This is a genomic window from Companilactobacillus sp. HBUAS59699 (assembly GCF_036913575.1).
Taxonomy (GTDB): Bacteria; Bacillota; Bacilli; order Lactobacillales; family Lactobacillaceae; genus Companilactobacillus.
On sequence record NZ_JAYKTV010000005.1, the window covers coordinates 115,343 to 173,013 of the forward strand.

The 57,671-nt window shown below is 37.9% G+C and carries 50 protein-coding genes and 1 tRNA gene (2 of these 51 running past the window's edge); 42 read left to right on the forward strand and 9 right to left on the reverse strand.

Going from position 1 to position 57,671, the window contains the following annotated elements; translation table 11 throughout:
• The 8 genes from U8519_RS10365 to whiA all read left to right on the forward strand — a co-directional run.
• Nucleotides 1–2,221, forward strand: partial view of an MSCRAMM family protein gene (locus U8519_RS10365; protein ID WP_334330236.1) — the 3' portion only. The gene continues 218 nt to the left of window position 1, outside the view; 2,221 of the gene's 2,439 nt are visible here — the last part of the coding sequence; the start codon falls outside the window, past its left edge; the stop codon is at nt 2,219–2,221.
• Nucleotides 2,222–2,309: 88 nt separating this feature from the next.
• On the forward strand, nt 2,310–3,599 hold the full coding sequence (locus tag U8519_RS10370; RefSeq protein ID WP_334330237.1) for an alkaline phosphatase family protein: 1,290 nt from the start codon (nt 2,310–2,312) through the stop codon (nt 3,597–3,599).
• Nucleotides 3,596–4,849 carry an MFS transporter gene (locus tag U8519_RS10375; protein ID WP_334330238.1) on the forward strand — a complete coding sequence of 418 codons (1,254 nt, stop codon included), beginning with the start codon at nt 3,596–3,598 and terminating at the stop codon, nt 4,847–4,849. Before U8519_RS10370 ends, U8519_RS10375 begins: the two co-directional genes overlap by 4 nt.
• Before the next feature lie 118 nt (nt 4,850–4,967).
• Nucleotides 4,968–6,977, forward strand: a complete 2,010-nt coding sequence (gene uvrB, locus U8519_RS10380; protein WP_334330239.1) for an excinuclease ABC subunit UvrB — start codon at nt 4,968–4,970, stop codon at nt 6,975–6,977.
• A gap of 2 nt (nt 6,978–6,979) precedes the next feature.
• Nucleotides 6,980–9,865 carry an excinuclease ABC subunit UvrA gene (gene uvrA, locus U8519_RS10385; protein ID WP_334330240.1) on the forward strand — a complete coding sequence of 962 codons (2,886 nt, stop codon included), beginning with the start codon at nt 6,980–6,982 and terminating at the stop codon, nt 9,863–9,865.
• A 97-nt stretch (nt 9,866–9,962) separates the two neighbouring features.
• Nucleotides 9,963–10,877: an RNase adapter RapZ gene (gene rapZ, locus U8519_RS10390; RefSeq protein ID WP_334330241.1), complete on the forward strand. Its 915-nt coding sequence runs from the start codon at nt 9,963–9,965 to the stop codon at nt 10,875–10,877.
• On the forward strand, nt 10,864–11,898 hold the full coding sequence (locus U8519_RS10395; RefSeq protein WP_334330242.1) for a gluconeogenesis factor YvcK family protein: 1,035 nt from the start codon (nt 10,864–10,866) through the stop codon (nt 11,896–11,898). Before rapZ ends, U8519_RS10395 begins: the two co-directional genes overlap by 14 nt.
• Nucleotides 11,898–12,830, forward strand: coding sequence for a DNA-binding protein WhiA (gene whiA, locus U8519_RS10400; RefSeq protein WP_334330243.1), 933 nt, complete (start codon nt 11,898–11,900; stop codon nt 12,828–12,830). The genes U8519_RS10395 and whiA overlap by 1 nt, the downstream gene beginning before the upstream one ends.
• A 64-nt stretch (nt 12,831–12,894) precedes the next feature.
• Here the strand turns inward: whiA and U8519_RS10405 are convergent, their stop codons facing one another.
• Nucleotides 12,895–14,610: a hypothetical protein gene (locus tag U8519_RS10405; RefSeq protein ID WP_334330244.1), complete on the reverse strand. Its 1,716-nt coding sequence runs from the start codon at nt 14,608–14,610 to the stop codon at nt 12,895–12,897.
• A 90-nt stretch (nt 14,611–14,700) separates the two neighbouring features.
• Nucleotides 14,701–16,083 (reverse strand): DHA2 family efflux MFS transporter permease subunit, encoded by a 1,383-nt coding sequence (locus U8519_RS10410; RefSeq protein ID WP_334330245.1) that lies wholly within the window; start codon nt 16,081–16,083, stop codon nt 14,701–14,703.
• Between the two features lie 415 nt (nt 16,084–16,498).
• Here U8519_RS10410 and U8519_RS10415 point away from each other — a divergent pair, with 415 nt between their 5' ends.
• The 4 genes from U8519_RS10415 (at nt 16,499) to U8519_RS10430 (ending at nt 21,151) form a co-directional block, all read left to right on the forward strand.
• On the forward strand, nt 16,499–17,605 hold the full coding sequence (locus U8519_RS10415; RefSeq protein ID WP_334330246.1) for a hypothetical protein: 1,107 nt from the start codon (nt 16,499–16,501) through the stop codon (nt 17,603–17,605).
• A gap of 12 nt (nt 17,606–17,617) precedes the next feature.
• Nucleotides 17,618–18,706, forward strand: coding sequence for an Ig-like domain-containing protein (locus U8519_RS10420; RefSeq protein ID WP_334330247.1), 1,089 nt, complete (start codon nt 17,618–17,620; stop codon nt 18,704–18,706).
• Between the two features lie 72 nt (nt 18,707–18,778).
• Nucleotides 18,779–20,935: a hypothetical protein gene (locus U8519_RS10425; protein ID WP_334330248.1), complete on the forward strand. Its 2,157-nt coding sequence runs from the start codon at nt 18,779–18,781 to the stop codon at nt 20,933–20,935.
• A gap of 27 nt (nt 20,936–20,962) precedes the next feature.
• Entirely contained in the window at nt 20,963–21,151 is a 189-nt protein-coding gene (locus U8519_RS10430) for a hypothetical protein (RefSeq protein ID WP_334330249.1), read from the forward strand.
• Nucleotides 21,152–21,200: 49 nt separating this feature from the next.
• On the opposite strand, the gene U8519_RS10435 is transcribed toward U8519_RS10430, so the two are convergent.
• The 3 genes from U8519_RS10435 to U8519_RS10445 form a co-directional block, all read right to left on the reverse strand.
• On the reverse strand, nt 21,201–21,788 hold the full coding sequence (locus tag U8519_RS10435) for an ATP-dependent Clp protease proteolytic subunit (RefSeq protein ID WP_334330250.1): 588 nt from the start codon (nt 21,786–21,788) through the stop codon (nt 21,201–21,203).
• Between the two features lie 166 nt (nt 21,789–21,954).
• Nucleotides 21,955–23,079 carry an acyltransferase gene (locus U8519_RS10440; protein ID WP_334330251.1) on the reverse strand — a complete coding sequence of 375 codons (1,125 nt, stop codon included), beginning with the start codon at nt 23,077–23,079 and terminating at the stop codon, nt 21,955–21,957.
• Between the two features lie 86 nt (nt 23,080–23,165).
• Nucleotides 23,166–24,041 (reverse strand): LysR family transcriptional regulator, encoded by an 876-nt coding sequence (locus U8519_RS10445; RefSeq protein WP_334330252.1) that lies wholly within the window; start codon nt 24,039–24,041, stop codon nt 23,166–23,168.
• A gap of 124 nt (nt 24,042–24,165) precedes the next feature.
• On the opposite strand from U8519_RS10445, the gene U8519_RS10450 reads away from it, so the two are divergent.
• From U8519_RS10450 to U8519_RS10480, 7 genes are read left to right on the forward strand one after another with little or no spacing between them, the layout of a single operon-like run.
• Complete coding sequence (locus tag U8519_RS10450; protein WP_334330253.1) at nt 24,166–25,074, forward strand: ACP S-malonyltransferase; 909 nt, start codon at nt 24,166–24,168, stop codon at nt 25,072–25,074.
• Nucleotides 25,067–26,707, forward strand: coding sequence for a malonate decarboxylase subunit alpha (mdcA, locus tag U8519_RS10455; protein WP_334330254.1), 1,641 nt, complete (start codon nt 25,067–25,069; stop codon nt 26,705–26,707). Before U8519_RS10450 ends, mdcA begins: the two co-directional genes overlap by 8 nt.
• Nucleotide 26,708: 1 nt before the next feature.
• On the forward strand, nt 26,709–27,491 hold the full coding sequence (locus U8519_RS10460; protein WP_334330255.1) for a triphosphoribosyl-dephospho-CoA synthase: 783 nt from the start codon (nt 26,709–26,711) through the stop codon (nt 27,489–27,491).
• 11 nt (nt 27,492–27,502) lie between these two features.
• Nucleotides 27,503–27,802 carry a malonate decarboxylase subunit delta gene (locus U8519_RS10465; RefSeq protein ID WP_334330256.1) on the forward strand — a complete coding sequence of 100 codons (300 nt, stop codon included), beginning with the start codon at nt 27,503–27,505 and terminating at the stop codon, nt 27,800–27,802.
• Nucleotides 27,792–29,453 (forward strand): biotin-independent malonate decarboxylase subunit beta, encoded by a 1,662-nt coding sequence (gene mdcD, locus U8519_RS10470; RefSeq protein ID WP_334330257.1) that lies wholly within the window; start codon nt 27,792–27,794, stop codon nt 29,451–29,453. Before U8519_RS10465 ends, mdcD begins: the two co-directional genes overlap by 11 nt.
• Nucleotides 29,444–30,085, forward strand: coding sequence for a malonate decarboxylase holo-ACP synthase (locus U8519_RS10475; RefSeq protein WP_334330258.1), 642 nt, complete (start codon nt 29,444–29,446; stop codon nt 30,083–30,085). Before mdcD ends, U8519_RS10475 begins: the two co-directional genes overlap by 10 nt.
• A gap of 36 nt (nt 30,086–30,121) precedes the next feature.
• Nucleotides 30,122–30,916 carry an alpha/beta fold hydrolase gene (locus U8519_RS10480; protein ID WP_334330259.1) on the forward strand — a complete coding sequence of 265 codons (795 nt, stop codon included), beginning with the start codon at nt 30,122–30,124 and terminating at the stop codon, nt 30,914–30,916.
• On the opposite strand, the gene U8519_RS10485 is transcribed toward U8519_RS10480, so the two are convergent.
• Entirely contained in the window at nt 30,917–31,903 is a 987-nt protein-coding gene (locus tag U8519_RS10485) for a 3-hydroxyacyl-CoA dehydrogenase (protein WP_334330260.1), read from the reverse strand.
• A 141-nt stretch (nt 31,904–32,044) separates the two neighbouring features.
• On the opposite strand from U8519_RS10485, the gene U8519_RS10490 reads away from it, so the two are divergent.
• The 6 genes from U8519_RS10490 (at nt 32,045) to trpA (ending at nt 37,525) form a co-directional block, all read left to right on the forward strand.
• Entirely contained in the window at nt 32,045–32,524 is a 480-nt protein-coding gene (locus U8519_RS10490) for a YbaK/EbsC family protein (RefSeq protein WP_334330319.1), read from the forward strand.
• A 682-nt stretch (nt 32,525–33,206) separates the two neighbouring features.
• Complete coding sequence (trpD, locus tag U8519_RS10495) at nt 33,207–34,241, forward strand: anthranilate phosphoribosyltransferase (RefSeq protein WP_334330261.1); 1,035 nt, start codon at nt 33,207–33,209, stop codon at nt 34,239–34,241.
• On the forward strand, nt 34,238–34,972 hold the full coding sequence (gene trpC, locus U8519_RS10500; RefSeq protein WP_334330262.1) for an indole-3-glycerol phosphate synthase TrpC: 735 nt from the start codon (nt 34,238–34,240) through the stop codon (nt 34,970–34,972). The genes trpD and trpC overlap by 4 nt, the downstream gene beginning before the upstream one ends.
• Nucleotides 34,973–34,976: 4 nt before the next feature.
• The gene (locus U8519_RS10505) at nt 34,977–35,552 is read left to right on the forward strand and encodes a phosphoribosylanthranilate isomerase (RefSeq protein WP_334330263.1); all 576 of its coding nucleotides are present in this window, start codon (nt 34,977–34,979) and stop codon (nt 35,550–35,552) included.
• 28 nt (nt 35,553–35,580) lie between these two features.
• Nucleotides 35,581–36,780: a tryptophan synthase subunit beta gene (trpB, locus tag U8519_RS10510; RefSeq protein WP_334330320.1), complete on the forward strand. Its 1,200-nt coding sequence runs from the start codon at nt 35,581–35,583 to the stop codon at nt 36,778–36,780.
• Nucleotides 36,773–37,525 (forward strand): tryptophan synthase subunit alpha, encoded by a 753-nt coding sequence (gene trpA, locus U8519_RS10515; RefSeq protein WP_334330264.1) that lies wholly within the window; start codon nt 36,773–36,775, stop codon nt 37,523–37,525. Before trpB ends, trpA begins: the two co-directional genes overlap by 8 nt.
• 61 nt (nt 37,526–37,586) lie before the next feature.
• Here the strand turns inward: trpA and U8519_RS10520 are convergent.
• Nucleotides 37,587–37,658: transfer RNA gene (locus U8519_RS10520), tRNA-Arg, on the reverse strand.
• A 224-nt stretch (nt 37,659–37,882) separates the two neighbouring features.
• Between U8519_RS10520 and U8519_RS10525 the strand changes: the two genes are divergently transcribed.
• The 13 genes from U8519_RS10525 (at nt 37,883) to U8519_RS10585 (ending at nt 53,275) form a co-directional block, all read left to right on the forward strand.
• Complete coding sequence (locus tag U8519_RS10525) at nt 37,883–38,923, forward strand: sugar-binding transcriptional regulator (RefSeq protein ID WP_334330265.1); 1,041 nt, start codon at nt 37,883–37,885, stop codon at nt 38,921–38,923.
• A gap of 38 nt (nt 38,924–38,961) precedes the next feature.
• The gene (gene gap / locus U8519_RS10530; RefSeq protein ID WP_334330266.1) at nt 38,962–39,990 is read left to right on the forward strand and encodes a type I glyceraldehyde-3-phosphate dehydrogenase; all 1,029 of its coding nucleotides are present in this window, start codon (nt 38,962–38,964) and stop codon (nt 39,988–39,990) included.
• Between the two features lie 119 nt (nt 39,991–40,109).
• Entirely contained in the window at nt 40,110–41,324 is a 1,215-nt protein-coding gene (locus U8519_RS10535) for a phosphoglycerate kinase (protein ID WP_334330267.1), read from the forward strand.
• 26 nt (nt 41,325–41,350) lie between these two features.
• Nucleotides 41,351–42,103, forward strand: a complete 753-nt coding sequence (gene tpiA, locus U8519_RS10540) for a triose-phosphate isomerase (RefSeq protein ID WP_334330268.1) — start codon at nt 41,351–41,353, stop codon at nt 42,101–42,103.
• Nucleotides 42,104–42,188: 85 nt separating this feature from the next.
• Nucleotides 42,189–43,490: a phosphopyruvate hydratase gene (gene eno, locus U8519_RS10545; protein ID WP_334330269.1), complete on the forward strand. Its 1,302-nt coding sequence runs from the start codon at nt 42,189–42,191 to the stop codon at nt 43,488–43,490.
• Nucleotides 43,491–43,681: 191 nt separating this feature from the next.
• Nucleotides 43,682–45,904, forward strand: coding sequence for a lectin-like domain-containing protein (locus U8519_RS10550; protein WP_334330270.1), 2,223 nt, complete (start codon nt 43,682–43,684; stop codon nt 45,902–45,904).
• A gap of 78 nt (nt 45,905–45,982) precedes the next feature.
• Nucleotides 45,983–47,038, forward strand: coding sequence for an oxidoreductase (locus U8519_RS10555; RefSeq protein WP_334330271.1), 1,056 nt, complete (start codon nt 45,983–45,985; stop codon nt 47,036–47,038).
• Between the two features lie 63 nt (nt 47,039–47,101).
• On the forward strand, nt 47,102–48,640 hold the full coding sequence (locus U8519_RS10560) for a ClC family H(+)/Cl(-) exchange transporter (RefSeq protein ID WP_334330272.1): 1,539 nt from the start codon (nt 47,102–47,104) through the stop codon (nt 48,638–48,640).
• Between the two features lie 74 nt (nt 48,641–48,714).
• A complete protein-coding gene (gene secG, locus U8519_RS10565; RefSeq protein ID WP_125569111.1) occupies nt 48,715–48,951 on the forward strand; it encodes a preprotein translocase subunit SecG in 237 nt (78 codons plus the stop codon).
• A gap of 70 nt (nt 48,952–49,021) precedes the next feature.
• The gene (locus U8519_RS10570; protein WP_334330273.1) at nt 49,022–49,771 is read left to right on the forward strand and encodes an alpha/beta hydrolase; all 750 of its coding nucleotides are present in this window, start codon (nt 49,022–49,024) and stop codon (nt 49,769–49,771) included.
• Complete coding sequence (gene rnr / locus U8519_RS10575; protein WP_334330274.1) at nt 49,764–52,148, forward strand: ribonuclease R; 2,385 nt, start codon at nt 49,764–49,766, stop codon at nt 52,146–52,148. Before U8519_RS10570 ends, rnr begins: the two co-directional genes overlap by 8 nt.
• Before the next feature lie 6 nt (nt 52,149–52,154).
• Nucleotides 52,155–52,628 (forward strand): SsrA-binding protein SmpB, encoded by a 474-nt coding sequence (smpB, locus tag U8519_RS10580; protein WP_334330275.1) that lies wholly within the window; start codon nt 52,155–52,157, stop codon nt 52,626–52,628.
• A gap of 80 nt (nt 52,629–52,708) precedes the next feature.
• Nucleotides 52,709–53,275, forward strand: coding sequence for a GNAT family N-acetyltransferase (locus U8519_RS10585; protein ID WP_334330276.1), 567 nt, complete (start codon nt 52,709–52,711; stop codon nt 53,273–53,275).
• Between the two features lie 278 nt (nt 53,276–53,553).
• Here U8519_RS10585 and U8519_RS10590 read toward each other — a convergent pair whose 3' ends face one another.
• Nucleotides 53,554–54,093 (reverse strand): hypothetical protein, encoded by a 540-nt coding sequence (locus tag U8519_RS10590; RefSeq protein ID WP_334330277.1) that lies wholly within the window; start codon nt 54,091–54,093, stop codon nt 53,554–53,556.
• On the reverse strand, nt 54,090–54,983 hold the full coding sequence (locus U8519_RS10595; protein ID WP_334330278.1) for a Cof-type HAD-IIB family hydrolase: 894 nt from the start codon (nt 54,981–54,983) through the stop codon (nt 54,090–54,092). Before U8519_RS10595 ends, U8519_RS10590 begins: the two co-directional genes overlap by 4 nt.
• Before the next feature lie 33 nt (nt 54,984–55,016).
• On the opposite strand from U8519_RS10595, the gene U8519_RS10600 reads away from it, so the two are divergent.
• The 4 genes in view from U8519_RS10600 to U8519_RS10615 are tightly spaced (at most 19 nt apart) and all read left to right on the forward strand, a layout consistent with a single transcriptional unit that may run on beyond the window.
• The gene (locus U8519_RS10600; protein WP_442892145.1) at nt 55,017–55,760 is read left to right on the forward strand and encodes a uracil-DNA glycosylase; all 744 of its coding nucleotides are present in this window, start codon (nt 55,017–55,019) and stop codon (nt 55,758–55,760) included.
• A complete protein-coding gene (pta, locus tag U8519_RS10605) occupies nt 55,760–56,728 on the forward strand; it encodes a phosphate acetyltransferase (RefSeq protein WP_334330280.1) in 969 nt (322 codons plus the stop codon). The genes U8519_RS10600 and pta overlap by 1 nt, the downstream gene beginning before the upstream one ends.
• Before the next feature lie 19 nt (nt 56,729–56,747).
• Nucleotides 56,748–57,227 (forward strand): tRNA (adenosine(37)-N6)-threonylcarbamoyltransferase complex ATPase subunit type 1 TsaE, encoded by a 480-nt coding sequence (tsaE, locus tag U8519_RS10610; RefSeq protein WP_334330281.1) that lies wholly within the window; start codon nt 56,748–56,750, stop codon nt 57,225–57,227.
• Nucleotides 57,224–57,671 carry the 5' portion of a GNAT family N-acetyltransferase gene (locus tag U8519_RS10615; RefSeq protein ID WP_334330282.1) on the forward strand. The gene runs 17 nt beyond the window's last position, so 448 of the gene's 465 nt are visible here — the first part of the coding sequence; it begins with the start codon at nt 57,224–57,226; its stop codon lies off the right edge, out of view. The genes tsaE and U8519_RS10615 overlap by 4 nt, the downstream gene beginning before the upstream one ends.

The window sequence follows — 57,671 nt, forward strand, 5'->3', positions numbered from 1 at the left end:
TAAGGATTTGAATGTTAATTATTCTTGGAGTATTAAAGATGGTGTTCAGATTAAGTCTGGGGATACAGTAACATTTACAATACCAGATAATGTTAATGTTAATTTTCCTGGTGACGGTAAAGATTTAGTCTTTTCCATAACTAATCAGGATAATGAAGAAATAGGAACGGCAGTGGTAAAAAGTAGTTCTCCAAGAACTGGTGTAATTACTTTTAATGATAAATTGGAAAATACAAATACAAATAGAGTGGGCCACATATCTATTAGTGGTTCAGGAGTTGTTACCGGCAGTGGTGGTGGAGGATCTTCCGATTTTCTTACCAAAGTAGGTTGGAGTAATCAAGATAACGTGGCCGTACCAAATAGTCTGGTATGGAATATAGTAGCAAATCCTAGGGGTGCCAAGAAGGTTGATAACCTTGTTATCAAGGATACTCTAGGCGCAGGACAAGTTATGAATAAAGATGTCTCTGTTCAAGAAAAAACCTATGGTGATCCTAACAGCGACACGGCTACTCAAGTAGATGATATAGCTAATCCTGACATAACATATACTGATACGGGATTTACTTTGAACATCGGATCTACTGACAAAGAAATTGTTTTAGTATATACAACTAAAGTAACTACTACAATTAATCAAAAAGATAAGTTTATGTGGTCAAATAATGCCACTAGTAGCTATACACCTGCCCCAACTGATGGTAGCAGTACTGATCCAGGATCTGGTTCCGGCAGTGGTGATAATGAACCAATAGTTAATTCAGTTACTCCTACGAAGACATTTGGCGCCAGTGGTAACTTCTCTGGTATAAATGGAACAGTTGTTTTAACCAAAATGGATTCTGCTGATGGTAGTAAATTAGATGGAGCTCATTTTAAATTAGTGATAGATGATGGGACTACAGACGGTAAGGCTATTACTGATAGTAATGGTAACAAACTATATCAAGATGTAATCACTGGAGCACCTACTACTCTAGCTGGTGGTGATTCTATGCCAAATGATAAGGGGAAAATATCCATACCAAACTTATCTCCTGGTAACTATAAATTTATCGAAACTGAAGCTCCAGACGGATATAAGTTGGATACAAGTAAAGGTGATAGTGGAATCTTTACAATAGCTCAGAATCAGACTTTACCTGTTGAGGTTCAGTTCTATGATGCTAAACTGGGAACTGATGTTACACCGACTAAGGGTAGTGTAACCTTAATAAAAACTGCCTCTGACACTAAGAAGCCACTAGCTGGCGCAGTCTTTAGCTTGGAAAACTCTGATGGATCAGTAATTACAGCCGGGCTAACGACGGATGATAAAGGTCAGATCAAAGTGGATAATCTTGATTATGGAGATTACCAATTCGTAGAAACAAAAGCTCCAGATGGCTATGAGTTGGATGCAAAGCCGGTCAAGTTCTCAATTAATAAAGAAAATGTTGATGTTTCGATGGTTGATCAAAAAGAAACTTCTGAGGGCGGTGGTGGAACAACTACACCAACTGATCCAACCGGTAGTGTAACTTTGACTAAGAAGGATGCCTCTACAAATGACGTATTACAAGGAGCAAAGTTCAAGTTATTAGATGGCAACGGTAATGAAGTCGGTAGTGATTATGTAACTGACGCAAAAGGTGAAATCCATGTAGCCGATCTAACAGCTGGAGATTATAAATTTGTTGAAGTTGCTGCTCCAGACGGTTATGAATTAAATGATGTACCAGCTGAATTCACCGTTACAGCTGGTAAAGATGCTACAGTGTCGATGACGGATAAGGCTAGTTCTAAGACAACTAATCCAGATAAGCCCACAACGCCAGATAAACCAACGACACCTGACAAGCCAACAACACCGACGACACCAAGCAATCCAGACAAACCAACGACGCCTACTACTCCAACAACACCAGAAACACCAAGTAATCCGGGTAATTCTAATACACCGGTTATACCTGCGGAACCATGGACACCTGCTGAGCCGGATAATCCGACAACTCCAGATAATCCATTGATTCCAAGCGTTCCTGGTACAGGTGTTGGAACAAGCACAGATACTGATACCTCAGTTCCTAGTGATAACCAATCTGATCAAAGTGATAATGGCAGTGAATTGCCACAGACAGGAATTGCAGGAAGCAATATTGAATTGTACTTAGGTATTTTTGTGTTAGTTATTGCCATGTCAGGTTTGGCATATGAATATGTAGAAATTAAAAAATAGACGAAGAGATTCGTCTATTTTTATTTATAATGGTAAGCAATCACTTACTTGCGTTATAATACCAAATATGAGAGCGAGGGGATTTATTTTGACAACAAACCAACATATGGTCGTAATTTCCTTAGATTCATTGGGATTTAGAGACATTCGCGAACATCAAGAAGAGTTACCAACGTTAAATAAATTAGTCAACGGTGGTACGTGGGTCAAATCAGTGACGGGGATTTATCCAACTTTAACTTATCCATCACATACAACAATAATTACTGGACAATATCCTAGTGTCCATGGAATCGTAAATAATACGAAGATTCAACCTGAGCGTCGCTCGCCGGATTGGTATTGGTATCAAAAAGATGTTAAATCGACGACACTGTATGATTTAGCACGTGAAAAGGGAATGAAGACGGCAGCTTTTTTGTGGCCTGTTACAGCGGGAAGTAAGATCAATTACAATTTAGCGGAAATTTTCCCTAATCGTATTTGGACTAATCAAGTTTTAGTTTCTCTAAAGGCAAGTTCGCCATTGTTCCTATTAGAAATGGATCACAAATACGGCAAATTGAGAAACGGAATCAAACAACCACAATTGGATGATTTCATTACTGCTTGTGCTGTCGATACAATTGAGAATAAAAAGCCCAATCTGACACTATTACATTTGGTCGATATGGATAGCATGCGCCATCGTTACGGTGTCCGCTCTGATGAAGCTATGGCTGCACTGCATCGCTTAGATGCTCATGTTGAACAAGTTATTGAGGCTACAAAAAAGGCTGGAACTTTTTATGATACTAATTTTGTTATCTTGGGCGATCACTATCAAATCAATGTCGATACCATGATTCATCTAAATACATTATTTGCTCAAAAAGGTTGGCTGACACCAAAGTTGGATCAAACTTATGAGAAAGATTGGCGCGTCATGGCAAAGACTTGCGATGGCTCGACTTATATTTATACACAGAATTTTGAGGATAAAGAAGCTTTAGCAGAACTTATCAACAGCGTTGAAGGAGTCGAGACAGTTTATCCACGTTATCGTGCAATTGAACGTGGAGCTGATCCAGCATGTACCTTCATGGTTGAAGCTAAGGAAGGCTATTACTTTACTGATGAGAGCAGCCGTCCAGCTGTAGTGGAAAAAGTTGATCCTGAAACACTCGGACAACCAGATCGTTATCACGGGGTTCACGGTTATGATCCAGATAAGCCGGATTATCAAACAACGATCGTTTTCAATGGTCCGGCAGTCAATAAGGGTCAGACGGTAGAGCACGCCAACTTAGTTGATGAAGCACCAACATTTGCACGTTTATTAGGTCTTGAGTTCAAAGATACTCTTGCTGGTAAATGTATCGAAGGAGTTATCAAATGAGATTTAATAAACAACAGTGGAGTTGGATCTTTTATGACTGGGCGAACTCAGGTTACGGGATCATCGTCACGACGGCAGTTTTACCAGTTTACTTCAAGGCTGTAGCTCAAGGAAATGGAGTTAGTGCCGCTAACTCGACAGCTTATTGGGGCTATGCCAATAGTTTTGGAACACTACTGGTGTCCATTTTGGCGCCAGTTTTAGGTGCTTTAGCGGATTATCCCGGCTATAAAAAAAGAATGTTAAATATCTTTGCCTTAGTCGGTGTTTTAATGACATTTGGTTTGAGTGTTGTACCGACAAGTCAATGGTCCTGGTTATTAGGGGTGTATATCTTGTCAATCATCGGTTATTCTGGTGGAAACCTTTTTTATGATAGTTTTTTGACCGATGTGGCCGATAATCGAGAAATGGATAAAGTATCTTCATACGGATATGGATTCGGTTATTTGGGTGGAGTACTAGCATTTGTCTTATTCTTAGTTCTTCAACTCACCAGTGGTTTTGGAATGTTATCTAGTTTTGGAGTGGCCAGATGGAGTTTTGTTCTGGCGGCCGTTTGGTGGATAATTTTTTATATTCCATTGATCAGAAATGTTAAACAAGTTTATTCCGTCAAGGCGGATTCACACCCAATCACTTCCAGCTTTAAACGTGTTTTTGAAACTTTAAAGCATATTAGAAAGTACAAAGAAGTAGCTTGGTTTTTGGTGGCATACTTCTTCTATATTGATGGAGTAGATACTATTTTTACGATGGCAACTTCGATAGGTATGGATATGGGAATCACCACAACTACTCTAATGATCGTACTATTAGTAGTTCAATTAGTGGCTTTTCCATTTTCTATTTTGTATGGCTGGTTAGCCAATAGAACTTCTACACGTACAGGAATCTTAGTCGGCATAGTTTTGTATTTAGGAATTTGTCTGTATGCCTTGAAGTTAAACACGGCGACTGATTTTTGGATCTTGGCGGTCTTAGTTGGTACTAGTCAGGGTGGTATTCAAGCGTTGAGCAGATCATATTTTGGTAGATTGATCCCTAAGGAATCCGGTAGTGAATTCTTTGGATTCTACAATATTTTAGGTAAGTTTTCAGCTGTGCTAGGACCAGTTTTGGTTGGTATCGTTACGCAGATCACTGGAAAATCCACTATTGGTGCTGCTTCATTGAGTATTTTATTCTTGATCGGCTTGGTTATTTTTAGTTACTTACCAAAGCTTGCAAGAAGCAAAGCTAGTGAGTAAATTTATAGCGAAAGTATGTTCGATATGTTAATATAAAGGCAACATATTTGTGCCTAACGCAAATTACATCTAATTCACAGAGTTAGGTGTATTTTTTAGCTTTATGGAGGATGAATTTTTGATAGATAGAGTAGATGATAATAAGTTTGATTTGGTTTCGAAGTATGCACCAGCGGGGGACCAGCAACAAGCTATCGATAAGATTACTGATGACTTCAAGGCTGGCGATAAAGAGGTCATACTTGAGGGAGCAACTGGTACTGGTAAGACATTTACCATGGCGAATGTCATTAAGAATCTCAATAAGCCGACTTTGATTATTTCTCACAATAAGACATTGGCGGGTCAATTGTATGGAGAGTTCAAGGAATTCTTCCCTAACAATGCGGTTGAATATTTTGTCAGTTACTATGATTATTACCAACCAGAAGCTTATGTCCCATCAAGTGATACTTATATTGAGAAAGATTCGAGTATCAACGATGAGATCGATAAGTTGCGTCACTCAGCAACTAGTTCACTACTGGAGCGTAACGATGTTATTGTTGTTGCCTCAGTATCTTGTATCTTTGGTTTAGGTGATCCTCGAGAATACGCCGACAGTATTATTTCACTACGTGTTGGTCAACAGATCAGTCGCAATGATTTACTAGAGAAGTTAGTCGATAATCAATTTGAACGTAATGACATTGATTTTCAACGTGGTCGCTTTCGTGTGCGTGGGGATGTTGTGGATATTTTCCCTGCATCACGTGACGATAATGCTATTCGTGTGGAATTTTTTGGTGATGAAATCGATCGAATCATTGAAATGGATGCTTTAACAGGTGAAATCAAGGGTCAGATGGATCATATCGGTATCTTCCCAGCCACTCACTTTATGATCAGTGATTCTAAGATGGAAGAAGCCTTGGATCGTATCCAAAAAGAAATGGATGTGCAAGTTGCTAAGTTTACTAAAGAAGGTAAGCTGCTGGAAGCACAACGTATCAAGCAGCGTACAGAATACGATATTGAAATGATGCGTGAAATGGGCTACACATCTGGTATTGAGAATTACTCACGACACATGGAAGGTCGTGCTGAAGGTGAACCACCATTTACCTTGTTAGATTTCTTCCCGAAGGATTTCAACATTATGATTGATGAGTCTCACGTTACTATGCCGCAGATTCGTGGTATGTATAATGGTGATCGTGCTCGGAAGCAAATGCTAGTTAATTATGGCTTCCGTTTGCCAAGTGCTTTGGATAACCGTCCACTAAAATTAGAAGAATTCGAAGAACATGTTAATCGCATTTTGTATGTTTCTGCTACACCGGGACCTTACGAATTAGATAGAACTGATCATTTGGCAACTCAGATCATTCGTCCTACTGGTTTGCTTGATCCTAAGATCGAAGTACGTCCAATTATGGGACAGATCGATGACTTAGTTGGTGAGATCAATGAACGTGTTGAAAAACATGAGCGTGTCTTCGTAACGACTTTGACTAAGAAGATGGCTGAAGATTTGACCGATTACTTTAAGGATTTGGGTATCAAGGTTAGATATTTACACAGTGACATCAAGACTTTGGAACGTACGAAGATCATTCGTGACTTGCGTTTAGGTAAGTTCGATGTATTGATCGGTATCAACTTGTTACGTGAAGGAATCGATGTTCCGGAAGTATCATTGATAGCTATTTTGGATGCCGATAAAGAAGGATTCTTGCGTGCGGAACGTTCATTAGTTCAGATCATCGGACGTGCATCTCGTAATGAGAATGGTAAAGTTATTATGTACGCTGATTCTGTGACTGATTCGATGGAAGCAGCGATTTCTAAGACGAAGCATCGTCGTGAGTTACAAGAGAAGTTTAACGAAGAACACGGGATTACACCGAAGACGATCGTTAAACCAATTCGTGATGCTATCTCAATGTTCCAAAAAGTGGATAACACAGCATCTGAATCAGAAAAAATCGATGATGATATTAAGTTTGAAGATATGTCCAAGAAAGAACAAAAAGAATTGCTTGATAATCTACAAGAGCAAATGGAAGCTGCCGCTAAGAAACTAGACTTCGAAGCTGCTGCCAATTTGCGTGATACTATTCTAGATTTAAAGGCGGAAATGAAGTAACTATGTTAAATGACAAAATCGTAATTCACGGGGCAAGAGCACATAACTTAAAGAATGTGGATGTCACCATCCCTCGTGATAAGTTAGTAGTAATGACAGGATTGTCAGGATCTGGTAAGAGTTCACTGGCTTTTGATACCTTGTACGCTGAAGGTCAAAGACGTTACGTTGAGAGTTTATCTTCGTATGCACGTCAGTTCTTAGGTCAGATGGATAAACCAGATGTCGATTCTATCGATGGTCTAAGTCCAGCTATTTCAATCGATCAGAAGACAACTTCGAAGAATCCTCGTTCAACTGTGGGTACAGTTACCGAGATCAACGATTATCTTCGCTTGTTGTGGGCACGTGTCGGGACACCGATCTGTCCTAATGATGGCACTGTCATCACGAGTCAGTCAGCCCAACAAATGGTTGATGCTGTTCTTAAATTAGATGAAGGTACTAAATTACAAGTTCTTTCACCAGTAATTCGTTCCAAAAAAGGTCAACACAAGAAGGCATTAGCTCAGATTCAAAAGCAAGGCTACGTCAGAATTCGTGTTGATGGTGAAGTGCATGATATCAGTGAAGATATTGAACTAGACAAGAATAAAAAACACGACATCGATGTTGTTGTTGATAGAATCGTGATCAATGATCATATCAAATCACGCTTATTTGATTCAGTTGAAGCTGCATTGCGTCTATCAGATGGCTATATGAACGTTGATGTTATCGGCAAGGACATGATGGTCTTCTCCGAAAAGAATGCTTGTCCATTGTGTGGATTCACGGTAGGAGAACTTGAACCACGTCTATTCTCATTCAATGCTCCATTTGGTGCTTGTGATAACTGTGATGGTTTGGGTATCAAACTGGAAGCCGATATCGATTTGGTTGTTCCAGACCAAACGAAGACTTTGGCTGAAGGAGCAATTCTTCCTTGGAATCCTATTAGCTCACAATATTATCCACAGATGTTGGAACAAGCTTGTAAAGAATTTAATATCGATATGAACACTCCATTTGAAAAAATGTCTGACCATGATAAGAATATCGTTCTCTATGGTTCTGGCGGTAAGAATTTCCACTTCCATTACGAGAATGATTTCGGTAATGTTCGTGACGTTGACGTACCATTCGAAGGAGTTATTCCTAATATCGATCGTCGTTATCATGAAACAAGCAGTGACTTTACACGTGAAGTCATGCGTAAGTATATGACGGAACTGACCTGTCCTGTTTGTCACGGTAAGAGATTGAATCGTAAGGCCTTGGCTGTTAAGGTTTCAGGACAAGATATTGCCGACGTTTCTAATATGTCGATCAAGAATGAACTACCATTCTTCCAAGATATTACTTTGGGAGAACAGAATACGGTTATTGCTAAACCAATTTTGAAGGAAGTTAAAGACCGTTTGACTTTCTTGATCAATGTTGGTTTGGATTATTTGACATTGTCACGTTCAGCCGGAACTTTATCTGGTGGTGAAGCCCAACGTATTCGTTTGGCAACACAAATCGGTTCTAACTTGTCAGGTGTTATGTACATTCTCGATGAACCGTCGATTGGGTTGCATCAACGTGATAATAATCGCTTGATCAGTTCATTGAAGAAGATGCGTGACCTTGGAAATACTTTGATCGTTGTAGAACACGATGAAGATACGATGTTGGCAGCCGACTATTTGATCGATGTTGGACCAGGTGCTGGTGAGAAGGGTGGTCAAATCGTGGCCGCTGGTACACCTAAGCAAGTTATGCGTAACTCTAAGTCGTTGACTGGACAATATTTATCGGGTAAAAAATTCATTCCTGTACCTTTGGAACGTAAAGCCGGCAGTGGTGATTACGTCGAAGTATTCGGTGCTGAAGAGAATAATCTTAAGAAGATCAATGTTAAATTCCCATTAGGTAAGTTCATCTCAGTTACTGGTGTGTCAGGATCTGGTAAGTCGACGTTGGTTAATACCATTTTGAAGCGAGCATTGGCACAAAAGATGAATCGTAATTCACATAAGCCTGGTAAGTACAAGAAGATAACTGGTTATGACAAACTAGAAAAGATGATCGCCATCGACCAGAGTCCTATCGGTAGAACGCCAAGAAGTAATCCGGCTACTTATACGGGAGTCTTTGATGATATTCGTGATTTGTTTGCTCAAACCAATGAAGCCAAACTTCGTGGATACAAAAAAGGCAGATTCTCATTTAACGTCAAAGGTGGACGTTGTGAGAACTGCCATGGTGATGGAATTATCAAGATCGAAATGAATTTCTTGCCAGATGTTTATGTACCATGTGAAGTTTGCCATGGAACTCGTTACAATTCTGAAACACTGGAAGTCACCTACAAGGGTAAGAACATTGCTGAAGTTTTGGATATGAAAGTTGAGGATGCTTTGGAATTCTTCAACAACATCCCTAAGATCAGAAGAAAACTTCAAACCATCGTTGATGTTGGCCTTGGTTATGTTTCAATGGGACAATCAGCCACTCAATTATCTGGTGGTGAAGCCCAGCGTATGAAACTGGCCTCTGAACTATATAAGAAGTCGTCCGGAAATAACTTCTATATCCTCGATGAGCCTACAACTGGTTTACATACAGATGATATCAAACGCTTGTTAGCCGTATTGCAACGCCTAGTTGACGAGGGTAATACCGTGTTAGTTATTGAACATAATCTGGACGTTATCAAGTCATCTGACTGGGTGATCGACCTAGGTCCTGAAGGTGGCGAAGGCGGTGGACAAGTCGTCGCTACCGGAACACCTGAGGATATTTGTAAGGTAAAAGAAAGCTACACAGGTCAATACTTGAAGCCGATCTTGGAACGTGATACCGAGCGGACAATTGAGGCAAAAGAAAAAACTGAAAAGAAAACTGTAAAAAGTAAGAAGTAGTTATTCAACTCGATCGTAAGTGATCGAGTTTTTTAATATCTAAAAATGACACACCAGGCTTGTTGTGGTATGCTTATATCTGAATGCGAGGTGCACTATGTCAAAAGACATGCTAAGTTTAGTGATCGTAACCGGTATGAGTGGTGCCGGTAAGACTGTAGCAATGCAGTCTTTCGAAGATTTGGGATATTTCTGTATTGATAATATGCCGCCGAATCTTCTCCCTAAGTTCTGGGAATTAGTACATGAATCTGGAAAAATAAAAAAAGTTGCACTGGTCGTTGATATTCGTTCACGTTCTTTCTATGATGAAATCTTTTCGATGATTTCACAAATGGATGAAGATGAACAAGAGAAGCAACAAAAGGTCAACACGAAGATCTTATTCTTGAATGCTTCTGATGAAGAATTGGTTTCACGTTACAAGGAGACTCGTCGCAGTCATCCTCTAGCAATGGAGGGCCGTTTGCTTGACGGTATTCAGAAGGAACGTGAGCTTTTATCAGAGATCAAAAGTCGTGCGCAAGTCGAAATAGACACGACTGATCTAACTCCTCGTGAATTGCGCGAAGAAATTTTTAATAATTTTCAAGAGAACAAGGATACTCCTAAATTCCACATTGAGGTAATGTCATTTGGATTCAAATATGGCTTACCCATCGATGCGGATATTGTGATGGATGTTAGATTTTTAAAGAACCCATTTTATGTTGATAGTTTAAAGACTAAGACGGGGATGGACAAACCAGTCTATGATTACGTTATGGACGATCCAGTCACGAAGAATTTTTATAATAAATTAGCTGATTTATTAAAGAGTATAATTCCTGGATATGAGAAGGAGGGCAAGACTAGTTTGACGATTGCCATCGGTTGTACTGGTGGCCAACATCGCTCCGTTGCCATTGCCCAACGTCTAGGAACCGACCTCAGCGATAATTACTACGTTGATATCACACATCGTGATATGGAAAAATCTCAAAAGAAGGTAATTGAACATGCCAACAAATAGGATAGTTCGTGTTGTAAAGGGACGTCGTCCAAAAGTTGTTGTTATAGGTGGGGGAACCGGATTACCGGTTGTATTAAATAGTTTGAGGAATAAAGATGCAGATATCACGGCAATCGTGACAGTTGCAGATGATGGTGGTTCGTCTGGTGTATTGAGAGATTACATCAACGTCGTACCACCTGGGGACATCCGTAACGTTTTAGCATCATTATCAGATTTACCAAAGGTTGACTTAGATGTCTTCCAATATCGTTTCAATAGTGACGATGATTTCTTCTCCGGTCATGCGATTGGGAATCTAATCATAGCGGCATTATCTGAAATGTCACCTAACATTTTTGACGCAGTCCAAGAACTGTCTAAGATGATGCGTGTTGATGGTCGAGTTTATCCCGCCAGCAACACTAAGTTGACATTGAACGCTGAATTCACTGATGGAACCACGATCTCAGGTGAACACGAGATAACACATTCAGGTAAGCACGTTAAGCGTGTCTGGGTAACTGACTCAGATAATCCTGATGAGACACCTAAGTCATTGTTGCCAGTTGTGGCATCAATTATGCAGGCTGATGTTGTAGTTTTAGGTCCCGGAAGTTTGTTTACAAGTATTTTGCCAAACTTGATGATCGGTGATCTTGGGGAAGCGGTTCGTCAGACTCCAGCGGAAGTAGTTTATATTTGTAATATTATGACACAGATTGGTGAAACCGAAGGCTTCACTGATGCAGATCACGTAAATGTTTTGAATGAACATTTAGGTGGTAATTATGTTGATACAGTCTTGGTTAATACTAGAAAAGTTCCTGACGGCTATATGGATCATAAAAAATATGACGAGTATGTTAGTCAGGTGAAACCAGACTTCAAATCATTAAGAGATATGGGATGCAGAGTAATTCAAGATGATTTCTTATCACTACATGACAAAGGTGCCTTCCATGATGGCAAAAAAATTGGTCGTGAGATTTTGAATCTAGCATTCCAATCTGGAAATAGAAAAAATGAGGTGAGACACTAGTGGCTTCTTATGCAAGTGAAGTAAAGAAGGAACTCACTAGTTTAGAAGTTCATCCCGAACATGCGCGTGTAGAATTATCAGCCTTACTGAGAATGAATGGTTCGTTAAGTTTACAGAACCATCATTTTGTTTTAACAGCGCAAACGGAGAATCCTGCGATTGCTCGTAGGATTTTTTCACTCATCAAATTGCGTTACGGGATGGAATCAGAACTATTGGTCCGTAAAAAAATGAAGTTAAAGAAGAACAATCAATATCTTGTTCGTTTGAAGCATGATACCGAAAAGGTCTTGAAAGATCTAGGAATTCTAGATGAGACAGGTTTGTCGATCAATACTGATGTTCCAGAAGACATTCTAGATGAAGATCAACGAATGCGTTCATATCTGCGTGGAGCCTTCTTGGCGACCGGAAGTGTGAATAATCCTGAGACATCGAGATATCATTTAGAGATTTATTCATTATACGAATCTCATAATGCTGGAATCGCACAAATGATGAATCATTTTAATCTGAATGCTAGAGTAACACAACGTCGTAATGGCTATATCGTTTACTTGAAGGAAGCTGAGAAAATTGCTGATTTCTTACAAGTTGTTGGTGCAACCAATGCAATGTTGAAGTTTGAAGATATTCGAATTGTTCGCGATATGCGTAATTCCGTTAATCGATTAGTCAACTGCGAAAATGCTAATATCAACAAGACCGTAGCTGCGGCTGAGCGTCAAGTTGAGAATATCAAGCATCTGCAGAGTACGATCGGATTAGATTCTTTACCAGAAAAGTTACGCGAGATTGCTGTTCTCAGATTAGAGAATCCCGAAGTTTCATTGAAGGAATTAGGGGATATGGTACCAAGCGGTGCAATTTCTAAGTCAGGAATCAATCATCGTTTACGTAAATTAAATCAAATGGCTGAAGAGGCCGTGTAAATTGTCAAAAAAATGAGATCCCAGATAATGGGATCTCATTTTTTTGAGGATTTGATTAAATAGTTTAACTATTAAATTTGATGTAACCAATATAACCAATGGCACTGATGAATAAGACGAATGAAATCCAAAGTAGGTATGAGTACGCACGAGGATAACTGTTATTGACAGTTATATTAGCTGTTTGCAATTTATGAGCAATAGGAATAGTGATGAACCCTTGATCATCAGTAGTCCACTTAGTGTCCTTACCATTTACGGTAATCTGATAGTTAAGAGAAGAGTATCCAAATATTGGTAGTTGAATATTACCTGATTTAAGATGTTTGCCACGGTAGCTGACACTGTTTGTAGTAGCAGTTGTTTTTACCAGTGCTATTTTTTGCTTGCCCTGTATTGCCCAATGATTTTTTAATTTATTTTGAATATCAAATGATAGTGACTGACCGTTACTATTTGGTTCTAAGCTGACTTTATTTGGAGCGTAATCAGGGATCAAAATTCGTTGAATAGTTTCGCTGTTAATACCACTGGAGGTTAATTTAACGTCTTGATTCAGTCCAACTTCTTTAGTCGAATCAGCAGTAACAGTTGCTAAGTCTTGTCCGTGATTGTATATGTAATTAGTTGTAACTTGTGTTGCCGCTGAGATTGAAAGGACTGACAGTAGAACCAAAATAAATTGGCTAGTGTGTTCCTTGAAATTATCCAGCAATAATATTATGGGGATGACGCCTAAAAATAGTGCAAAGCGCCAACTGGACTCTTGGAAATTATTAATAATCGGTACATTATTAAAGATTGTCCAAGGCGTCATGTCGGTACTGAAGACGATCAACAAGGCTTCAATCAGGATCCAAGGAGTCAGTTGTTTGATTTTTTTAGTATTCAAGTCAGCGAAGACAACGAGCAAGATGATCAACGTCAAAGTTGAAAAGGCTACGCGAGCGTTCCATTTTGAGTTGGTGAACAGAATCGTGATGGGATCAGCAATGATATTTCCTTTGCCAAATGGTGCCAGCAGGCCGGTTTTTGAAATCGTCATAACTCGATAAATGATTGGCAAACAGAGAATTACCGTGACCAAACTAGCAATTATTAAGTTAAACCAAGGTGCTAGTGAATGATTCTTGATCGAAACCACAATTAAAAATACTCCTGCAACCATGGATAGGGCGATGGCACTCAATAGATGAGAATTAATAACGATCGTCATCAATAAGCCGAGTTTGATAGCGGAAATATAATTTATAGTTTTGCTTTCGATAATGTCCTTAAACGTGAATAAGATTGGAAAGGCAAAAGCAAGTACAATAGCAGTTCCAGGTTGGAATTCGGTCGTGATGTCACGTAAGACAGCTCCTGAATAAGTGAAGATCAGGGCAGCCATACTTGAATTAAAGCTGTTGTAACGCTTGTTGAGTGATAGGAAGGTTACGACAAAAGTTAGTGCAGCAATCAGTACTTTGATAGCAATGATTTGATGAATAGGTGACAACATATTCGTTATCAAGACGAATGGCCAGAGTGTGAAATCAGGATACATTCCGTTCACGGCTTGGCCAGCTGAGAAGAAGGTATTGAAGTTCAACCAACTGGGTAAGTTACCGTGTAAAAAAGCTTGTCGAATCTCAAAGACTCGTTGAGTGTGGAAGAAGGTATCACTACCAGAAATCATGTAGTTAAAATTAAACTGCCAGAACATCCATCCAAATAATGAAATAAAAAATAATAAAATTACGGCGATAGTTTTTTTATTGATGTGCTTTTGAATATTCATACGATCCCCCAAAAATTAAATAATCCAGGAATTAATTATACTTCTAATACAAAAAAACTGCGACCGAGTAGTCGCAGTTCTAAGTGAATATTAATCTTTGTTGTTCTTGATCATTAAGGCGAAGATAAAACCGATAATCGCCATTGCACAGAAGAAACCGAAGACGTAATGATAACCAACTAATCCTAAGTTGGCTGGCAATCCATGACTTTGGTTAGCTGATACCAAGATCAAAGTGGCGAGAGAAACACCAAGTGATCCTAACAATTGACGAACCGTAGTGATAATTGCAGTACCGTGTGGAATCAAGTCTTCAGGTAGAGAGTTACCGCCAAGTGTTGTTGCTGGCATCATAACGAAGGCATTGCCTCCTTCGATCAACATTGCAATCAAGATCATAGGCCACAAACCTAGTTTCATATTCAAGAAGAATAATAAGACCCAGCCAATTACGATCATCGACATACCAGAGATCAATGTTTTCTTGAAGCCGATCTTATCGGCTAGTTTACCAGTCAACGGGTTCAAGATACTAAGCAGGATTGCTGGTGGCACTAGTGCTAAACCAGATACTAAGACTGAAGTATGTAAGATGTTTTGATAGTACAGTGGGTAAATAATCGTAACAACGATCAATGAAATGTACGAAAATCCGGTTAAGAGGACTGACAGATCAAAGTTAAAGTTGCTCATAACCTTCAAGTCCAGCAGAGGCTCGTCCTTAGTTAATTGACGGTGAATGAATAATCCCGACAGGATCAAACTGACTGCTAGCAGAATAATTAAGTTAGTAGATAGATGGTGCTGACTACCAGCTTGGTTGACTACGTACAGCAGTCCGATTATTCCTAATAGATAGACAATAGACAAACCGTCTAGCTTTACTTTGTGGCGAGGCATCACGTCTTTAATGTAGATCGATCCAGTGATGAAGATAACGATCATTATCAATAGGAAGATAACGAATAATCCTTGCCACTGCAAGAAGTTCAAGACGATTCCTGAAATGATAGGACCGGATGCAAGGGCGGAACCCATGACTAAACCAGCGAAGCCCATGGTTGTACCACGTTTCTCTTCAGGAGTGATAGTCATAAGAACCGATTGAAATGATGGGAATAGAATTCCGACACCAATTGCTTCCAAAGCTCTTCCTAACATCGCCATCGCAAAATTTTGAGCGAGGATGATGATGAGAGTACCAACAGCAAATATTCCTACGACACCTAGAAATATTTTTTTGAAAGAAATATTATTCAAGAGCCAAGGACTGATTGGCATCATGATACTCATTATCAGCATGAAACCAGTAGTGAGCCATTGAATAGTTGGTGCAGTTACTCCGAAGAACTTCATCAAGGTTGGATAGGCAGTCGATAACGATGATTGACTGATCGACATGGTGAAGGTCCCGGATAGTAAGGTAATAATAAATAACTTACGTTTTAGTGCGTTATTAATAGTGTTGTCCATATATTTAGCCTCCTATAATTAGAATAGACTTATTTAAAGTTTTCGTCTATGGACATTGAGTAGACTTATTGTTAAAAAATATTTGAAATAGGTTTATAAAATATATCATATAGATATGATTTATCAAAAATATACTTTGTTAGCCGTAACATAACATAAGAAATGTGAGATTATTAAAATAAATAAACCTAAAAATGACAAAATAACCATGATATAAAAAATAATAGCACTAAAAAAAGATAATACATAATTTTTTATAAAATATGTATTATCTTTTTTAAATTATAAAATATAAATAACATAGCGTATAAAATATCACATATTGTAAAACTTTATTATAAAATATGGAATACTCAATAATAGGATAAATTGTATACTTAATTGTGAAAAGAATATTACGTATGGAGGTTGAGATATGGATAAGGGGAAAGCAACTAAGATAGGGTTAGTTACTTTGTTTTCTACTCTGACATTAGGAACGTTTGTTGTTCAGAATAATACGCAAGTTGATGCTGCACCTTTGGGCACGGAATTGCAATATTACTTGAATGACCCAACACCGGCACCATCTAAATTCTTGAATATTTGGAATACTAATGGTTACGATCTGCAACCGGATCCTGTATACAATGTTCAAGTTGGCGATGAGAATAAGATGATGTATACCGATGCAGCACGTTCCGTTTGGACAGTTCTAGGTGGAGTCTTTGATGCTCCTCATTATCGATGGTACAAGTCTGATGATGGTAGAACTTGGAGTGAAGTTCCTGAATGGCAGAACGGTCATCGTAAGAATATGCCAATTGATACTAGTACTGAAGGGACTACTTGGTATCAACAAGATACACAATACTGGAATTATTTAACTGGTTGGTTCGCTAAGACACATATTTATTCGAATATTTCTCAAGTTAATGTTCTAAAGAATAATATTGATGCTGACTCTGTGAATGTAACGACTGACAGTGAGTATTTATACAATATCAGTGATGAGTTAATGAACGTTACTTATGCACATGCAACAGTAAACCCAACTAATGCTACTGGTAAGATTACTTGGTCAACTAATCGTCCTGATTTAGTAACGATCGATAGTAATACTGGTAAAATCACTGCAAATTCTAAAGGAGTCAACGGAAGAGCAGCCATTATTGCCACATATACTGGATCTGATAATTCTCCAAAAGTTGTAACTGGCAAGACATATGTCAACTTAGGTGGCGGATTAGTGGATCAAAGTGCAAGAATCGGTGGAACAGCAACATTCAAGTTACAAGGTAATACCGATGATTTCTATGGATATTGGGACGATAACAATATTGCTATTGAATGGTATATAAAGAAATCTGATGCAAAAGATAGCACTGAGAAGTTAGTTGCTTCAACTTCAAATCTCTACTACACAACTAATGTTTTAACAAGTGAAAATAAGGGTAAAGTGTACAGAGCAAAAATTATTATGAGAAAAGGTACTAAGAAAATAACGCTGACTACTAACTGGGCTAAATTAACAATCTTGTAGGGGGATTTGATTATGAATAATGTAAGGGTCAAGTATCTAAGCTTATTATCATTCTTTACTATATTGATAATTGGTATTTTTTCTAGTCAGGGTACAACAATTCAAGCGGCTTCAGTAGGAACTCCATTGACCAATAGTGCTTTTACCGCAACCCCAGCACCTGACAAATTCTTGAATATTTGGAATACTAACGGTTATGACTTAGAACCTGATGCGGTTACTTATACCGTTGTTGGTAATCCTGTGACATTGCACACTGATGCAGCTCGTTCGCTGTGGACAGTTTTAGGTGGAGTCTTTGATGCTCCTCATTATCGATGGTACAAGTCTGATGATGGTATTAATTGGAGTCAAGTTCCTGAATGGCAGAATGGTCACCGCAAGAACTTCCCAATTCAAACCAGTCAAGAAGGAAGAACTTGGTATCAATTAGATACACAGTATTGGAATTATTTAACCGGTTGGATTGCTCAAACTCACATTTATTCAACAGTAGCGGAAGTTAATGCGGTCAATACACCGATTAATGCAACTAATATGAATGTTAATTCAGATAGCGACTATATTTATAACAATAGTGAAGGCCAAGTCAATACTACTTATGTACATGCCAATATTGATCCTGTAAGTTCAACCGGTAAGGTTACATGGGCCGTTGATAATACTAACCTCGCTACTGTTGATAACACTGGTAAAGTCACCGCTAATGATCGAGGATTGTCTGGCGTAGTTAAGGTTACAGGAACATTCCACAATATGGATAGTTCATTCGTTGCTGGATCGGTCTATGTTCAAGTCGGTGGCGGTTTAGATAATCAAACCGTTTCTGCGGGACAACCTGCAACCTTCGCACTTCGTGGTGATACTGATAGTATGACCGGTTTGATCAACGATGGACGAATCAAAGTTGAGTGGTACAAGAAGGCACCTGGCACAACAAAAGCAGAATACTTAGGTAAGAGCAATAGTGTTTTATATACAACCTATAACACAACGGTATCTGACAATGGAACACAATATCAAGCAAAGATAACTCTTAAAGAAGGCTATAAGAATACTATTATAAAAACTAACTGGGCAACTCTCTATGCTAGTTATTAATTATATTTAGGAGATCGGTGCTGATTGTGTGACTGATCTCTTTTTATATTAATGAGTTAAGGGGGAAGCAAGATGAAAGTTAGCAAATTACTCTTCAGCAGATGTTTGATTATCATCGTGCTAGTTATTGGAGTTATAGGCACTTTACCGATATCGATCGTAGTTGATGCTACAACAAATACTTCAATGACCACTGGTAAAGATTCATCTTCAACTACCGAAGCAGCTAATAGGGCTCTAACAGCCACTATGCAAGCAAATCAAAATTCTATTTCAAATGTAGTAACACAATTTTCCTCACCAATGGGCGACGTGAATAGTACGAGTTCTACAACGACAATGAATACCTTGATTTCTCCATTAACTATAAATAGCTCTACCATTAAAGGCCAGCCCGACTATTGGGGTCACTACTTAGAGTCAAATGTTAACTATGTTTTTAACAGTGATAGTAATCCTTTAGATGTTGGTAATACCGCAATCGTCACTTTAAAATCTAATGGAATAGGAATTGTCCCTGACGTACTTTATTGGACTTTAAAGACTAGAGAATATGAGACCAATGATGCGGTGGCAAAATTTGGTGACCCAACACAAATGGCGGGTTCTGGTGATCGAATATATGTTACAGATCCTCAAACAGCCATAGTTACTGGAAGTAAGAAAGCATTCACATCGATTCATAATATTATCGATGGAGGATACATTAGTTTAAAGGCTGATATAGAAGATTATGCGCCAGTATATCTGGATATTCCAACCGGTGGTGCCATAGTATCAGAAGATTATACACCATTAGCATTTGATGATACCTTAATGCATTTCCACATCAAAAATGATATTTTTAAGAGAATTATTGATGATTTAAATGCAGGAAATGTTGCTTCATACAAAGATTTTGTTTTGACTGGTGCTAAACTTACGTGGCAGGTTGATAGCCGTATAAATAGTTTTGATAATACTAACAATGCAATAGATGGTTCTGTTAAACAATACAATTTTACAGTTAATTCAGGCCAAACCTCGTATGATCCGTCTATTCTCGATTATAACTTTGTTTTTTATGAGAATGGTACGGTTGCAACTAATCTTAATGTTGTACACGCAACTCTGAAAGTCGATTTCAAATATACATACAAACCGATTATTGGGAATTCATATACTAGAGATGGAACTGAAACCATTAACTTCGGTGGATTTAGCGTAAATCCACTTACTAATCCGCCAGCAACAGATGAAGACTTGCCGACGTTAACAATATCTAATCAGATACAAAATTTGACTAATCCAGATAGCAATACTACAGATGGAGATAAAAAAGGATTAGAAGTTCGCAACGTTAAGAATGACGATAGAATTGAATATGCTGCTAATTTTGATGCAAAGGGTCAAAACTCGAAAGCTTTGATCTCAAATGGTGTTTATACGGTACCTATTCCTAAAGGGATGGATATTGATACTAACAGTTTTAAATATACAGGTTATTATAATTATCAGAATTCAGTAGACAATTCACAATACAATTCAATTGATCCTGATAATATAAGCGTACAAGATGATCCCAATGATAATTCAAAACAAATTCTGACAGTAAATGGATTGAGTATTAGTCCTGAGTCTGATTCTGATATAGGAAGATTGGTATTCGATGGTCAAGTAACGAATGATAATCAAGCTGATTTCACTTTCACACCTTCCTTTAAAGGTGTAGGTGGTTATGATAACTTTGATCAAACTAAACCATTATATGTTGAAGAAAGTGGACAAGATCAATTTATTAATTTTGATCCTACTAAGCCGGCAGGGGGGGTGACGTTGACACCAATGGATATAGATTTTGGTGCACTTAACTCATTTGTCACTAGTGACACGCTTAGACATAGGGTGAATAATGATTCTCCTGTATTAACTGTGCAGGATGACAGGAGTGATACAGATAAGAATAGTCAAACTATATCTGTTCAACAGGTGGGGGATTTGAGTAATGGTACTTCTAAGTTTCCTGGCGAATTGAGATTTTATGATCCAACTAGTTCCAATAATGAATTCGAGTCATTGCTTAGTGGAAATATTGTTCCAATTTATGTTTCAAAGAACGGTGAAACGTTGTCGTCTATTTCCTGGGCGAATGACAAAGGTTTGTTACTTCATATAAATGGTTCTGATACTGCTATTTCAGCTGGTAAATACACGACTACGTTGGATTGGACAATAAGTGACACTTTATAAAATGTTTTTAATCAAGGAGAGATTATTATGGTATTAACAGATGCACAAAGACGCGCAAATGAAAAATGGCACAGAAATAATCGGGAACGCGCAAATTATATTGCTATGCGTTCATCAGCTAGAAGCTTTATTCGTAACAAGTCAACTTTGTCCGATCTGGAAGAATTGGAAACTATCATTAGAAATCGAAGACTTGAATTAAATTCAGAAGTGTAAAAAAATAAGGTCTAATCGCATTTGCGATTAGACCTTATTTAGTGAATCTTTATTTGTCAGCTTGGTTTGTCATAATATCATCAATCAAACCATAATCCTTAGCTTCTTGGGCTGTCATGTAGTTGTCACGATCAGTATCCTTTTGAAGTTTTTCGAATGTTTGACCGGAATTATCAGCCAAGATGTGATTTAATCTCTTTCTTGTCTTCAAAATCTCTTGAGCAGCAATTTCAATCTCTGTTTGTTGTCCTTGGGCACCACCTAGTGGTTGGTGAATAAGAACTGTTGAGTTTGGAAGAGCAAAACGTTTGCCCTTTGTACCTGATGACAAGATAACACTTCCCATTGAAGCTGCTAGACCAGTAGCGATTGTTTGAACGTCTGATTTAACGAAGTTCATTGTATCAACAATAGCTAATCCATCGGTAACAGAGCCACCTGGTGAATTGATATACATTGAAATATCCTTGTCTGAGTCTTGAGCATCAAGGAATAGTAATTCAGCAATGACTGTATTAGCCATTTGACTGTTAACTTCACCTGATAACATAATGATTCTATCTTTTAATAATCTTGAATAAATATCATAGGCACGTTCGCCACGTGAGCTTTGTTCAATAACTGTAGGAACTAACATAAATTGCCTCCTAATTAGCACTTGTTATTTTTAGCACTCTAAATAGTACAGTGCTAATTTAGCATACAATCAGTATTGGGTCAACAAACAAACCTCGAAATATAAAAATAAATAAGATTTATGCTATAACTTTTTTATTATCGCACAAATCTTATTTTTTTAAGTGTTATTTGACTTGTTCAGTAACTTGATTACTAGTCAAGCCTGACTTGATACGTTGCCAGATAATATGGAACGTGTAAGCAGACGTGAAGGCTAGACACCAAGTTAATAGGTAACAAATTATTATGGCAACGATAGGGTGGTTGAGTGCTAAATTATGACCACCAATGCGCCAGATTATTTGAAACCAGAAGACATTAGATAAGTAAGCACGATAAGCGTAGACCGCCAAGAAGTGGAATACTGGCAATGCCTTCGAATTACTTCTTAAGTGTGCCATGGCTAATGCGGCGACTAATCCAATCACTAAGAGAGCATAGATAGTCATCGAAGGTTTGTAGTAGGGTGCATTAGTCAATTGAACCGGATGACCAAAGGCTGACAGTTCACTGTTAGTCCAGTAATATGTAGCGACTATTGCCAATAGCATGATAATCCAAGCTTTTTTGATAAATGTTTCGAATTGTTCCCGATACATCCAAGCTAAAACACCGAAGATTCCGTAGATGACAAAGCTGACAAATAATCTATCGAGTAAGTACCAGTTAGTAGCTTGTGGACCATGGAAGACATTGATGTCGTAAAAGACTATCCAAGCAGAATAGCCAATAATTGTCAGAATGATAGTCCAAATAGCACGTTTGCTATTGTTTTTTACCCAGTGAGCCAAGGCCCAGAAGAACGGCATTAGGATGATAAACTGTAACATCATAGTGTTATACCACAAGTGTGGTGCAGCGTTACCGTTGATAAAGTGCCATAGAAAACTTCCCACATCGTTGTATCGATTAACTTGTTGAATATCTGGGAATATTAGTAAGTAAGCGAGTGTCCACCAGATCGTAGGTACAAAAAGAGCAGACCATTGTTTCTTCATGTATCCACCATAATCACTCCAGCTATTAGTATTAGTAGTTCTAGTTGTGGTATATAAAATACCAAAAATAAAGGCTGGCGCAGTAAACTTAACTAGGTTATAAATAATCCCAATTATTGATTGAACATTGTTAGATGGATCGGTGCTTAAGACGACACCGAGAACGGTCTGCATCATAACGGCAGTACAAGCGAAGACCTTCATATAGTCTCCAACATCAGCAGGTCTTGTATTGTCTAATCTTGAATTCATTTAGTCATTTCCCCTTTGCTTGATTGTGAGATCAACAAAAGGATTTATTAGTAGTTAATATAATAGCTTTCAAATCAAAAAGCAAATTAAATTTTTAACTCGGAGTGCTGAAAACTCAAAAATAACTTGATCAGTTCGTTACTTATCTCACGTTGAATATCGGTCAAATTATTGCTTGGAGAACAGAGATAGATCGTCCGCTGTAAGGGATCAGGCGTTAATCTTGTCAGTTGGACTTGGTCACTGATTGTTTGCCAAGTAACTGAAGGAATGAAGCTCAATCCGATGCCGGCCTCGATCAATCCTCTAATGGTAGCCGGATCGTCAGTCTCATACATATAGTTCAAAGAGATTCCTCGTTTATTAAAATACTTATCAATTGTATTTCTCAACGGATTATTTTTAGTTAAACCAACAAATTTTTCATTCGTTAATTCTTTTGGATTAACGAATTTTTTAGTATATCCGGCTTTTAAATTCCAACCAACGAAGACTTCTTCCTTTAATACGGGAACATTAGTTAAGTCCTTTAGAGGATGGCTAGTGACGATGAAGTCGAATTGCTTGAAGTCGGCTTCTCTGACAGTATGCTGAGCAAGATTCAAACGAACGTTAGGAAACTTGTTTTTGATGTTGAAGACGATGCTGGGAATGAATGGTGAGGCTACTTCCATCAAGATTGAAATGGGATGTTCGGAGTTATCCACTCCTCCCTTAACGGCATTGATACCACGATCTAACTCTTTCAGACTGTCATTGACGTAGCTGAAGAATAGCCTGCCAGCACGATTCAATCTTAAAGTACGACCAGTACGATCGAATAATTTTACTTGTAATTCATTTTCCAGTTGCTTGATAGTCTTACTGACAGCGGGTTGAGAAATATATAAAATCTCAGCTGCCTTGGTAATACTCTCTTGATTTGCGACAACGACGAAACATTTAAGCTGTGTTAAGTTCATAAATTGGCCTCCATTCATAACTATTTGGTTATGTACTATTCATTTTATGTATTATACACGTTATGAATCAGCTTATATACTATGACTTGTGAGATCAGCAAAATGATGAATTGGAGGTGGATGCATGCGTACATTGTGGATCTTTCCGGGACAAGGTGGACAACGTCCGGGGATGTTAAACGATTTACCGCAGGATTTGAAGCACAAAGTTAAAGACTTGACGGGAATTGAATTGACTGATGATGAGGTTACTTATAAAGATTCGATTCAGATCCAATTGAGTATCTTGGCTTTGCAGTTATATAACATTAGGCAGTTGCAAGAGATTGATGAACAACCAGATGTAGTTGCCGGACATTCTTTGGGAGTGTTTGGTGCCGCGGTTGCTGCTGGAGTATTAAGCGAAGAGGATGCAATCAAGATTGTTTTTCTTCGTTCTACTAAGATGAAAGAAGCTTATCCAGTTGGCTATGGCATGGGGGCAATCGTTGGCTTAACTCGCAAAGAAGTTACGACGTTGGTCAAACAAGTTAATGTACCTGATGTTTATGTTTCAAATCAGAATTCGGAATTACAGACAGCATTGTCTGGTTCATTGGAAGGTATCAATAAAGTGTTGGATCTGGCAAGAGAGAATGGTGCTCAAAAGGCTTTGATATTGAAAGTTCCCAATCCCTCACATTCACCATTGATGCAATCAGCGGCCGATGCTTTGCAAGAAGCATTTGCACAGGTTAAATTGCAACGTCCTAATTGTACTTATTTGACTAATTATAACGGCCATGCCGTTCATACAGTTGATGAGGTCAAGAAGGATATGATCAATAATCTGATCTATCCCGTTTATTGGGACACTATGATGAGCGTTGCTAGTGAACTAGGTATTGATACCGCTATTGAAGTAATGCCGGGACATGCATTCACCAAGTTGATTCATACGAAATTTCCTGATCTGAGAAACATTACCATGAGTGAAATGGGAATTGATGATACTGAATTTCTATTAAAAAAATGGAGGAAAATAAATGACTAAAAGAAGTTGGACTACAAATCGTGATGCAAAAAATTCTAAGTTAGAAAAAGTTGCACCAATGATGGACGGAAAGTTTGTTAAAACTGAAAATGCTAAGGAGCTGTTGGAAGATCTAATTGCTTCTGGCGACAGAGTTGTCCTAGAAGGTGACAATCAGAAACAAGCTAGTTTCTTATCTAAGGTATTAGCATCAGTAGATCCTGAAAAGGTTCATGATTTGCATATGATCATGTCTTCAGTTTCAAGACCAGAACATTTGGATATTTTTGAAACAGGAATTGCCAGCAAATTGGACTTTTCATTTGCTGGACCACAGAGTACACGTATTTCACAAATGATTGCTGATGGAACTATAAATGTCGGTGATATTCATACATATCTTGAATTGTATGCACGTCTATACGTTGACTTGATTCCAAATGTTGTTTTAGTTGCTGCTGACAAGGTAGACCGTGATGGTAACTTGTATACCGGAGCAAATACTGAAGAGACACCAGTTATTGTTGAATCAGCTGCTTTCAAGGACGGTATCGTTATCGTTCAAGCTAATGAAATTGTTGATAAAGTTCCACGTGTTGATATTCCTGGTGACTGGGTCGATGTTGTCGTTCAAGCTGATCAACCATATCAACTAGAACCATTGTTCACACGTGATCCGCAAAACATTACTGAGTTACAAATTCTTATGGGTATGATGGCAATTCGTGGTATCTATGAGAAACACAACGTACAAACAGTTAATCATGGTGTTGGTTTCAATACCGCTGCAATCGAATTGTTACTACCTACATATGGTGAACAACTTGGCTTGAAGGGTAAGATCGTTCCTAACTGGGAAGTTAACCCAACACCAACATTGATCCCTGCTATCGAAAGTGGCTGGGTCAAGACGATCCACAGTTTCGGTGGCGAAGTTGGTATGGAAAACTATATCGCTCATCGTCCTGACATATTCTTCGTTGGTAAAGATGGCACAATGAGATCTAACCGTGCCTTCGGCCAAATGGCTGGTCAATATGCACTTGATATGTTCGTTGGTTCAACTCTCCAAATCGATAAATATGGTAATTCTTCAACCGTTACAAACGGTCGTCTATCTGGATTCGGTGGTGCTCCTAACATGGGAAGTAACCCAAGTGGACGTCGTCACTCAACACCAGCTTGGCAAAGCCTTCGTCCTGACAATGATCCACTAGGCAAAGGACAAAAACTCGTAGTTCAAATGGTTGAAACATTTGGCTCAAATAAGAAGCCCGTCTTCGTTGATCATTTGGATGCCGAAGAAGTTAGAAAAGAAGCTAAGTTAGCTAATGTTCCTATTATGATTTATTCAGAAGATACAACTCATATCGTTACAGAAGAGGGTATCGCATACTTGTATAAGACAGACAGTATGGCTGAGAGACAAGCAGCTATTGAAGCTATTGCCGGAGTTACACCTATTGGCTTAAGAAGTAATCCTAAACAACTAGCAGACCTTCGTGCACGCGGCATCGTCGCTTTACCAGAAGATCTTGGCGTACATCGTACAGAGGCCAAACGTTCACTTCTTGCTGCACAAACAATGGATGACTTAGTAAGCTGGTCAGACGGACTATACAATCCACCAGCTAAGTTCAGAAGTTGGTCATAGGATGCAAATAAAAACATCTATTGCACAATCAGCAGTTGATGCTCTGAAGTGGGAGGTTCAATTCACTCCCAAACCTGGATTAGTCGATGCCTTGTCGAATGGTTCGCATGATGACATGGATTTAAATCTATTCTTGAAATCAGCAGATAGCTTGTTATCGGGTTTTCAAAAGACAGCTGAAGTTAGCTTGGATCGTCAGATCGACTTATTTCTACGTGAAGATATCGGTGCGATTGGTCGTCAAACTGAGATTGATATGTTTCAAGCTACTGCTGGCGTCAATACGCACAAAGGTGCTATCTGGACGCTGAGTTTGTTGATAAGTGCTGCAAGTGCTCTACAAACAAACGACATTGAACAAATATTATTAGCAGCACAAAAATTGGCTAACTTACCTGATAAATACATTCCTAATACTTCATTGAAAACTCACGGTATGATAACGAAAAAGAGATATGCTCTGTCAGGTGCTCGTGGGGAAGCTCAAAGTGGTTTTCCAAATATTAGAAAAGTATTGAATTACAACCAACATGCAGATGATCTATGGGCACGACGTCTAATGGTGCTTTATAGCAATGTTGATGATACGAATATTGTTTATCGTAGCAATTTAAAAGTTCTAGAGACATTACAAAAAATTTCAAGAGAGATACTTGAGGATGATATTCCTGTAATTGAAAGTGCAAAATTTTTGGAATTAGAAAAATTTGTTAGTGAATATCATATTTCTCCAGGTGGTTGTGCAGATTTATTTGCAGCAAGTTATTTCTTAGAAAACATATAGGAGAAAATTAAATGGAAAAATTACATTATAAATTTGAAACTAAAAATCCCATTCAAAAACCAGTTCATATCGGTGTTGTTGCTTCAGGTGACCTTGAAGTGATCTTCCGCCCAACAGATTCTGATGAAACAGTCGTTAATATCGTTACTGGTAGTGATGGTTTTAAAGAAGTTTGGCAAAATGTTTTGGATCGATTCTTTGCTAGATATCCAATCCAAGCAAATATCGAGATCAATGACTTCGGATCAACACCCGGTGTTGTAAATCTACGTTTAACTCAAGCAATGGAGGCATTAAAGGATGAAAAATAGTTTTGTTGAATTACGTGCGCGTGAACGTGCTGAGGCATTACTTGACGATAATGCTCGTGAATTAGTTGGACCACTTGATAATATGATTTCACCACACTTGGAGCCACAAGGAATCGTTCCTGAAAGTGATGATGGCGTTGTTTTAATGCGTGGTACGATCGATGGTAAGAATGCTTTGGTAATTTCTATTGAAGGTAAGTTCCAAGGTGGTGGTATTGGTGAAGTTAGTGGTGCCAAGATCGTCGCTGCCTTAGAGAAGGCTTTGGAAGATAACGAAGCTGGTAAAACAATTTATCCAATTATTATTCTTGATACTGGTGGTGTTCGCCTACAAGAAGCCAACTATGGATTGTTGTCAATTTCAGAGATCCATAACGCTGTTATTGCATTGAAGAAATATGTTCCAGTTATTGGATTAGTCCCTGGTCGTGTTGGTTCATTCGGTGGTATGTCTATCACAGCTTCAATCCTTTCATACTTAATTGCTACTAAGAAAGCAAGAATTGCTTTGAACGGACCAGAAGTTATCGAACAAGAAGCTGGTGTTCGTGAATTTGATTCCAGCGATAAAGATTTGATCTGGAATACTTTAGGTACTAAGCAAAGATTAGCTACTGGCTTAGTTGATGAAGTTGTTGACGACACAGTTGATGATATTAAAAAGTCTGTTTCAGATGCCATTGATGAGAAGAAAGATGCTCACAGAACTGAACACGTTGACTTTTATTTATCATTACTAGATAAGCTTGATCTAAGCAAGAAGTTGGATATTGATGGATATCGTAAATTATATCCAGAAGTTAAAGCTGAAAAACACGTTATTGAAGATGCTGTAGCTAGTGATGAACCAGGTACAAAGAGTCGTGGTCGTTTGTGGTTCGAAAAATTAACAGGCATCAAGAATGCCAAGAGTTCAGTATCAACTGTATTGCATGCTGAAAAAGATGGTAAAGAATATGTTGCCATCGTACCTGACGCTGATAACAAGTTCCCACGTGTTCGTGATGGTGAAGTAGGTCTAGAAGAAGGATTTGCTGTTGCAAGTATTGTTAACAAAGTTGTTGCTGATGATGCTGACAAAGATGTTAAACGTCCAATTATCATGGTCGTGGATGTTCCTAGTCAAGCTTATGGTTATCAAGAAGAATTGATCGGTATTCATGTTGCTTTAGGATCAAGTGCTGCTGCTTACGCCGAGGCACGTCAAGCTGGACATCCGGTTATTGCCTTCATCCCTGGAGATGCTGTTTCAGGTGGTTTCTTAGCACATGGTCTACAATCCAATAGATTGATTGCTTTGGATGATACTTCCATCACTATTCAAGCCATGTCAAAGGCCAGTGCCGCTCGTATTACACAACGTACGATTGCTGAACTTGAAGAAGCTACTAAGCATGTTCCTGCTATGGCTTATGATATTGATAACTACGAGAAACTTGGTGCATTGTACAAACTTGTTAAGGGTATTGGTTCATACGAAGCTACTGACGAAAATGTTGCTAAGATCAATTCAATTATTGATGAAGCAATTCAAAGTACAGTCGGCAAGCCAACTGATCTCCACTTCCGTTATGAAACACCTATTGCTATCGAAAGTGGTCGTAAGGCTACAAATGCTGTTCGTAAGGCTGTTTTCGAACAATGGAACTAGATCTCTTACCTCATGATCTAGTCAAAATTGACATTGATGAATTCTTTAGTGATAAAGAACTTCCGTCATGGGTAATTGATAGTTTAGCCAAAGTTCCCTTAGTAATAATTCGTCGAGGTAAAATTATTGACGGTAAGGTTCCAGTAGGCGTCAGAGGAGTAAAACGTGAGCAACGATTTGCCGGATACATACCTTCCACTGCGGTTGGGGAAGGATATGTGATCACTCCGCATTCTCTGATTCAAAATACTTGGAAGAATCTTCCAGCAGATAGATTTGAATTACCAGCAATTAAGGCTCTCCCAAAAATTGCTCCACTATTAAAAAAATATCAATGGGGTATTAGCGGAAGCGTTGGATTCGAGTTAGCTAGTGGACAGGCTACTGCCAAAATGAGTAGTGATTTGGATTTGATTTGGTATGAAAATAAACATTTGTCTCAAGGTGAGGCAAATAATTTATTAGAACAATTGAATCAATTCGGAGTACATGCTGATTTTCAAGTTGTTTATAGTCAGAAGGGATTCTCATTAGAAGAATTTGCTAAAAGTACTAGTAATACGATATTAGTTAAGACTGCACAGGGACCGAAGTTATCAACAGATCCTTGGGCAGAAATAGAGAAGGATTAAAAAATCTTGGATTAATTTCCAAGATTTTTTTGGTAGATGATGAAATTTTTAACAGATGATAATATTCAATTGGATTATAACGTTTATGGTAAAGACAAGCCGATTATTTTAATCGCTGGATTTGGTGGATATCAGGAGATTTGGCAACTGCAAGTAGATTATTTGGTGGGGATGAATTATCAAGTGATAACATATGATCATCGCAATCATGGTGCGTCACAACGAACACAGTCAGGATTAAATATGGCCAGATTGATTCAAGATCTACATGAGTTAATCGAATATTTGAAGTTAGACAAACCATTACTGATCGGACATTCAATGGGCGCTAGTGTTTGTTATGGTTATCTGACAAAGTATGATAATGTTGCTGCCGTAATGGGTGTCGATCAGACGGTTAAGATGCTGAATGATTCTGAATGGCACTATGGATTTATGAATATTGATTCGAATAATTATAAAGAAATAGTTTCTAAACCTGCAAAGGTCCATGAGACCGTCAATGGGTTAGATACTAGGGTGATGTCTAGATTGAGTGCAGCAAAAAATAATTATCCTTTCGATCGAAAGGCAAATCTACCATTACTATTTGATCATGTGACAAAAGATTGGCGAAGAGCGGTTCAAAAAAGCAGCCACCCAATTATGCTAGTGGCTGCAAGAGATAGTCCGTATTATAATTCTGATTTTGCGTCGATGATTACATCCAAAAGTGAGCACGTCAATTCAGCAATCGTGGAAAATTGTGGTCATGATATTATGGCAGAAGTGCCAGAGATATTTAATCAGTTAATGCGTCACTTTGTCTTATCAAATTTACGTTATCAATGATTATTCTAGGAAGTCTGGGTGTGCGTATTCCGGATTAGGATACTTGTAGAATCCCTCACCAGTAGCAACTCCCATCTTTCCTTTGTCAATATAGTCATTTTTGATCATATCGGCCAATTGCTTGTATTCAGGATCAGTTTCAGCAGCACTAGCTGTAATGTCATAGGCTGTTTTAAGTCCGACAACGTCGAGAATCCCGAATGGACCTAGTGGAGCCTTAGTTGCAAGCATCCAAGTTTTATCCACAGTTTCGATATCAGCAATTCCCTTAGCTAACAACATTTGAGCAGCATCGAGTAGAGGGACGAGCAAAGTATTCAAAACATAACCTGGCTGTTCTTTCTTGAGTTTAATTGGAATCATACCGATACCCTTGGCAAAATCAACAACAGTATCGTAAACTTCTGGATCAGTCCATTTTGTACCCATGATTTCGGCAGTATTGTTTTTCCAGATTTCGTTGGCAAAGTGGAGTGCTAAGAATTTCTTTGGTCGGCCGGTTATTTCAGCAAATTGGCTTGGTAACAATGTAGAAGTGTTAGTAGCAAAGATAGTTTTTTCGTTAGCTACTTCACTCAATTGTTTATAGTAGCTTTCCTTAATATCAAGACGTTCTGGTATGGCCTCAATCACCAAATCAGCATTCTTAACTGCATCTGCTAAGTTGCTGGAATATTTAATACTTGCCGGAACCGCTTCGGCATTTTTTCTTGAAGTAGTAAGGTCACGAATCAGCGTGTCTTTTAAATTGGGAAGAATTGTACTTTCGTAAACACCATTTCTTAAGAAGACAGATAGGTGGTCTGATTGGCCTTTAACTTCATTTTTGTAAGTATCAACCAAACCGCGAATTCTATCTTTAGCTTTGGCAATTACGTCATCATTAATGTCGTAGATCGTTACGTTGTATCCGCGAAAGGCGGTTTGAAAAGCAATTTGGCTCCCAAGAACACCACTACCAGCAATTGTTACGTTTTTGATCGACATGATAAATCCTCCGATTTTTGTTATATTAATAAATATATGAAATCGAATACAGTATAATTGGTATATAGTCAATATGTCTATTTAAATGCTTGTATGATAAGAAAATATTTCGTAGCTATCATTGGAGGTATAGTCATGAAGATGATCGATCTAGCTGAAAAATTTAAACAGGAGAAGATTTATTACGAGCTGTACGAACATCGAGCAATTTACACTAATGAAGATGCTTTAGTAGTTAAGTCAGAGAAGGGATTCACTGGTACTGAAACTAAAAGTTTGTTTTTAAAAGGAAAAGACGGTCGTAATTTTGTTTTGCTGACATTCACAACAAAGCGAACGGATTTTAAACTACTCAAGCATGTGATTGGTGAGAAACTTTCAATCGTGCCTTCTGATGAGATGGAAGAACAAACTGGACAGAAACCAGGAGCAGTATCGCCGTTCGGTTATCCTCAAAACGTCCCACTAATTGTTGATGAAGAATTATATTCTAAGGAAAAATTAGTTTTTGCACCCGGAAGACCTGATCGAACGATGGTTGTGTTAGGAAAGGATCTCCCGAAGATTATAGAGATGCTAGGTAATGAGTATTTCATTTATTCTGATGATGAGGATATGTAATTCGAGGATTGATGTTATTCTCTATCTATTGACCGTATTGCAAATTTACTGTTGTTATTTGACCATGTGATCAAGGATTGGCGTAGTACGGTAAAAAAGCAGTCATCCAATTATTCTGGTTGCTGCCAAAGAAGGCCCGTATTATAATTACAATTTTGCCAAGGCAATTGCTAATTTTAGTGAAAAGATACTAATAAAATTAAAAAAAATCAAATATTTATATTGACAAAATCTTTCAACAGTCTTATTCTCTGTAACAACAAAACAAATTCGTCCATAAACCGATGAGATGGAGATCAAGACTAATCGTGCATGCACAGAGAGCTACCGTTGCTGAGAATGTAGCCAAACGCAGATAGTTAAATGGACCATCGAGGGTTCTCTCGAATATCTAATATTTAGATTAGTACAGAGAAACGTTAGGCATACGTAAGTTGCCGGGAGGGTGATAGCCCTTCGCTAAGAGTAATGGACTACTGTGTTTGATTTTTGTCATACACTAATAGTCTATTGAAATAAGGTGGCACCGCGGTAAATCCGTCCTTAAACTTAATAAGTTTATGGGCGGATTTTTTTGTGACTTGTTTTATAAAAAGGAGCAGATATTATGCCACAGAAACCTGGAAAGCGATGGTTTAACCAATTTGATTCGCACAATAAAAATTAAATTGGAGGAACCATAATGCGAGAAAATACAAAAATTGAAAGTGCCATTAAAAAAATCGTCAATGGTGACGAATTAACTTTTGAGGAAACTAATCAAGTTATTGATGAAATTATGAGCGGTCAAACGACATCAGTTCAAATTTCTAGTTTCTTAACAGCTTTGTCGATTCGCAAAGAAACCGTAGAAGAAATTGCTGGTGCAGCTGATGCAATGCGAGACCACGCCTTAGAGTTTGAGACTAATAAACCAGTTTTAGAAATTGTTGGAACTGGTGGAGATCATTCTAATTCATTTAATATTTCAACAACAACAGCATTGGTTGTTTCTTCGACGGGCATTCCAGTAGCTAAACATGGTAATCGCGCTGCTTCTTCAAAGAGTGGGGCGGCCGACGTACTTGAAGCTTTGGGCGTCCAAATCAATATTGATCCCAAACAAAGTGAAGCAATTTTGAACGAAATTGGTATTTGTTTCTTATTTGCTCAGGAGTATCACAAAGCAATGAAGTATGTTGCGCCGATTAGAAAAGAATTAGGAATTAGAACCTTATTCAATGTTTTAGGACCACTAGCTAATCCAGCACATGCAACATCACAAATGTTAGGAGTTTATGACGAAAGTATGGTTGTTCCCATGGCCAAGGTTCTCAAACAATTAGGCGTAAAAAATGCAACAGTTGTCTATGGTCAAGATGGATTTGACGAGGTTTCTGCTTCTGCTCCGACAACAATTGCTGAAATTCTCGATGGAGAAATTATTGAATATGAGGTAACTCCAGAAGAGTTCGGCATTAAACGCTGTAATAAATCGGATATCATCGGTGGAACTCCACAACAAAACGCAAAAATTACTCAAGATATATTAAATGGAAAAATTGATGCTAAAAGAGACGTTGTCTTGATGAATGCAGGAGTAGCCATTCATACAGTTAAACCTGAGTTAACAATTGCTCAGGGAATAGAAATTGCCAGAAAATCTCTAGATGATGGCTCAGCACAACGTCAATTGGAAAAGTTTGTAAACTTGACTCAAGTAGGGATGGTCGCATGATTTTAGATGATTTAGTGATTGCTACCCGTATACGAGTTGAAAAAGAGAAGCATCATAACAACATTGATCAGATAATAAGTAAATTTTTAGAACCTGAAATTGGCTTTATTGGTGAAGTTAAACATGCCTCACCATCAAAAGGAATAATTGTTCAAAATTTTCCATACATGGAAATTGCTAAGGAATATCAAAAGGCAGGAGTAGATGCAATTTCAGTTTTGACAGAACCAGATTATTTTCAAGGTAAATTGCAATATTTAGAAGATATTGCTCAATCAGTGAATGTTCCTACTTTAAGAAAGGATTTTATAATTGATCCTTATATGATTTATCAAGCTAAATTTGCAGGAGCCAAAATCATTTTGTTAATAGTAGCAATTTTGAATTTTGATAAGTTAAAGCAGTTTCAAAGTTTAGCTAATGAATTAGATTTGGCTGCTATTGTGGAGGTTCACTCGGAAAACGAATTGAAAACAGCTTTAAGAGCTGGAGCCAAAATAATTGGAGTTAATAATCGAAACCTTAAAGATTTTACGGTTGATTTAAATAATAGTTTGAAATTGCGTCCATTGGTTCCAAAAGAAATACCTTTTATTGCTGAGAGCGGTATTAAAACTATCGATGATATTAAATTATTAAAAGCAGCACATGTAAATGAGGTATTGATTGGTGAAACCTTTATGAAAGCTGAGAATAAACTAGAGATTATAAAAAAATTTAAAGAAGCATGATCAAATGACAAAAATAAAGATATGTGGATTGATGACAATGGAAGATATCAAAGCTGTTAATCAGGCCAAACCGGATTTAGCAGGTTTTATCTTTGCTGGTGGTAGACATCATATAAACCTTGATCAGGCCATAAGAATGAGGCAACAGTTAGATAGAACTATTCCTAGTGTAGGTGTATTTGTGGATGCATCGATAAAAGAAATGCTTGATGCTGTTAAATCTGGTGCAATATCGATCGTTCAATTACACGGTTCTGAGACAGAAGATACTGTCAAATTATTGCAATCAAGTAATATTAAGGTTATTCAGGTATTTAAATTTCCGACCAAAAATGTGTTAAAAACATCTGCAGACTATTTAATGGTAGATAGCGGTTCAGGGGATGGCGATGCTTTGGATTGGAATAATTTAAAAATAACTCCCGACATTCTAGCCGGAGCAATTAATTCTAATAATGTTTATAAAGCAATCAATATAGTGAATCCTAAGATAATTGATATTTCACGTGGAGTTGAAACTAACGGCAAAAAAGATGCTATTAAAATTAAGCAAATAGTTAATATGGTGCACAAATTATAAAAAATAAGAGGTAGTTAAAATGAAAGAAATGCAAAAGGTAAGTTCTCAATCACGATACTATGGATCATTTGGTGGGCAATTTGTCCCTGAAACATTAATGACCGCCTTAAATGAGGTTTCTAAGGCTTACGATAGATACAAAAATGATCCAGATTTTCTTAACGAATTACATACATTATTGCAAAATTACGCCAATCGACCATCGCTATTGTACTATGCCAAGAATATGACCGAAGATCTTGGTGGTGCTAAGATTTACTTTAAACGTGAAGACCTTAATCACACAGGAGCACATAAAATAAACAACGTAATTGGGCAAGCTTTGATTGCTAAAAGAATGGGTAAGACTAGATTGATTGCCGAAACGGGTGCTGGTCAGCATGGTGTAGCAACGGCAACTATTGCAGCTCTTTTTGGAATGGAATGTGAAATTTATATGGGGAAGATGGACACTGATCGACAAAAGTTAAATGTTTATCGCATGGAATTATTAGGAGCCAAAGTTCATCCCGTAACTACTGGATCAATGGTGTTAAAAGATGCTGTTAATGCAGCATTACAAGCATGGACTCAACGAGTAGATGATACTTTTTACGTTATGGGATCAGCGGTTGGACCTTATCCTTTTCCTAAAATGGTTCATGATTTTCAAAGTGTAATTAGTAAGGAATCTAAACAGCAAATATTAGATGAAGAAGGGCGTCTTCCTGATGCGGTTATTGCATGCGTCGGTGGTGGGAGCAATGCCATTGGTAGTTTTGCTGAGTATATTAATGACAAAGAAGTTGAATTGATTGGATGTGAAGCTGCTGGCAAAGGGGTTGACACTGATCAGACGGCCGCAACTATTGAAAGAGGTTCAACTGGGATATTTCATGGAATGAAATCACTATTTTTACAGGATAATGATGGACAAATTGATAAAGTCTATTCCATCTCTGCAGGCTTGGATTATCCAGGTGTAGGACCGGAACATGCACATTTAGCAATTACAAAGCGTGCAAAATATGTAGGAATAACCGATGACGAGGCAGTAAATGCATTTGAGTATATAGCCAAAACTGAAGGCATCATTGCTGCTATTGAGAGTTGTCATGCAGTAGCGTATGTACAAAAATTGGCTCCTACAATGTCTAAGGATCAAATAATTATTTGTACTTTATCTGGTCGTGGCGATAAAGATGTTGCCTCGATTGCAAAATACAGAGGGAGAGATATTGATGAATAAATTAGAAAAAGTATTTGAAAATAAAAAAGCTTTCATTCCGTTTGTCGTGGCGGATGATCCCGACTTTGATACTACAGTTAAAAATGTTTTAACTTTGGCTAATAATGGTGCTGATATAATCGAATTGGGAATACCTTTCTCCGATCCAGTTGCGGACGGTCCCATTATTCAAGCAGCCGATTTACGAGCCTTTGATGCTGGTGTGAATACCAAAGTTGTATTTGATATTGTTAAAAAAATAAGAGAATTCACTAAAATTCCAATTATTTTTCTTACATATACTAATATTGTATATAAGTATGGATATGAGAAGTTTTGTCAAAAATGCCATAATTTAGATATCGACGGACTGGTCATTCCTGATTTGCCATTGGAAGAGCAAGAGGATTTGTCAAAATATACTACTCAATACAATATTTCACTGATTCAATTAATTGCACCAACGTCTGGGGCGCGTATTGCTAAGATAGCAACTCATGCAGAAGGTTTCATATATATGGTGTCATCAATGGGTGTTACTGGTAAACGTGAAGATTTCTCTAATGAATTAGGAAGTACTATAGAAGAAATTAGAAAGGTAACAGATGTACCGATTGCTATTGGTTTTGGAATTCATTCAGTACAACAAGCAAAAGAACTGTCTGAAATAGCAGATGGTATTATTATTGGTAGTGCGGTGGTAGAGATGATTAATAAAGGAAAAGATTTAGTCAATTATTCGCAAGAAATAAGACAAGCAATTTGAAGTAAAAAAGCCGACCTCATTCAGTCATTTACTGAACGAGATCGGCTTTTATAATTTTCTATGCGCCATACGGGAGTCGAACCCGTATTTCAGGAACCGGAATCCTACGTGCGATCCATTACACTAACGGCGCATCTATACATTTAATATTATCGCATAACTGTACCAAATGTAAATTGCTAAAAAAAATTCACAAAGTTGACGTTTTTTGAAGGATATTACTTGAAATAATCACAGGACAAGTTATAATAATCAGTGTGCTTAGGAGATCAATGGTTCGACTGAGCTATTATTTTTTGAGTATATGGGTCGTAATAAGACATACAGGGACATTTATTGCCCCACGGAGTATATCAAATGACTAATAATGAAGATTTAGAATTGTTGGATTTAGTTGCCCCTGACTTCATTAAGACTGTTGAGAAGCGATTTATGATTCTTCAGAGTATTTCTTTAATGGAGCCGGTGGGACGCAGAGTTCTCGCTGACGATCTGGATGTTACTGAACGCAGCTTGCGTACAGAGACAGACATGCTTAGAAAGCAAGGATTAATTACCTCTTCTAAGTCTGGGATGTCACTAACAAGAAATGGTGGTCATGTAACTGACCAACTAGGAAAGATGTTAGCTGATTATCAAGGTACGGCACTTCTGGAAAAACAGCTTAGCCAGAAGTTAGGAATTGCTCGTTGCATTGTTTTGCCAGGTAATTCCGACAAACAACCGCGAGTGATCGATTCATTTGGTAGAAGATTGAATCAACTATTAGGTTCAATCCTTCCAACTGGTGAAGCGCTCATCTCGGTAACTGGTGGACGAACACTTGCCAAAGTGGCAAGGAACCTTTCATCGGATCTGTCTAAGAATCGCAGATTGATTTTTCTACCCGCACGAGGCGGCGTAGGTGAGTCAGTAGCGATTCAAGCAAACAGTGTTTGTGCAGAGATGGCTGAGAAAACTCAAGGCCAATATCGAGCTATGTATCTTCCTGAAGATATAAGTGAGAAAAGTTTTGAATCTCTGCAAAAAGAGGCTTCAATTAAATCAGTTCTTGATTTAATATATAGGAGTAATGTAGTAATTCACAGCATTGGCTCTGCAAGCATCATGGCAGATCGAAGAAACCTATCTCGAGGCGAGAAATCAATGATCGCCGAGGGTGAAGCAGTTTCCGAAGCATTTGGAGATTTCTTTGATCAAAGTGGTAGACTTGTATATAAGGTACCTAGGATTGGACTTCATGTCCGGGACCTTGATAGAATTAAATATGTGATTGCAATTGCTGGTGGTGCTGAAAAGGCCAGTGCAATTCAATCGTATATGAAAAATGCACCTTCTCACACAATATTGATTACTGATGAAGGTGCCTCAAAGTTGATTTTAAGGGATAACCCTTAAAAATATATTTTTTAATTTCCTGAAGGAGGAATTTTTGTATGACTACAAAAGTTGGTATTAATGGATTTGGACGTATCGGTCGTTTGGCATTCCGTCGTATTGCTGATCTTCAATCACAAGGTAAGACTGATTTGGAAGTTGTTGCAATCAACGATTTAACATCACCTGCAATGCTTGCACATCTATTGAAGTATGATACAGCTCATGGTAACTTCATGGCTGACAAGATCAGTGCTACAGAAAACTCAATCGTCGTTGACGGTAAGACTATTCCTGTATATGCTGAAATGAACGCTGCAGACCTTAAATGGGTTGGCAACGACGGTGTTGACATCGTTCTTGAATGTACTGGTTTCTACACATCAGAAGAAAAAGCACAAGCTCATATCGATGCCGGTGCAAAACGTGTATTGATCTCAGCTCCATCAGGTGCTATGCCTACAGTTGTTTACGGTGTTAACGACGACATTCTTACAAATGACGTTAAGATCGCTTCAGCTGGTTCATGTACAACAAACTGTCTTGCACCATTAGCTAATGCCGTTAACAAAGAATTCGGTATCAAAGCTGGTACAATGACAACAGTTCACGCATACACAGCTACACAAAAACTTCAAGATGGTCCAGAACGTAAAGGTAATGTTCGTGCTGCACGTGCTGCTGCTGCTAACATCATCCCTCATTCAACTGGTGCTGCTAAGGCTCTTGGTCTTGTTGTTCCAGAACTTAAGGGTAAACTTGATGGACATGCACAACGTGTACCAGTTATCACAGGTTCACTTACAGAATTAGTTGCAACTCTTGGTAAAGAAGTTACAGTTGACGAAGTTAACGCTGCTATTAAGAAGTATACAGAAAACAACCCTTCATTCGGTTACAACGATGACGAAATCGTATCATCAGACATCATCGGAACATCATTTGGTTCAGTATTTGACCCAACACAAACACAAGTTGTTGGTTCAGGTGATGGCCAAGTTGTAAAGACTGTTGCTTGGTATGATAACGAATCAGGATTTACTGCACAAATGGTTCGTACACTTGAAAAATTTGCTAGCTTAGACTAATTATTAGTTTAGATTAGTATCTAATTTAAGATAAAACCTAATTTAACGATTTAAATTGGCGGAGGGAGGATAACTCCTTCCGCCTTTTTTTAAGGAAAATATTGGAGGATTTATTTACAATGGCTAAACTTATTGTTTCTGACGTTGACGTAAAAGGCAAAAAAGTCTTGATGCGTGTAGATTTCAACGTTCCTATTAAAGATGGTGTTGTCGGCGATACAAACCGTATCGTTGGTGCTATCCCAACAATCAAATATGTTTCAGAACATGGTGGAAAGGTTATCCTGCTATCTCACTTGGGCCGTATCAAGAGTGACGAAGACAAGAAAGCTTTATCATTGAAGCCAGTTGCTGCTAAACTTCAAGAATTAAGTGGACTAGATGTTAAGTTCGTACCTGTTAACGAAGGTAAAGAACTTGAAGATGCCGTTAATGAACTTAAAGATGGCGAAATCCTACTTATGGAAAACACACGTTTCCAAGATATCGACAACGATTTCGGCAAACGTGAAAGCAAGAACGATCCTAAACTTGGCGAATACTGGGCATCACTTGGTGACGTATTTATCAACGATGCTTTCGGTACAGCCCACAGAAGCCATGCTTCAAACGTTGGTATTTCAACAGCTATGAAGGCTGCTGGCAAGCCAGTTGCTGCTGGTTTCTTAATGGAAAAGGAAATCAAGTTCTTAGGTAACGCCGTTGACAATCCTGTACACCCATTTGTAACAATTCTTGGTGGTGCTAAGGTTTCAGATAAGATCGGTGTTATTGAAAACTTAATTCCAAAATCAGATCACATCTTAATCGGTGGTGGTATGGCTTATACATTCTTAGCTGCTCAAGGCCACAAGATTGGTAAGTCACTATTCGAAGAAGATAAAGTTGAACTAGCTAAGGACCTCCTTCAAAAAGCTGGCGACAAGATCGTTCTTCCTGTAGATCATATCGTTGCTAAAGAATTCTCAAATGATGCTGAAGCAACAACTACTGACGGTGTTGATATTCCTGATGACGAAATGGCTCTTGATATCGGACCTAAGACAGTTAAATTGTTCCAAGACACTCTAAAGGGTGCTAAGACTGTTGTATGGAATGGACCAATGGGTGCATTCGAAATGAGCAAGTTTGCTGAAGGTACACTTGAAGTTGGACGTGCTATGGGTAACTTGAGTGATGCTATTACTATCGTTGGTGGTGGTGACTCAACTGCTGCTGCTAAGAGTCTTGGTATTGCTGATAAGCTAACACACATCTCAACTGGTGGTGGTGCTTCACTTGAATACCTTGAAGGTAAGACATTACCTGGTATCGATTCAATTTCTAACAAATAATTATTTTTCAGAGGAGAATTAATTTTATGCGTACACCTATTATTGCGGGTAACTGGAAGATGAACAAAAATCCTAAGGAAACTCAAGAATTTTTAGACGGTATCAAAGGTAAATTGCCAGAATCAGGCGTTGAAACAATTATCGGTGCCCCAGCTATTGACCTTACAACACTTATTGCAGGTGCTGAAGGTACACCTTTAAAGACTGCTGCTGAAAACTCATACTTTGAAGATACTGGTGCTTTTACTGGTGAAACTTCACCTAAAGCACTTGATGAAATGGGCATTGATTATGTAATCATTGGCCACTCAGAAAGACGTCAATACTTCGGTGAAACTGACGAAGATATTAACAAGAAGGCACATGCTATCTTGAAGAACAACATGCTACCTATCATCTGCTGTGGTGAAACTCTAGAACAACGTGAAGCTGGCAAGGCTGAAGACTGGGTTACTGGTCAAATCGAAAATGCCGTTAAAGGTATTTCTGCTGCTGACTTAGCTAAATCAGTTATCGCTTACGAACCAATCTGGGCTATCGGTACTGGTAAGACTGCTACTGCTGATCAAGCACAAGAAATGGTTCACGTAATCCGTGAAAAGATTGCTAGTTTGTATGATGCTGATACTGCTGATAAAGTACGTATCCTTTACGGTGGTTCAGTTAAACCTGCTAACGTTAAAGAATTAATGGCTAAAGAAGATATTGATGGTGGACTTGTTGGTGGTGCATCAATGGATCCTGAATCATTCATCGCTTTAGCAACATTCAATAAATAATAACTTTTTTAGTTAGATATTTATTTTAAGTAGTAAAAAGGTTAAAATTAGGTTGTATTAAAATCAAAAAGGAGATTTTTAAAATATGTCTGTAATTACTGATATTTTAGGTCGTGAAGTTCTTGATTCACGTGGTAACCCAACTGTTGAAGTTGAACTATATACTGAACTAGGTGGCTTTGGCCGCGGAATCGTTCCATCAGGTGCTTCAACTGGTGAACACGAAGCTGTTGAATTACGTGATGGCGACAAATCACGTTTTGGTGGCAAGGGTGTTCTTAAAGCCGTTGCTAACGTTAACGACAAGATTGCTAAGAAGATTGTTGGTATGGATGTTACTGATCAAAGAGCTATTGATCAAGCTATGATCGATCTTGACGGTACAGAAAACAAGGGTAACCTTGGTGCCAATGCTATCTTAGGTGTATCATTAGCTGCTGCACGTGCTGCTGCTGACGAATTAGGTCTTCCATTGTACGAATACCTTGGTGGTCCTAATGCTCACGTACTTCCAACACCAATGATGAACGTTATCAATGGTGGTAAGCATGCTGACAACAACGTTGACTTCCAAGAATTCATGATCGTACCTGTTGGTGCAAAATCAGTTCACGAAGCCGTACGTATGGGTTCAGAAACTTTCCAAGCACTTAAATCATTGCTTAAAGACCGAGGTCTAAACACTGCTGTTGGTGATGAAGGTGGATTTGCTCCTGACCTTGAAAACAACGAAGCTCCTTTCAAGATTTTGGTTGAAGCTATTGAAAAAGCAGGTTACAAACCTGGTGATGATGTCGCTATTGGTTTTGACTGTGCTTCATCAGAATTCTACAACACAGAAACTGGTAAATACGATCTTAAGGGTGAAGGCGAAAATGGTGCCAGCTTAACAACTGACGAATTCATCGACTTACTTGACGGAATCGTTGAAAAGTACCCAGTTATCACAATCGAAGACCCACTTGACGAAAACAACTGGGAAGATTGGCAAAAAGTTACAAAGGCTCTTGGTAAGAAAGTACAACTTGTTGGTGATGACTTGTTCGTTACAAACACAGACTACTTGAAGAAGGGTATTGATATGGGAGTATCAAACTCAATCCTTATCAAGCTTAACCAAATCGGTACACTTACAGAAACATTCGAAGCTATCGAAATGGCTAAAGAAGCTGGATTCACAGCTGTTGTATCACACCGTTCAGGTGAAACAGAAGATACAACAATTGCTGACCTTGTTGTTGCTACAAACGCAGGTCAAATCAAGACTGGTTCAATGAGCCGTACAGACCGTATTGCTAAGTACAACCAATTGATGAGAATCGAAGATCAACTTGGTGACCAAGCTGAATACAAGGGTATCCACAGTTTCTACAACTTAAACAAATAATTAATATTTGAAATTAAGACAATCCTTCGGGGTTGTCTTTTTTTGCCTAAAATAAAAATATAAATAAAATACCATATTATATAAAATAATATTTTGATTATTGAATAATAAAAACATTTTCATCATGTATACTATGTATAGTTCAAAATATTGTTAAAAAATTACTTTATTTTAATCGCAGGAGAAAAATCATGAGATTAAGATTGAATAAGAAACAATACGTACACTTAGTATTATTCATTAGCTTCATATTATTTTTAATAATGCCAGTAAAAAATACTTTTGCTGCTAGTGCAACGGATGACGATTATACCTCGGCTATGAACGGTGCACCACAGGGACTTAATTTGGACGATATTTTTGTTCCAGGAACATTTAAGAACAATGTTTCGACAGTGGTTGATGTTAATAACGCTTATGTTACTGACACCGATGCTGTGAGATTGACTTATGCTAAAGATCAGTTAGGAGCAATTTGGTCGACGGATAGTAATTACTTTGATCTGAATAAAGACCAAACTATGTCAATGTGGATGTACTTCGGTGGAACTAAGAATCCAGGTGATGGAATGGCTTTTGTCTTGCAAAATGATGATAACAAGACGGGAGCAATTTCGACTTATACAAGTAAGAATATTTTGGGACAAACCGTAAAAACACCAACTGGTGGTGAAACCCTAGGAGTATGGGCAGCCGATATGGATGGTAGTTTGAAAGATACAGAAAAATTTGCGACGACTGCTATTCAAAAGAGTTGGGCTTTGGAATTTGATACGTATATCAACGATAATGATAGTTATTCAGCAGCCGGCTCTGCCAGTGCTTTTGATGTTCAAATACCAAATGCTGGGCAACACATTGCGGCTAATTATCCCGGGAAAGCATCCACTTACTATACTGCCTCGAAGAATTATGATTTGCTTGGGGTTATTAAGGGTTACATTAATTACATGAATCACGTAGGATTGATTTCAAATGTTGGCTTGTCGAATGGATCCTGGCATCATCTAACGATGAGTTGGAATGCTTCCAGTAAAGTGATGTCTTACAAATTTGATGATATAAATTCCGATGGTTCTGAAAACCCTGATGCACTGACTAATAGTTTTACGATTGATACAGATGTCTTCGAATCGGAAAATGGACAAGTTAGATGGGGCTTTACCGGAGCCACTGGTAGTAAATATGAAAATAACTTAGTGATCTTTGAATCGATTCCTGACTTAGTTAATGCCACAGTTACACCATCGATTTATGATGAAACACAAGATAGAGAAATTGCTGACGGTGATGCGGTTATTGCCAAAGATAAGTTGAAGATATCTTACAATCTTGATTATGAAAGTGGTAGAAGAGATTGGAAGAATATCGTGGCCCAAATAAAGTTACCGGGTATTGCCCCAGACCCAGATAAGCCTAGTACTGATATTAAAAATATCGATTATGATGATACGGCTAAGATAACTTATGCAGATGGAACTACTGATACATTTTCTATAGCAGATATGGAGGATAACGAGATTCAACATGCTTTAACTGAGACTCTATCGTCAACAAACCAGAGTGCGACGATCGAATTCACAGGACAGGCCATTGCTGTTAATCGTGATACTGATATTGGAGCGGAAACGTCCAATTTTTCTTCGACTAATTTTATTACCCATGTGAAGACACCCAAATTTACCATTCAATCAGATAAAGGAATTACAATTGGTATACTCAGTGGTTCAAAACAATCCATTCAGGCTGGGAAAGATGCAAATGTGATCGGCGTGATCTTGTATGCTGGTGGGAGTGTCAATATAACTAACTCTGACTTCACGGTTAATACTGAATTGAACGGTGTTGAACGTGATAGTTTTCAGATGGATAATGACGATGAACAGGGACTTTTCCAAATCAATATTGCTGCTGCGGAGTTACTCCCGGGAGTTAATACGTTAGATATATACATCACCGACGGAGTTGGAACTAAGTCCAATGTTGTAACTGCAACCATTACCGTAACTGGTTATTTGAGCTTCAAGGAGGTTTCAGATAATGTATCGTTCAATTCGATTCATTACATTGGAGAATCAAACATAATCGGACGTAATAATGATTGGAAACTGTCGATCAATGACGCCAGAAATGCTGGCTCTGAGTGGAAGTTAATGGCATCGTCTACTACCTTAACTAACGAATCGAATACGTTACAAGGTGGGTTGATTTATAATGATGGCAATTCAGTTGTTTCAATCGTTAATAATCCGGTGATGATCGCCAGTTATACTGATAAGATAGACGGCGATGAAATCAAAGATATTATTGCTGATTGGGAAGAAGACAAAGGCATCCTGCTTAGAATAGGTAACAACGAAAAGGCAGGAACATATACAGGAACTATCAAGTGGGACTTGTACGATAGTATATAGACTGTTGTGAAGCTGTATTTTACGTGTATGTTTTGTTAAAGTAGAAGTATTATTGGTCTCAATATTGGAGGAACTAGAATGTCTTTAAAAATTGCTTTTATTGGATTTGGTAAATCTGCCAATCGTTATCATTTATCATATTTAAATGTGCGAGATAATTTTGAACTTAAAAAAGTGTATACACGTAAGGGTCCAAATGAAGAATTAGCTGAACCATACCGTAAAAAGGGTGTAGAATTTACGACTAACATTGACGATATTTTACAAGATAAAGAAATTGATTTGGTTATAATTTGTACACCAGCAAGTACACACTACGAGTTAGCTAAACAAGTAATCAATGCGAATAAGTCAGTAATCGTTGAGAAACCATTTGTCGATACAGTTGAGCATGCGAAGGAATTACTGCAACTTGGCAAAGAAAAACAAGTGCTAGTTATGCCATATCAAAATCGCCGCTTTGATGGAGATTATTTAGCTGCTAAAAAAGTTATTGACCAAGGTTTTCTTGGTGATATTGTTGAAGTTGAATCTCATATTGATTACTATCGTCCTGGCAAGGTTTCTGCTAAAGGGACTAAAGAGCAAGGTAATTTTTATGGACTAGGAATTCACCTAATGGATCGGATGATAGCTTTATTTGGTCGTCCTGATAAAGTCGTCTATGATATTAGAAATACTGAAGTAGCAGATGCGGTGGATAATTATTTTGACGTTGATCTTCATTACGGTACACAAATGAAAGTTAAGGTCAAAGTTGGTTATGATATTGCCAGTGAGTATCCACGTTTTATCGTTCATGGTACTAAGGGATCATTTATTAAGTATGGTGCTGATCAACAAGAAAATGATCTTAAGGCGGGAATTATGCCTGGCACTGAAGGATTTGGTGAAGATAGTCCTATGTATTATGGTGTGGCTAAATATCAAAATTCTAATGGTGATTGGATCGAGAAGCAGATCAAAACTCCGATCGGCGATTACGGCATGTATTATGATTCAGTTTATGAAACCATTGTTAATGGTGCTCCAAAATTAGTCACGGATGAACAAGTTTTGACCGATATTGAGTTGTTAGAGGCTGGATTCTACCAACCATCCCCATCTATTTATGATGTTCCAAAAATGAAGTAGTCTAAGGACTGCTTTTTTTTCTATTAAATATTGGAGTATAATTTTAGCATTAGGGGGAATTTTATGAAAGTAGTTGTGGCAGACAACGATAAATTAAAACTCACACTTGAAGGTGTCATCGTCGGTATTTTAACCGGTGCGGTTGTCAGTTCATTTCGCTGGTCGATCGGTAAATTACTGACGATATTTCAGGGTGCGTACGTGACGGCGCGTCACAATATAATTATTTTAGTGGCATTATTAGTTCTACTAGCAGTGATGGGAATATTGGTTGCACTATTTTTAAAAAAAGAACCAGATATTTCTGGATCAGGTATTCCACAAGTTGAAGCACAATTAGCTGGTGAAATGGAAATGAAATGGTGGTCAGTTCTTTGGCGTAAGTTTGTCGGAGGAATCCTTAGTATTGGGCCAGGTCTGTTCCTTGGTCGTGAAGGTCCATCGATTCAATTAGGATCAGCAATTGGACAAGGGTTCAGCGAACTTACTAAAGAAACTGGAGTTTTTCGTCGAGTTTTGATTGCTAGTGGTGCTGCCGGTGGATTGGCCGCTGCTTTTAATGCTCCAATCGCTGGTTCGATGTTTGTGCTGGAAGAGATCTATCACAACTTTTCACCATTAGTTTGGGTCACAGCTTTAGCCAGTGCCGTTAGTTCTAACTTGATTGCACTGTATGTCTTTGGCTTGAAACCAGTTCTAGATATACCGTACAAACAGAGTATGCCAGTAGGGATGTATTGGCACTTGATTATTTTAGGGATCATCCTAGGATTAATGGGAAGATTATATCAAATAGTATTGTTAGCAATGCCGTCTTGGTATGAAAAAACTAGGATTCCACGTTATTTGCAAGGCTTAGTTCCAATGATCTTGATACTACCTATCGGAATGATGTTTCCACAATTAATTGGTGGTGGAAATAGTATTATAACTAGCTTGAATGGCTGGGGTTCTAGCATGACATTCTTGTTAGGATTATTAGCATTGAGATTTATCTTTTCAATGATTTCATATGGATCAGGTTTACCAGGCGGTATTTTCTTACCAATTCTGAATCTTGGTGCAATTATCGGTGCAATTTATGCAGTGTTCATGCATCAAATGGGATTATTGCCAGCTGGATTTGAAAGTAATTTAATTATTTTTTCGATGGCAGGATATTTTGCCTGTATCGGTAAGGCGCCATTTACCGCTATTATCTTAGTTACAGAAATGGTAGGTTCCTTACAACACCTAATGCCTTTGGCTGTGTTATCATTAATAGCGTACATAGTAGTAGATATACTTAATGGTGCTCCAATTTATGAATCCTTAAAAGAAGGATTAAATATCAATTCTAATTATTTGAATCGTGTTAGCAAATACAACGATCGATTGGAAATGCCGATCTTTGAAGGTAGTACGATCGATGGTAAGTATATTCGTGATATTCCTTTTCCTAAGGATATTCTGATAATTGCTATTTACCGTGGAGAGACTCAGATCATTCCTAAAGGAGACACGGTAATTAAGGCTGGAGACCGGATCGTCATGATGGTCAATGCAGCTAAACGTGTTAAGATTCGTAATGAGATAAATCATCTGATTAATGAAATTGACTAGAATTTTGACTTATTTTGTGTTATTGTTTTAGGAGTGATTTCAGCTTTTTAACACCATGAACGGAGGTTTTACGGGTGTATAACGTTATTGAAACTTTACTAATTATTGTTTCTATTTTGATAATTATCGCAGTACTAATGCAGCCTACAAAGCAACAAGATGCATTGAATGCATTGTCAGGTGGCGGTGGAGACTTATTCAGTAACCAAAAGAAACGTGGTTTTGAAGCCTTCATGGTAAAGGTTACCTATGTTTTACTAGTGCTATTCTTTGTTTTCTCATTAGTATTAGTATATTTATCATCACACTAAGCAAGTTACCCTCCTGAAGCTACTAAAAAAAGTTGCTCAGGAGGTTTTTTGTTATAAGGAGTGGGTTTTATTGAAGATTTTGACACCAAAACCTTTTTACTTTGATGCAGGGAAAAAGGCTGTAATTTTGTTGCATTCTTTTTCTGGGACGTCTAATGATATGAGATTGATGGGCCGAATGTTGGAACGAAACGGTTATTCAGCCTATGCACCGATGTTCATGGGACATGGGACGGCGGAGCCGATGGATATTTTAAATTTGGGTGGACCCGATAAGTGGTGGCAGCAAGTTAATGATGCCGTAGCTTTTTTGAAGCAAAATGGCAAAACCGATATTTATATTTTTGGACTTTCACTCGGAGCCATTTTTGCCACAAAGGCAGTCGAAGAGATCCCTGAAATAAAAGCCGGTGGAGTTTTTGGTTCACCAGTCTTATCAAAGGATTTTAAGAATGTCAGAAAGGCATTCATGACTTATGCCGAAAAAGCGTACGAAATTCGAGAAGTCTCTGAGATCGAAAAATACGAGAATTTGCGAACGATCGATTCAAAGATCGACTCAATGCTGCTCAATATCAGAAATACAACCACTGGTGTTGGTAATAAATTAGCTGAAATAGATAAGCCTTATTTTATAGGGCAAGGTACGAGAGATAAAATGGTAGATCCTGAAGCTGCAGAACAGGTGGCTCAGATAGTCAAGACAGCAGATTTCCATCAATACGATGCGGGACATGTTTTGACAATTAACCGTGCTCACAAAGAATTAGAGGGCGATGTGTTAAACTTTTTAGAAAATATTGAGGATAGAAATGCCTGATAAAGAAGATAAATTAATTGCAGATATACTAGAATTTTTCAGAAATAATCCGGAACGTAGATATACTTCTGAACAAATTGAAGACTCATTAAGAATGCATGGAGCTTCAGCATTTAAACGTGTTGTTAAAGCTTTGGCAGTTCTTGAAGGCGAGAGTAAGATAACTCTCACAAATAAAGATGAATTTAAGATGGCTCAACCGGATAAGGTATTAGAAGGTACCTTTAAGGGTAATGACAAGGGCTTTGGTTTTGTCCGCTATGATGAAGTAGAACCAGATGCTTTTGTAGCTAGAGACAATACTCTTCACGCTGTTAATGGAGATACAGTTGAAGTTAAGATCACTAAACCATCTAATCCATGGATCGATAAAGGACCTGAAGGTGAGATCACTAAGATCGTTGAACGTTCATTGTCAAACCTTGTAGGTGAATTCCATCCATACAGTGATGCTCAGGTCGAAAAATCAGGTCACTATGGTTATGTTAAGAGTCATGAGAAGAAACTAGCTTCTTACATGGTATTCATCTCAGATAAGGGATTACACCCTCAAATGGGCGATATGGTCCAAGTATCGATCGATGAATATCCAAATGACAAGCATCCACAAAGTATGGAAGGAACAGCGCTAGAGATCATTGGTAATAAGAATGACCCTGGCGTTGATATCATGTCGATCGTTATTGACAATGATATTAATCCTGAATTTCCTAAGGAAGTATTGGATGAAGCTGAAAAGATCCCTGACCATGTGCTTGAGAGTGATCGAGAAGGACGTCATGATTTAACTGACAATATGGTTATTACAATTGATGGGGATGATTCCAAAGACTTTGATGATGCTGTCGGTGTTGAAAAAACGGCAGATGGCAAATTTCATCTTGAAGTCCATATCGCTGATGTTACTCACTATGTAACTGAAGGTTCAGCCCTAGATAAGGAAGCATATGAACGTGGTACTAGTACATATCTAGTTGATCGTGTTATTCCTATGCTTCCATTCAGATTGTCTAATGGAATCTGTTCCTTAAATCCCGGTGAAGATAGATTAGCCTTGACTTGTGACATGATTATTAACCGTGCTGGTCAAGTTGAAAAATATGACATTTACCCAAGTGTTATCCAATCTAAATATCGTATGACTTATAACAATGTTAATAAGATTTTAGATGGTGATGTTGAATTATGTGAAGAATACAAGCCATTGGTTCCAATGTTGCAAGATATGTCAGAATTACATGACATCTTATTTAAGATGCGTCATGAACGTGGTGCGATCGACTTTGAAGAAACAGAAGCTAAGATCATTGTGGACGAAAATGGTAAGCCAATTGACATCCAATTACGTGATCGTGGTACTTCAGAGCGTATGATCGAATCATTCATGTTGGCCGCAAATGAAACAGTTGCTAAGAATTACAATTTGAAGCATGTACCATTCCTATATCGTGTCCATGAAAAGCCAGATGATGAAAAAGTTAAGAAATTCTTTGAATTCGTTGCAGCTATGGGAATCGATGTACATGGTAATTTGAAAGACATTAGTCCGAAGATGTTCCAAGGTGTCCTATCACAAGTAATAGGTACACCAGAGGAAGCAGTTGTTACGATCATGCTGTTGAGAAGTATGCAACAAGCTAGATATTCAGATGAACCATTAGGTCACTTTGGATTAGCTGCTAAGTACTATACACACTTCACTTCACCAATTCGTCGTTATCCTGACTTGACCGTTCACCGTATGATTCACAGTTATGCTGAAAATGGCTTTACTGATGATGAACAAGCTAAGTGGGGCGGCAAACTTAAAGAGATCGGTGATCATACTTCTGGTCGTGAAAGAAAATCAATCGATGCTGAACGTGCCGTTGATGATCTTAAGAAGACAGAATACATGGCTGATCAAGTTGGTCAAACATTCGATGCAGTTGTCAGTTCAGTGACAAGTTTTGGTATGTTCATTCAACTAGATAATACGGTTGAAGGCTTGATTCATATTTCTAATATGAAAGATGATTATTATGAATATGACGAGAAGAGCATGTCGATGCATGGTCGTGGTACAGGTAAGACCTTTAAAGTTGGCCAACCGATCCAAGTCAAATTGATCCGTGCTGATGTTGAACACCGTCAGATCGATTTTGAGCGAGTATTGACACCAGAAGAAGCTGAACAAGCTAAGAAGCGTGAAGAAGAATTTGCTAAGCGCCGTGGAAGTCACAGCCGCAGTGATCGTCGTCACAGTGGTGGTAATGGTCGTTCTAACGGTCACTCAAACAATCATTCAAATGGTAATCGTGGTCGTGGCAACAATAATCACGGACATAATGGGCACAATGGCAATAACAGAAGACGTGGTAAATACGAAAGTCGGTGATGAGAAATGAAAAAGCATCACGTAAAGGCTGCTAATGAAGTGGCTAATAATCGTAAAGCTCGCCATGATTATAGTATTTTAGATACTTACGAAGCGGGAATTTCGCTAACAGGTACTGAAATAAAATCTGTACGAGCAAGCAAGATCAATATTCGTGATGGATTCGTTCAAGCAAGAAATGGTGAATTGTGGCTTGAAAATGTAAATATCGCTATTTATGATCAAGGGAATCAATTTAATCATGATCCATTGCGTAATCGAAAGTTACTGTTACACAAAAAAGAAATCAGAAGAATTTCTTCAACAATACAAGAGAAAGGAATTACTGTTATTCCTTTGAAAGTATATTTGAAGAATGGCTTTGCAAAAGTTTTGATCGGTGTTGCTCAAGGTAAACGTCAATTCGATAAACGTGAAACGATCAAGAGACGTGATCAAGAACGTGAGATTCAACGTGTTATGAAAAATGCCGTTCGATAAATCAAATACCCATATGGGTATTTTTTTGTTGGGTTTGGTAATTTTATCAAGTTCATGTATTATGTTATTGAGGTGAAAGTATGTTTAGATATGCAAAAGAGGGAGACATCGATCAGATATTACCTACATTGTTCCAAATATTTGATGAAATGGAATTAGATATTTTCAAAGAACTAGGCAATGATACGATGGCACAAATTATTCGTGAGGGTTTTGAATTACCAGATTATCGTTATGGATTAGACCATATTTTGGTTAACGAGATCGATGGTAAAGTAGCAGCAATTTCAGTTGGTTATCCTGAAGAATTAGAAGACGGAATTGATGCACCATTAGTAAAGATCATGCATGAACATGGAATCAAGAAAGATAGCATTTTTACTGACAAGGAAGCTTGGCCAGGAGAATGGTATCTTGATTCGTTTGCTGTTGCTCCAGATATGCAAGGCAAGGGGATTGGTACGAAAACATTAAAAGAATTGATTGAACTTATTCGTGATCGTGGCGAAAAGATCATGAGTTTGAATGTTGATGTAGCTAACAAACCAGCCAGACATCTTTATGATAAAGTTGGATTCAAAAAAGTAGGTCAATTGTATATTGGTGATCACTTGTATGATCATATGCAACTTGAACTTAACAAATAGGTTTGTGGATATTTCCGCAGGCCTTCAGCTATATGGATTAATTACAAAAAATCGCACATCACGACAAACGGATAAATGATATATCCAAATTGTCGTGATGTGCGATTTTTAATTTGTAAAGTATAAAACCAGGTAATTACTTTATTTAGTTACTGCCAAGTATTAACTTGGACGACTTTGAAGACTATAGGCTTCAAAGCGAGGCTTAAGACGAAGACTTAAGCAGGTCCCAGGGCAGATGGAATTGTTTTCCACTGTCGGCGGCACAGCAACCACTATCAACATTTGTTTTTAAAATTAAACAACGATAATTTCGATTTAAAACCGATATTAACATCCGTGTCTGGTTTAAGGTTAGGAACTTTGATGTACTTATCTAAGAAGATAGCAACCATCGTACCAACTGGACCGTTGTCCATTTCATTGATATCAATTTCAAGGCCAGGATGACCCTGTCCCATAATAGTTGGCTGAACTTTCATTATTTCTTCACCTGCTTGTACAGCGTGATATTTAGAGATAACTAAGTTGCCAATAATATTCCAATTTATCTTTGATAGATAAACATATTTCATATCTATCATGGGCAAAGCATTGATCGTAGCTACTTCTTCACCGTTTACTTCGATTGAATAAATCTTCAAGAAATTATTCTTAAGTTTGATTTCTCCAATCTTAGTATTAAGTCGATTGTACAATTGGATCAAAAAAGGATTGTCTTTATCACGCGAAGCAATAAAAATAGTTTCTTTATTCTGATTTGTAATTACAAGAATATTTCCCACCATTAAATCTGCTTTGCGTATATAAAGTTTCATTCCACTTGACCCTCCATCTCATTTTGAGCGATAACCTTTTCGATAATTTGGGCAACACCGTCATTAGCGTTGCTGTCAGTGAATTCATCAGCCATTTCTTTGATTTCTGGAATAGCATTTTCCATTGCGACACCAACACCAGCATCTTTGATCATTGAAGCATCGTTAAGATTGTCACCGATCGCCATTGTTTCTGACTTCTTAATACTCTTGGTTTTAGCGTACTCCATCAGTGCAATCCCTTTTTGAGCATCGATACTGTTAACTTCGATATTATTAGGGGATGAGGATGTAACGATGACATCTTTTAATGATGCATGAATTTCATCTTTTAAAGGATTCAACTTAACATCACGATCGTCTCCAGAATCAAAGGCTAATAATTTCATAATTTTATATGATTCGTCACTGACGATTTTATCGTAACTGTCAACAAAAGTCATCGGAGTCATCTTGATACGTTCCAAAGTATCAGCGTATGCTTGTTCATAAGTTGTTCCAGGATTAAGGCTGACTAACAATTGAGCTAGACTAGAAACTCTTAATTCTTTATTATCAGAAAAAATCTTTTTGTCAGTAACTATTTCAAAATAAATATTATACTTATGGAATAATTCGACGATTTTTTTCTTTGCTTCACTAGAAATAGGATTACTGGAGACAAGATTCTCATTATTATCGAAGACTTCAGCACCGTTAAGAGTGATGAAACCTGGATGTACACGATCTTTTAAAAATGGTTTTGCTTCACTGAGGCCACGTCCCGAAGCAATTAGGAATTCAATTCCATTAGCTTCGGCTTTTTTAATAGCCTGAATATTACGTTCGGATACTTCCATTTTTTCGTTTAATAAAGTTCCGTCCATATCTGATGCAATTAATTTAATCATAAAGTTCCTCCGAATGCGTTATTCTATAATTGAATGTTACCATATTTTAAGAAAACATATACAAGGACAGTAGGTGTAAATTTGAGAACATTGATAAAAAATGATTGGCAAGAGGTTTTAAATGGAGAATTTGACAAACCGTATTATCAGAATCTGCACAATTTTTTAAAAAAAGAATATAGTACACAAACGATTTATCCTAATATGTATCATATTTTTCAAGCTTTTATTTGGACATCTTTTTCAGATACTAAGGTAGTGATTTTGGGACAAGATCCTTATCATGAACCTAATCAGGCTATCGGTTGCAGCTTTGCGGTGGCACCAGGTGTAAGAATTCCACCATCATTAGTCAATATTTATAAGGAACTACAAGACGATGTGGGCTGTAAGCCGGTTAATCATGGTTATCTGAAGTCTTGGGCTGATCAAGGTGTATTACTGCTTAATTCTGTTCTAACGGTTAGAAGAGGACAGGCATACTCACACAGAGGTAAAGGTTGGGAACAATTGACCGATTATGCGATCAAGGCGTTGTCTGACCGTGGCAAGGTAGTTTTCATTCTCTGGGGTGGTGCCGCAAAGAGCAAAATTCCGTTAATTGATAAATCTAAGAACACAATTATTTCGTCGCCACATCCAAGTCCATTATCCGCATATCGAGGTTTTTTTGGTTCAAATCCATTTTCTCGAACAAATAAAGCGCTTTTATCCTATAATGAAAGGGTAATCAATTGGCAATTACCTGAAGTTGTCGATGAAATGGAGGAGAAATAATGGATTTATTTGAAAGTCTTAAGAACAAAATTGATGGGAAAAATTTAACTATTGTATTGCCTGAAGGTACAGAACCTCGTATCTTAGGCGCTGCAGTTCGTCTACAAAAAGATAATATTCTTAAACCAATTTTATTAGGAAACAAAGATGATATTACTAAGGTTGCCAGTGACAATTCTTTTGATATTACTGGTCTCCAAATTATTGATCCAGAAACTTATCCTGAATTTGATGAAATGGTTGAAGCTTTCGTTGAACGTCGTAAGGGCAAGAATACCAAAGAACAAGCTTTGAAGATGTTGAAAGATAATAATTACTTCGGTACAATGCTTGTCTATATGGATAAGGCTGATGGTATGGTATCAGGTTCTGTTCATTCAACTGGTGATACTGTTCGTCCAGCACTTCAAATCGTTAAGACAGCTCCAGGAAACTCAAGAATCAGTGGCTCATTTATTTTGCAAAAGGGTGACGAGAGATACATGTTTGCTGACTGTGCTATCAATATCAACCCCGATGCTCAAGGCTTAGCTGAAATTGCTGTTCAAACTGCTAAGACAGCAAAACTCTTTGATATTGATCCAAAAGTTGCTATGCTTAGTTTCTCAACTAAGGGAAGTGCCAAGAGTGAAGAAGTAGATAAAGTTTCATTGGCAACTGAATTTGCTCATGGGCTTGATGCTGATCTTCCAGTTGATGGTGAATTACAATTCGATGCTGCTTTTGTACCAAGTGTTGGTGCACAAAAGGCTCCAGGTTCAAAAGTTGCTGGACACGCTAACGTCTTCGTATTCCCTGACCTACAATCAGGTAACATTGGTTACAAGATTGCTCAAAGATTCGGTGGATTTGAAGCTATTGGACCTATCTTGCAAGGTTTGAACAAACCAATTTCTGATTTATCACGTGGATGTAACGAAGAAGATGTATACAAGACATCAATTCTTACAGCTGCTTTAGCACTTTAATTTTTTAATGGAGAATTATATGACTGAATATCAACTACAAACACATTCTTATCAAGATACAGAATCTTTAGGTAAAAAATTAGCACCTTATTTGCAAGCAGGGGACGTCATTTTGATGAATGGCGATCTCGGTGTAGGTAAGACTACTTTTACTAGAGGATTAGCTCAAGGATTAGGTATCAAGAAAAATGTTAAAAGTCCAACATTTACTTTGATTCGTGAATATCAAGATGGACGGTTGCCGCTTTATCACATGGATGCATATCGATTGGAGAGTAGTCCAGATGAAGATCTAGGGTTCGACGAATACTTTAATGGTGATGGCATTACTATTGTTGAATGGCCACAGTTTATTAAGGACGAAGTACCGGATGATCACATGTCGATCAATATTAAACGTCTTGAATCAGATGATGATCGTCAAATTACGTTCAAATTGTATGGTGATCGATATGAAAAACGCAACTTCGGAGATTTGATGAATGGAGATCCTGAATGAGTGAACAATTAACATTACGAGAGGCAATTCCAACTGATGCTGCTAACTTATTAACTTTTTTGAAGCGGGTCAGTACACAAAGTAATTTTATTGAGCATGCTTCCTTGAACGAAGTTACTGTTCAAATGGAAGAAGAATCAATCGATGCAATTTATAATTCGACCAAGAATGAATTGATCGTAGCAATTTTTGATGATGATATTATTGGTTTTTGTAGATTGGAAGAGATTGTTGAAGGTGTTGCTGAATTCGGTGTAGTCGTTGATTCTGATTTCTGGAATAATGGGATCGCGTCATATTTAACTGAAGAAGCCCTTGATTGGGCTAGTGATTCAGTATTAAACAAATTAAAATTAGAAGTATACAAAAATAACCCTGCCGCGATCCATATTTATCAAAAGTATGGATTTGCAACAGAGTCAGAGACAGATAAAACGATAATTA

Coding starts and splice junctions, on each gene's coding strand:
- U8519_RS10375 (WP_334330238.1), top strand. CDS start 3,596: ATGAGATTTAATAAACAACAGTGGAGTTGGATCTTTTATGACTGGGCG.
- uvrA (WP_334330240.1), top strand. CDS start 6,980: ATGTTAAATGACAAAATCGTAATTCACGGGGCAAGAGCACATAACTTA.
- rapZ (WP_334330241.1), top strand. CDS start 9,963: ATGTCAAAAGACATGCTAAGTTTAGTGATCGTAACCGGTATGAGTGGT.
- U8519_RS10395 (WP_334330242.1), top strand. CDS start 10,864: ATGCCAACAAATAGGATAGTTCGTGTTGTAAAGGGACGTCGTCCAAAA.
- U8519_RS10405 (WP_334330244.1), bottom strand. CDS start 14,610: ATGAATATTCAAAAGCACATCAATAAAAAAACTATCGCCGTAATTTTA.
- U8519_RS10410 (WP_334330245.1), bottom strand. CDS start 16,083: ATGGACAACACTATTAATAACGCACTAAAACGTAAGTTATTTATTATT.
- U8519_RS10415 (WP_334330246.1), top strand. CDS start 16,499: ATGGATAAGGGGAAAGCAACTAAGATAGGGTTAGTTACTTTGTTTTCT.
- U8519_RS10420 (WP_334330247.1), top strand. CDS start 17,618: ATGAATAATGTAAGGGTCAAGTATCTAAGCTTATTATCATTCTTTACT.
- U8519_RS10425 (WP_334330248.1), top strand. CDS start 18,779: ATGAAAGTTAGCAAATTACTCTTCAGCAGATGTTTGATTATCATCGTG.
- U8519_RS10430 (WP_334330249.1), top strand. CDS start 20,963: ATGGTATTAACAGATGCACAAAGACGCGCAAATGAAAAATGGCACAGA.
- U8519_RS10435 (WP_334330250.1), bottom strand. CDS start 21,788: ATGTTAGTTCCTACAGTTATTGAACAAAGCTCACGTGGCGAACGTGCC.
- U8519_RS10440 (WP_334330251.1), bottom strand. CDS start 23,079: ATGAATTCAAGATTAGACAATACAAGACCTGCTGATGTTGGAGACTAT.
- U8519_RS10445 (WP_334330252.1), bottom strand. CDS start 24,041: ATGAACTTAACACAGCTTAAATGTTTCGTCGTTGTCGCAAATCAAGAG.
- U8519_RS10450 (WP_334330253.1), top strand. CDS start 24,166: ATGCGTACATTGTGGATCTTTCCGGGACAAGGTGGACAACGTCCGGGG.
- mdcA (WP_334330254.1), top strand. CDS start 25,067: ATGACTAAAAGAAGTTGGACTACAAATCGTGATGCAAAAAATTCTAAG.
- U8519_RS10460 (WP_334330255.1), top strand. CDS start 26,709: ATGCAAATAAAAACATCTATTGCACAATCAGCAGTTGATGCTCTGAAG.
- U8519_RS10465 (WP_334330256.1), top strand. CDS start 27,503: ATGGAAAAATTACATTATAAATTTGAAACTAAAAATCCCATTCAAAAA.
- mdcD (WP_334330257.1), top strand. CDS start 27,792: ATGAAAAATAGTTTTGTTGAATTACGTGCGCGTGAACGTGCTGAGGCA.
- U8519_RS10475 (WP_334330258.1), top strand. CDS start 29,444: ATGGAACTAGATCTCTTACCTCATGATCTAGTCAAAATTGACATTGAT.
- U8519_RS10480 (WP_334330259.1), top strand. CDS start 30,122: ATGATGAAATTTTTAACAGATGATAATATTCAATTGGATTATAACGTT.
- U8519_RS10485 (WP_334330260.1), bottom strand. CDS start 31,903: ATGTCGATCAAAAACGTAACAATTGCTGGTAGTGGTGTTCTTGGGAGC.
- U8519_RS10490 (WP_334330319.1), top strand. CDS start 32,045: ATGATCGATCTAGCTGAAAAATTTAAACAGGAGAAGATTTATTACGAG.
- trpD (WP_334330261.1), top strand. CDS start 33,207: ATGCGAGAAAATACAAAAATTGAAAGTGCCATTAAAAAAATCGTCAAT.
- trpC (WP_334330262.1), top strand. CDS start 34,238: ATGATTTTAGATGATTTAGTGATTGCTACCCGTATACGAGTTGAAAAA.
- U8519_RS10505 (WP_334330263.1), top strand. CDS start 34,977: ATGACAAAAATAAAGATATGTGGATTGATGACAATGGAAGATATCAAA.
- trpB (WP_334330320.1), top strand. CDS start 35,581: ATGCAAAAGGTAAGTTCTCAATCACGATACTATGGATCATTTGGTGGG.
- trpA (WP_334330264.1), top strand. CDS start 36,773: ATGAATAAATTAGAAAAAGTATTTGAAAATAAAAAAGCTTTCATTCCG.
- U8519_RS10525 (WP_334330265.1), top strand. CDS start 37,883: ATGACTAATAATGAAGATTTAGAATTGTTGGATTTAGTTGCCCCTGAC.
- gap (WP_334330266.1), top strand. CDS start 38,962: ATGACTACAAAAGTTGGTATTAATGGATTTGGACGTATCGGTCGTTTG.
- U8519_RS10535 (WP_334330267.1), top strand. CDS start 40,110: ATGGCTAAACTTATTGTTTCTGACGTTGACGTAAAAGGCAAAAAAGTC.
- tpiA (WP_334330268.1), top strand. CDS start 41,351: ATGCGTACACCTATTATTGCGGGTAACTGGAAGATGAACAAAAATCCT.
- eno (WP_334330269.1), top strand. CDS start 42,189: ATGTCTGTAATTACTGATATTTTAGGTCGTGAAGTTCTTGATTCACGT.
- U8519_RS10550 (WP_334330270.1), top strand. CDS start 43,682: ATGAGATTAAGATTGAATAAGAAACAATACGTACACTTAGTATTATTC.
- U8519_RS10555 (WP_334330271.1), top strand. CDS start 45,983: ATGTCTTTAAAAATTGCTTTTATTGGATTTGGTAAATCTGCCAATCGT.
- U8519_RS10560 (WP_334330272.1), top strand. CDS start 47,102: ATGAAAGTAGTTGTGGCAGACAACGATAAATTAAAACTCACACTTGAA.
- rnr (WP_334330274.1), top strand. CDS start 49,764: ATGCCTGATAAAGAAGATAAATTAATTGCAGATATACTAGAATTTTTC.
- smpB (WP_334330275.1), top strand. CDS start 52,155: ATGAAAAAGCATCACGTAAAGGCTGCTAATGAAGTGGCTAATAATCGT.
- U8519_RS10585 (WP_334330276.1), top strand. CDS start 52,709: ATGTTTAGATATGCAAAAGAGGGAGACATCGATCAGATATTACCTACA.
- U8519_RS10590 (WP_334330277.1), bottom strand. CDS start 54,093: ATGAAACTTTATATACGCAAAGCAGATTTAATGGTGGGAAATATTCTT.
- U8519_RS10595 (WP_334330278.1), bottom strand. CDS start 54,983: ATGATTAAATTAATTGCATCAGATATGGACGGAACTTTATTAAACGAA.
- U8519_RS10600 (WP_442892145.1), top strand. CDS start 55,017: ATGTTACCATATTTTAAGAAAACATATACAAGGACAGTAGGTGTAAAT.
- pta (WP_334330280.1), top strand. CDS start 55,760: ATGGATTTATTTGAAAGTCTTAAGAACAAAATTGATGGGAAAAATTTA.
- tsaE (WP_334330281.1), top strand. CDS start 56,748: ATGACTGAATATCAACTACAAACACATTCTTATCAAGATACAGAATCT.